A 54509-nucleotide genomic window follows, 5' to 3' on the forward strand; every position below is an offset into this window, starting at 1 on the left:
GTAACGATTGGAGACCATGAGGCCAATAGACGGGGCTTTCGAGGCGAACGTAAACGGCAGCGCCACAAGAGCGGGAATTGCGGCGGATTCGCCGCCAGAAGATGGTCGGGACTTTGTTATCCAGTATCGGAACGTGCTCAAAGCCAAACCATTTTCGCGGCAGTATCGGGTCTTACCGAGGCCACTCTCCCGCCATTGCTGGACATGCGCCATCCAGCGAGCCGCGCGATTCTGTGCAAACTGAGTTTTCATGAAGACCTCCTTGAATTGGAGGCCCATTATCTCACATGAAAAATTTATGGATAGATGCGGACCTGTGAGCGCTTACGCAGATCATGGACAACTCATTAGCAAATGCGATGTTCACATCGCGAAAACTATTTTCTGTCAGCTTGGACATTTCCGCCGTACGGGCGTTGGTGGCAAGAAGATCACCTCGCACAAAAATCTTATACAATGCCGCAGCCATGAAGTTGGCAGCCCGGGTCATGCCTCCTATGATCCTGTCGTTTTCAACCAGTTCATGTACAACCCGGCCCGGCAGAACCCTCTCCGGACAATAGGCAATCTGGACATCTGCCGCCTCCCCGGCCTGCTGGGGAAAAGTCAAATCCGGGCGGGATTTAGCCAGCCACTCGGCCAATTTCTCCGTAGTCCCTACGGGCGATGTTGATTCCAGAATGACCAGATTGTCCTTTCTAAGGACCGGAGCAATGGCCTCGGCAGCGGCCTGGATATAGCTCAGGTCAGGCTTGTACCCATCCGTGAACGGGGTTGGTACAGCGATGAGAAAGGCGTCAGCCGGTTCAGGCATTGTGGTCGCCCGCAGATAGCCGGACGTCACGGCGGCCTGGACCAGCATGTCCAAATCCGGCTCCACGATGTGGATTTTACCCCGATTGATGGTATCCACAGCGTGTTGATTAATATCAACACCGATGACTTTCTTCTTGCGCGAGGCAAAAAGAGTCGCAGTGGGCAAACCAATATAGCCGAGCCCGATCATAGATATTGTATTGAACATGGTTATTTTCTTAGGTTAAAGATTAAAAAAGAGAGACCATTTGCCACGGAAAAAATCAAACATTGTGACAACATTTTTTGAACCAAAATTTCCGGAATCACTTAAAATTTTGAAGATCTACTAAGCGATACTCAAACGGGACTCGTTTAAGAGGTGCTCACAAATCTCCCTGCCGAATCGTGGAATTGCGAGAGGAGGGGCATTGTGGACCTCTGAAAATTATGATGAGCAACAGAACCTAAATCATTTAGTAGGCGCTCTCGAATGCGCCCCGCTGCCAAACCGTCCCCATAAGGGTTGTGGGCGCGGGACATGGTCTCGTAAGCAGCGGGATCGTCGAGCAGACGGTTAGCTTCATAAACGATCTTGTCCCGGTCGGTACCAACGAGTTTAACTGTACATGCGTCCACGGCTTCGGGACGTTCAGTTGTATCACGCATGACCAACACGGGTTTACCCAGGGATGGAGCCTCCTCCTGCACGCCACCGGAATCGGTGACAATAAGCGAACTACGATCCATCAGGTAAACGAATGGCAGATAGTCAAGTGGTTCAAGCAGGATGACATCCGGAACATCCACAAGGATGCGGCGTACAGGCTCCTGTACATTCGGGTTTAAATGCACTGGGTAGACCACCTGCACATCGCCGCGCGCGGCGATGTCGGCCAATGCATGACAAATGTTGTCAAACCCCAAGCCGAAATTCTCGCGACGGTGGCCAGTAACCAGGATAAGACGCTTGTCAGGATCAATAAAATCAAAACGTGCCTCCATTACACTGCGAAGACCTGCATCATCACGCAACTGACGCACCACTTCCAACAAGGCATCGATGACGGTGTTGCCAGTGACGTGGATGGCTGATTCAGGCACGTTTTCCTGCAATAAATTCAATCGGGCACTGGGCGTAGGGGCAAAATGGAGATCGCCAAGCGACCCAGTAATACGGCGATTCATCTCTTCCGGCCAGGGGGCATATTTATTGAACGTTCGCAAGCCTGCTTCGACATGCCCAACCCTCACCTTCGCGTAGTAAGCCGAGAGACTGGCGGCAAGAGTGGTCGTTGTGTCGCCATGAACCAGAATCATGTCCGGCCGCCACTCCTGATACACCTTACGCATGCCGGTCAAGACGTTGCATGTGATATCGGAAAGATCCTGGCCGGGTTTCATCAGATTGAGATCGAAATCCGGCTGAATGTTGAATAATTCCAAAACTTGGTCGAGCATCTGGCGGTGCTGGGCGGTGACACAGACCCTGGCATCGAAAGTCGGATCTTGCGCTAACGCTTTGACCACGGGGGCCATCTTGATGGCTTCGGGTCGGGTGCCGAATACAGTCAACACCTTGAGTACTGCTGTCTTTTCTATATCACTCATGATGCTTTCTCGTTGAACGATGAATTTGAAGAAAATTTGCCCACCGAGGACATTTCCAAATATTTAGAAAGCATTTCGACATGATGGAGATTCCTCCGAGTTAAGAATATGAAGGTTGGTGTGGCATTGGCTGAATCAATGACGAAATAACCAAAAGCCTTAAGGAGCGCATTGATCTCCTGAAACATGGATAGAGTGAAGCATTCAACGGCAATCACTGGCAAGCTTTTCGCTATAACTCTTCTTGCCCCACGCAACGCGTCGAGTTCCATCCCTTCCAAGTCCAGTTTGATGATTGAGATGGCTTCCTCGAAATCAGCTAGTTCGACATCAAGGGTCGAGACTTGGACGTCAAACGGAGTAACGAAATAATCATCCCCGTCCTTCTGTTTCACAAGCGCCATGTCAGCTGTAAACGACCCAAAGTTGCCAGGTAGCGCCTGGAACAAAGAAATGTGTCCTACATGATCACCGAGGGCGACCTTGCGGACGTCGACTTTTTCGTCCAGACAGTTCAAACATATGTTTGTGATCAGAAAACTATGATTGAATGGCTGGGGTTCAAATGCAATCACAGGAGCACCGATAACTCCTGCAAAAAAAATTGTGTGATTTCCAATATTCGCCCCTCCGTCAACGATCACCTTCCCAGGCTGATGCAACCTAGCGAGAAGGTTGAGAAAAAGCGATTCGTAGAACTGACTCTTCTCGGCCATCTTTGCTGGAATGTAGTCGCCCGAAAAGTGCGTGAAAAAGAATGTATTGCTTCTATGCTCGACGGAAACCCAAGTTAGTTCAGGGAACGTTTCTGTGTCGTTAATCTTATCTAACCTCTTTTTAACATTCTCCAGTGATCTAGCGCGATCACCTTCACGCTCGGAAAAAAACATATCTATGGAAATCGGGGGAGGGGAGTATAGTTGTCCGACACTAAATGGAATCCGCGAATTGCGTTTAAACTTAGTATCGAGCGATTCGTCGGAATTCTCTGGGAATTTTAATCCAAGCTTCGAAAATTGTTCACTAGCGCGAGCCCGCATCATTAGACGAGTGTCTGCGCTGGGTGTACCGACGACGAGGGCTTTTTCAAAATGCTGCAGGGCCCGTTGTGGCTGGTTGCCAACAGCGGCGGCGCAACCAAGGCTGTTGTGCACGCCAGATATGAGAATTCTACTGAGGAGTTTTCTACCCACGCCCCAGTCTTGTGCGAGGCGGATGTATTGTCTGGCTTCGGCGTCATAGCCGGTTTGCAGGCGGCTAGCGGCGGCCAGCAGAGCAAGCTTAGCGCGATCGGGATGATGCTGTATTGCTTCACGCGACAACTTGCACAGACTCTGCCAATCGCCGAACTGCCATTGAATGCGGACGCGTTCGAGAAGGTTTTCGTCATAAGGAACGACAGTTGTCTCCAGTGCGGCAACCTCGTCTCCTCTTGACTGCCGAACAAGGGCATCTTCTTGATCAGTCGAAGACTTCGCAGTCATAGGCCCTGCTCCCGCAAAAGAATCTCCTTCAACAAATCAAGCTGCGCCTCTGCCCGTGCCATCTCTTCGCGAATCATCTCCTGACGGGTCGCCAGTTCAGATTCCGCAGCCTCGCTTTCTTGAGCTTTGTGTTGCAACTCTTCTAACTGTCTGGCTCTGTCCTGTGCCAACTGCGACAGTTCGTCTCGCTGCCTTGTCAATTCTTCAATTGACTTTTTCAGGGCCAATCGATCTTTCTCAAATTTTCCCTCAGCCTGACGCAGAGCGTCGATCTCCGCCTGCCGCTGCGCAACTTCCTTGAACAATTGATCCTGCTGCCCGGTTAGCACCGCCCCATCCCGTTCACGTTGAGCCAAGGCCTGCTGCAGCGACTCAATCTCTGCCTGACGAGTAACGAGCAGATTAGCTGAGTCTTCCTGCCGGGAAGCCATCTCTTTCATGTCATGCTCAAGGTTGGCCAGAGTCTGACGCAGGGTCTCGATCTCAGCCTCCCGGTCGGCGGACAGCTTGGCGGATTCTTCCATCTTTGCGCTCAGTTCCGCCTTTTCCTGATGTACCCTGTCCAATTCCTGGCGCAGGGAGTCGATCTTTGCCTGCCGTTCAGCGGATAGCCTGCAAGATTCTTCCAGCTGCGTGGCCAACCCGACTTTCTCCTCCTCAAAACTTTCCAAGGTCTGACGCAGAGCTTCGATCTCCTCCTGCCTAACAGCGGCCAGATTGGTCGACTCTTCATTCTGCCCAACCAGGATCAATTTCTCCTGCTCAAGTTGAGTCCGAGTCTGATTCAAAATTTTGATCTCTGCCTGACGTTCTGAAAGCAACAGGGAAGATTCTATACGCTGCCGGGAAATAGCCAGCTTTTCCTGTTCAATCTTCGAACATGCCAGCTTGTGCGATTCGATCTCCGCGTTTCGCTCCGCAAGCAATCTGGCCGTGGTTTCCTGCTGCACAGACAACTCCGACTTTTCCTGCTCCAAACACGCATGGGCCTTTTCAAGTTCCTGGACTTTCAAAAAATGGCATTCCAACTCTTCCTGTACCTGATGCAACTGCATCAGAAGCAACTCGTTCTCTCCTTCTCGTTCTGCCGCCAGTTTCGAGCTGTCTTCCCTGGCTTGGCCGAGTTCCTGAACCCGACGCTCCGTCTCCTCCAGGCGCCCTGCCACCAAAGACTTTTCCTGCTCAAGCTGCGCCTGCGCCTGCTGCAACGACGTTATCTCCGCCTCTCGCTCCGCCACCAGCCGGGCGTGCTGATCGCAGTCGCGGCGCAGCGTCTGCATCTGACTTTCCATTGCCTGGCGTCGCGACTCGAAGCCGGTCTTTTGCTTGGCTTCACGCAGGCGCGCGCTTTTGGCTTCGTAGCGCACCTGATCGCGCTGACGTGCTTCGGAATCGCTGAAAGGCGTGTCCTGGGGAAGGAGGGAAAGGCACGCGTCGGCCTCGGCCATCTCCCCCGCGTCATGCAAGCGAAAAGCCAGCCACTTCAGGCGGAAAGACTTCGGCTCCTCTTCATAGGCACTACGCGCGGAGAGGGCCGCATCCGTGAAAAGGCCGTTTTTCATCTGCTGGCGTGCCAGCGCCGTATACGCCTTGGCCCGCATCTCCGGCGCAGGCTCCGCTGCAAGCAATTGCTTCACGGACTCCAAGCCGCCCTTCTGAAATACCTCAATGACCTTGTCGAAATTTTTGCCGCCCAACGCAGCCGGGGGCTGCTGCGCCTTGGACGCCCTCCAGATCCCCATCAGCTTGCCCGGCAAGCCCACCAAACTCCCGGAAGGCGAGACGCTCTGAATAAGGATATCCCCGAGACGGGCATTGAGGGCATTTTTCGCTTCGATCTCGCGCAGCCGCGTCTGGGTCTCGACCAGGGCGGTCAGCCGGGAAACCTCGGCCTGCACGGCTGGCAAATCATCATCCACCCAGCCGCCAGCCGATGACACCCCGGACCAAGAGCTTCCTCCTCCCCTCTCAAGATCCTGGCATTTCAAAAAATATCTCTCAAGCTCCTCCTGTACTTGATGGAGCTGCAGGAACAACAGCTCGTTTTCCTCTTCCATAACTCTCAGGCGCGCTTGGGCTTCAGTCTCTGCCGGTTGAGACGTTATAATCTGATTGTCGGTCATACTTCGTTGTTCCTTATTTCGAACATCAAATTCAAGCTTCGTGATATGGTTGATATCAAATCAACAAAAAAAGCCTTGACGACAAAAAACATCTTGATGGCCTCAGAAGGGGGGCCTAATATGGCAAAAATTTCCATCATTTTCCTTAATCCACGTGGTCGAGTACAATACTCTCCAGCAGCTTCAGGATACCTGACAGCAACAAGGCAAAGAGCAGGGTAACAACAGTATTGTACACTCGCTCCGGCTCCATGGGATACTCGGGCATGGTTGGAGCCTGCAGAACCGAAACTTTTTCAAGCATCCTCGTTGCATCCATGTGTCCTTTTTCAAGACCGACCAAGGCAGTCTTGTAGATATCCCCCGTGAAGGTCACCTCCATTTCCAAACGCTGAAACTCCTCCACGGTGAAGTTCAGCGTCTTTCCGGACGGCGCGGCCAGTTTGGCTTTTTCCTGGTCGATCTGGCTGTTTACAGCTGCGAGTGACTGCTTGAGCATCTTGATGTTGGGATGATCACGGTCCAAAGTAGTGGGCAGAGAGGCCAATTGCGTTTGAAGCTGCGTCCGCTTTCCTTCGAGTTGGGCAACGATCTCATTTATGCTTTCCGCAGTCGTCTGAGGAGAAGCCAATCCCTTTTTATTCTGAAACGCGAGCAGATGCTGGCTTGCCTGCTGAAAACGCTGCTGCGCCAAGTGCACCTGCTTGGTCAAAAAAGCCACTTGTACTTCGGCCAGTTCGTGCCCGAGCTGGTTCATGTAGCGCTCCCCTTCCTGCACAAGCGAACCGCTTATGCTCTGGGCCGTCTTGGGATCGTAGGCCTGCACCCGAATTCGCAGGACCCCTGAAAAGTCGTCATACTCAACGCTTACCCGCGACAGGTAATGACGGTGGAACCATTCCATGGAGGCATCTTGGAACCACATCCGTGAAACAAGGTCTTGTCGCTTGTCGCTGTAGTGCGAGCGCAAATCCAATTCGGCATCGAGCTTCTTGAGCATATCGACCGAGAGCAGGTATTCCCGAAGCAAAAGCTGGTCGGAGCGATTGACGCCGGCGATGCCGGTGATAAGCGAAGATATATCGAATGATGAAGCGCTCACTGAGTCTGTTTTGCGAATAATGACATTTGCTTCCGAAACATATCTGTCTGAAGCTACAAAGATCCAATACGCAGTAGCCAAAACAGACATGATAAAAACAAATATAATCGCATACCGAAAAAATTTCATATTAAAAAGCACCCACTTTTATTACGCATTTTACATGGCATAATCAAAATTATTAAAATCATATATAATTCACTTTTCAGTACTTTCCCTGTAAGCATTCAAAGCATCATCAATTTGATCGAACCAATAAGCTTTCCCGTCAGTAATCCAAATTCCTGCCTGACAAAACTGCTTCAGTGTGGATTCATTGTGCGCAACCATTATCAAGCCAGCTCGACCAGCCATATCCTTGAACGCAGCGGCCGCTTTTTTGCGAAATGCGGCATCCCCGGCGGCCGTGACCTCGTCCGAGATGTACACATCGAAATCGAAAGCCAGGGACAAGGCAAACTGAAGCCGGGATTTCATGCCTGAGGAATAGGTTTTGATAGGTTCGTCAAAGGCGCTGCCCAGTTCGGAAAACTCCTGAACAAAAGCGATCCGGTCCGACAGGTCTTCCTGGTGGCCATGAACCCGGCAGACGAACTTGGCGTTCTGTCGACCGGAAAGGGTAGCCTCCAACCCGCCCTGCCCCATGGGCCAGGAAACCCGGCAATGTCGCAGGACTTTCCCTTTGCTTGGATGATCGACCCCGCCAATAAGACGCAGCAGCGTGGACTTACCCGCGCCGTTCACTCCGATAAGCCCGACGTTGGTCTTGGCCGGAATCGTTAAGGTAATACCCGTTAAAACCCATTTGCCCATCCCATGATCGGTTTTATAGCGTTTGTGCACATCTTCAATAACGATCATCGCATCACCAATCGCAGCGCGTATCGTCGATACATCAACAATCCCAAGAAAATACTCACAACAGAAAATGCATAAAGATAGCTTAGGCTAACTCCAGGCACGACATGGTAAAGCGGCATGAAGCCCAATCGCACCGCTTCAATTCCATGCGCTATGGGATTGAGCATCAGATAATCGCGGTAGGGTAAGGGCACTGAAGAGATGGGCACGATGACACCCGAAATCAAATACAGAGGAAACATCAGGATCTTGAATATATGCTCCAGTTCCGGGATCAACTCTATGAGCACCGAAGTCACAAGGCCGTACCCCATTCCGATCAGCCACAAACCAGCAACCGCAGACATGGCCAAAAGAGGATCGCCCGGGATCACATCGTGACCCAAAAAATACGCGATGACCAAAATTATTGCCGATATCAGGGCTATGACAAAAGCTTCAAGCCCGCCCCGAACAATGGCCGCATCGAAAGGTTTGACCTGCCGGTAGACGAAAAGCGGTTTATTGCAATCAGCGGAAAACATGACCTGAATGGCGGTGCGCCGGAACAGGAAGAACGCCAGCATGCCGACCATAGTCCACACGGCAATATCGACCCCGCCAATAGATCTTGCACGAAGTGCTCTCCACACCAGCGCGATGAACCCAATGTGCGTCACAGGCTCGATCAGCAGCCAGAACCAGGCGCCACGTTCCCTGAAAAGACGATCCAGCGCCTCGCGCAGAAAAATCGCGCGCCAGACGGAGATGGTTATGGACAATGAACTGCGCATTGCTCGTATCCGCTATTGCAACATTCTGTTGACGTTCAGACTCGGCACGGCCACTGACACAACAAGCCGCAGGAACTTCTCGAACTCGGCTGCCGGAGAGTTGGCTACGTAGATCACGTCACGGTTCTGGACCGGAAAATTCTGGGTCACGAAAAAAGACGCCGGATCGCGCAGGTCGATCTGGTAGACCACCGGGACAGTGCCGTCCGTGGAGTTTGCCGCGGGTTCGTTCAGATCAAGCAGCTTCTGGTCCTCGAAACGAAAAATGAAGACACCGCGTGCGTCCGCACGGTTGTCGTTCAGGCCGCCCGAACGGGCCAGGGCCTGCGCCAGTGAAATGCCCTGGGCCTCGAAGGGGATCTCCTCGTTCTTGCCGGTCGCGCCCAGAACCGAGAAACTCTGCGGCTGAAACAGGGCCGTGACGACATCGCCGGGCTTGAGCGCGATGTTCTGTCTGGGGTCGCGAATGACCGCATCAAGCGGCATGGTCGCCGTCACATTTTCCCTGGAAAGCTGAACAGCCATGCGGTTGACCGGCTGCGTGACGCCGCCCACTCCGGCCAGAGCATCGAGCAGACGCTCTCCTTTGGGTGTCAGGGGGATGAGCGCGCTCCGACTCACTTCGCCCACGACCGTCACGTTCGACGTATTGTTCTTGAGAACACGCACCAGCACCTGCGCCGCATTGGCCTTGCCCCGCAACCGTTTGACGATGTCCTCCTCAATCTCCTGGGTCGTGCGCCCCTTGACGGCAATCCGTCCGGCAAAAGGCATGGTGATCATTCCATCGTAATTGACCATCTGACCGGGAAGCGAAACGGCATGCGAGGTCATGGTCCCGGCCCCCGGATCGAAAATTCCGGCGCCGAAAAGCATTGCCGGAGGAGTCTCCCAGACCGAGACTTCAATAATGTCGCCTGGGCCTACGAGATAGTTGTTGGCTTCCGATGCGGGAAAGATCATGTCAAACCGGCCGAGCTTCTTGCCTTCGCCCAGCCTTCTCGCCAGGGCATCGGTGACATCCACAAGCTGGATGCCTTGGATGCGCGCGTTATCAGGACTGTTCTGCACCTGCTGCCGACTGGCGCCCGACGATGAAATCCAGCCGGGCATGGTCGCGCAACCAGTCATCATGAGCAGCACCATGCAGCACAACATGGTGCAGCCGCTGGAGTATTTTTTCGTTATCTTCATGTGCCGAATCCTTTCTAGATCAGTTTTTTGGCGGTCTCGCATGCGCGGCGGATGTCCTGCTCACTGTGCATTTCCGACAGGAAAAATCGAAGTCGCGCGGCCCTCTCCTCCACGGCAGGATAAATGACGGGCTGCACATTGATACCATGCTCGAACATCGTGCTGGAAAGCGTGACCGCTTTAAGCGAGCTGCCGGTAATGACCGGGATGACGGCAAAGCCCCGGGACGTGCCGGTATCCAGACCGGCTTTCTTCGCCAGTTCCAGAAACAGCCTGCCATTGGCCTGAAGGCGCGCCACGCGCTCAGGTTCCTTTTGCAGCACCCGCAAAGAGGCCAGGGATGCCGCGGCCAGTGGCGGCGAAATGCCGACGCTGTAAACGAAACCAGGCGCGGCATATTTGAGATGCTCGACCAGCGCGCGCTCACCGGCGATGTAGCCGCCGCATCCGGACAGAGTCTTGGAGAGGGTTCCCATCCAGATGTCCACGTCCTTTCCGGCCACGCCGAAGTGTTCGGCCGTACCCCGGCCGGTTGCTCCAACAACGCCCAGGGCATGCGCTTCATCGACCATCAGAAAACACTTGTGCCGACGCTTGATGTCGATGAGCGCGGGTAGATCGGGAATGTCGCCGTCCATGCTGTACAGCCCTTCGACCACGATCAGCACGCGCTCGAACCGGCCGCGGATATCGGCAAGAATGGCATCCAGGGCGGCAGTGTCGTTGTGCGGAAAGCTGCGCCGTGATGCCCCGGAAAGCCTGGCGCCTTCGAGGACGCTGTTGTGGATCAGACTGTCGTGAATGACGAGGTCCTTGGGTCCGAAAAGCGTGGCGATGGAGGAGACGTTGGTGGCATGACCGCTCACAAAGACGACACAATCCTCGACCTCGTAGAATTCGGCAAGAGCCTCTTCCAGTTCACGCTGGATGGGCCGCTCGCCCGCGACGAGGCGGCTGGCCGAAGCCGAGGTGCCGTAATGGCCAATGGCGGCCATGGCGGCCTGATTCACTTCCGGATGGCCGTTGAGCCCAAGGTAATTGTAGCAGGAAAAATTGAGATATTCCCGGTGCCCGATGACTGTGGTGGCGGTGGCAAGACCCTCATGCGTTCTGAAAAACGGGTTGTCGAAACCGAACGTCTTGGCCGTCGCCATGAGCACCTGCATTTCCTTGTAACCGGGATGGCTGTCAAAGCGGGTCAGGCGCTCCGGCACGCAGGCCAGGGCTCCCCTGTTTTTCAGCGTACCTCCGGTCGTCTCGGAACCGCTTTTCCGGCCCAGAATGCGATCGATGAGCTGTGCCTTGTTCATGCCGCTCATGACTCCATCCTGCCGTCTTCGCGGCCAAGCACCGTAGTGGCGTTGTGCGCCATGCGCTCCAGTTCTTCCTCGCTCATCTGCTCTCCGTGTTGCCGCACCAGGTCTTCCACCAGAGACGCGGCCGCGTCCTGCCGTGTTTCTTCCGCACCCTTGAGTCGCTCGACGATACGCTCGGCAACCTTGCCGGCCGAAGGGGACTCATTGAGGAGCATGACCGGAAACTGGACGCCAAAACGCTTTTCAAGCCCCAGGGCCAGTTCCACGGCCATGAGCGAATCCATGCCCAAATCATGCAGCGGACGGTCCGGATCAACGCGATCCACGCACAGGGAGAGAATGTGCGCCACCTCCTGCAAGACAAGACCGCGTACCATCCCGGTAAGTTCTTCAACTGTTTTTTCAGCCGCCAGAACCCGAAAATCGACAATGCCGTCATCATGAGAAATTTCCCGATGATTTCTGTTGAGTACGGCGAACCGGCTCCCCTCCGACGATGGCAACAACCGGCGCAATACGCCCCAATCCATGTTTGCCAGGACCTTGCCGTCATCGGCGGCCAGAGCCTCGCCCAAGCTCGCCAGTGCCTGTACGGCCGTAAGGGGCGCTCCGCCGAGTCGCTGGCTCAGGCTGTCCCGGACGGCCGTGTTGCGGGTCAGATACCCGGCATCCCCGATAGGTCCCCACCCTATGCACTGAGCGGGCAGATCCATTTGCCGCCGCAATTGCGCAAGGGCTTCCAGTCCGGCATTGGCCGCCACGTAGTTGGCCTGTCCTGGATTGCCGATGGTCGTCGTGATGGAGGAATAGAGCACGAAATGCTCAAGCGGCAGGCTGGCGGTCAGCGTATGCAGGTGCCACGCGCCGAGCAGTTTCGGCCGCAACACCGCAGCCATGCTGTCGGCGTCCAGGTTCGCAATCAGCCGGTCATCAAGAACCATGGCCGCATGCAGCACCCCCCTGATCGGCGGCAGCTTTTGACTTGCCTGTTCCAGAACCCGCGCCAGCGAATCGGCATCCGTAACGTCGCAAGCCAAGGCCAGCACGTTCACGCCCCGCGACGTCAGTTCCGCTACGGCGCCTTCCGCTCCGGGCGTATCAAGGCCCCGACGACTGACCAGCACGAGATTGCCCACACCTTGCGCAGCCAGCCAGCGCGCCGTCTCAAGGCCGAAGCCCGCCAGACCGCCGGTGACAAGCCAGGTGGAATCTTCCGCGAAACGCATGGCCCGAGGCGCGGCGGCTGGAAAAGAAACCTGCGGCCGCAGCCCGTCCAGCGAAACCACGATCTTGCCCATATGGCGGGCCTGCTGCATGCAGCGAAAGGCATCGACCACCCTCTCCGCCGGGTACACGTTGAACGGCAGGGGCGTCAGCACGCCGCGTTGGAACAGGTCCATGACCTCTTCCAGCAGACGGGCTGCAAGCTTCGGACGCCCGGTCAACAGCTGGTCGGCGTCAATGCCGAAATAGCTGATGTTGTCCTTGAAAGGGCGCAAACCGATGTGCGTATTTTCAAAAAAGTCACGCTTGCCCAACTCAAGAAAACGGCCAAAGGGCTTGAGCACGCGCAGATTGCGGCGGATGGCTTCGCCGGACAGCGAATTGAGTATCACATCCACGCCCTGGCCATCGGTGACGGCCAGGATGTCGTCGGCAAAGGTATTGCTCCGTGAATCAAAGACGTGGTCGGCACCGAGCAGCCGCACCAGATCGCGTTTCACGTCGCTGCCGGCGGTGGCGAAAATCTCGGCTCCAAGATGTCTGGCCAGTTGTATGGCGGACATGCCCACGCCTCCTGCGCCGCCATGGATGAGCACCCGTTCGCCGGGCTGTAGATCGGCCAGTTGCTTGAGGGCGTAGTAGGAAGTCAGAAAAACCGTAGGCACCGTGGCCGCCGCCTCGAAAGACCAGCCGTCCGGCATGGGCATGAGTGCGTGCGCAGGGGTGACCACGTGGCTGGAGAAGCAGGCAGGTCCAAAGCCCATGACTGCATCGCCGGGACGCAAATGGCTCACCTTCGCGCCGACGCGGGAAACAATCCCGGAAAATTCAAGCCCAAGACCGGCCCCTGCAAATCCTTTCTCCACCGCCTCATCGGGCAGCAGACCCATGAGATACATGACATCGCGGAAGTTGAGGCCGACGGCCCTGGAGCACACTTCCACATCATCCTCACGCAGCTCACGCTCGTGGTCGGGCAGCCAGAGCAGGTTGCGCAACTGACCGGGCACGAAAAAATCCAGCCGGAAACGCTCGGAATGTCCGGCTGCATCGACCTCGTCTTCCTCGATCAGAACCAGTTCATAGCGACCGGCAGCGGAGAGCACGACCTCGCTTGCACCGTCGGGAAAGAGCAATTCGTTTGCGATTCCTGCGCACCCTTCCGGTTTGGCGGCGTCGCCGCTCACGTCAATGAGCGTGGTGTCAAGCGACGGGATCTCGTTCATGACCACGCGCCCAAAACCCCACAGGGCCGCCTGCACGGGATTGTGCTCCCAGTCGGCGGGAAGACCGGACGCCAGCGCCCCGCCCCTGGTCACAAGCCACACCCTCGGCGGATGGCTGACCCGCGCCGCCAGTTCCTGCACATGCCCGAGCACGCCGGAAAGCACGTCCACAGCCTCTTCGGCAGTGCATCCCCAACCCACGAGAAAAACCACATGCCGCACATCCGGCAGCGCATCCTCGAACGGATGCTCGCTTACCGTGACGCGCTGTCCCCTTGCCTCCAGCTCTGCCTGCAATGTCCACGCAACCTCCTCGGAGGTACTGTCGGACAGCAGCAGCCATGCCTCGGAGGCGAGTTCGGACAACTCAGCCTCGACATGCGCGGGACACCGCGCCAGCAACAGATACGCACCTTCCGCCAGATGACCGGCGGCAGGCTCGGTGAAGCGGACCACGTCCTCGAAACCGTCGTCGCACAATGCCTGACGCCAGTCCTCGGGCGTGAGCAGCGAGGACAGAGGGGATGCATCGCTACCGGGAGCGCTTTCGTGCCACCAGTCATCGGCCAGTCCTGCCAGAAAATCGGCGCTCCAATCAGGATAGCGCTCGGCCAGCAACAGAACCCCGCCGGGCGCGAGCCGTCGACGCATATTCGCCAGCGCCGCATGCGGGTTGCGCGCCCGGTGCAGAACATGGCCGAGAATGACCACATCAAACCGCGGCGGCAGGGAGTCTTCGTCCTCAAGCTTCCACTCCGCGCAGTCCACGCCCATCAGGGTCACGGAATGCATGTCCCGATATTCGGCCTGCCGCCTTTCGAGCTGGCCGTCATCAGCCAAGGCCAGGACATATTCCAGTCTGTCTTCCGGAAGGATGCTGAAGCGCTCGCGCGTTAGTCCGTCAACCCCGGCCGAAATATCAAGCACGCGCAGACGGCGGCCCAAGGGCAAGGCGGACGCAATGCCGCGCAAAACGCCTCCAATGGCAATGCTTACACCGAGATAGGCCGGGTCCCCGTAATAGGAATCCGCCACGGGAGTGCGCTGCAGGGCCGTCAGAAAATCCCTTCCCGATTCCTCTACCGCCAACAACCGGGGCAAGCCAAGACCGATACGGCCCAAGAGCGCCAGCTGCGGCAGGCACAAGGGAAAATCACGCAGCAGATCACGCCAGATTTCCTGTGCGGCGGGCAGTTCCACGGCATCGTTCAGTTTCAGGCGGCCATCCTGATGCAGGAGCAGCCCCTCCCGGTGCAGCAATCCGCAAAGCCATCGCCCATAGGGGGAAGCACATTCGTCCAGCTTGGGCAGGTCAGGCGCGACAGCCTGCGCCAGGCTTTCAAACCCTTCGCGGGCCATGGCCAGAACAAGAGCTTCAAGCAGCGGCAAGGCTTCCTCGAACCAGGCCCGGCGCGAAGGCGCAAGGTCTTCCAGTGCGGCTTCGCACCACGCGGCCAGCTCCTGGGTTCGCGGCACGGGTATGGCAATGGAATCGGCAGGATGGGGGCACAGCCTGGGCTGCACTCTCCAGGACGTGATGCCGGATTTTTCACGCCTCACCAGCGGAGCGGCGCGGAACCGGCACTCACGCATACAGGCCATGACCTCCCCGGCGGCGTCCAGCAGATCAAAATCCGCCAGTACCGAACGAGCACCGCTGCGGCGCAGGTGCACGCGAAATCCCGACACTCGGCCAGGACGGCGCAGCAAAAGCCGTCCCGTCTTGATCGGCAACAGCGCCGCGCCCTCTTTGGCCTCTATCCTGTCCTGAAAAAAATCCAACAGCGACTGGACGCACACGTCCATCTGCGCGGGATGAACGGCATAGCCATCCACCGCTTCCGGAACATCGACCCGCAAAAAGCCCTCAAGCCGGTCGCCCTGCACGCAGACGTGGTCCAGCCCCTGGAAGGCCGGGCCATAATCAAGTCCGAGGACGGCTGCCATGCGGTAGTGGTCATCGCCACTGACCATGCGCCCCGATGAGGACAGGCCGGTCACGGATGCCGTCCACGCGCCGGGAACCGCCTCGATCACGCGACCGACCGCATGAAGCGTCCACGGATCGTCGCTCAGGCGTTGCCGACTGCGAATCTCAAAACCGCCGTCACGAGGGTCAAGGGTCAGGCGCAGGGCGCGGGCGTGCTCGCAGTCGAAAACCATGGGCGACAGGATATCCAGGTCTTCCAGCGCCAATTCCTCGCCACCGAGCCAGTGATGCGCGGCCGCAAGCCCCATCTCGATATAGGCGGTTCCGGGAAAAACCACCGCTCCGCCAACCTTGTGGTCGCCAAGCCACGGCAGCACGGTGGGATCAAGCACGTTTTCCCAAACCGTATCCTGTCCCGGCAGAGGCCAGCCCAGCAGGGGATGCACGCGGCGGCGCTCGATGGCCCTGAGACTTTCGCTTGTGGGCTGGTACCAGTAGCGTTCATGTTGCCACGGATAGTTGGGCAGACGGATTTCCTGTCCTGGACGGGGGAAGAACACGTCCCTGCCGGCGGAATCGGCAAGCAGATGGATGCGCAGAGCCGCCTCCATGATGCGATCCATGTCGTCGGCATTTTTTCGCATTGTCGGCAATACGCGTCCCCGAACGTTCAATGCCGCAAGCGTGTCTCGCAGATAGCGCTGCAGAATGGCGTGCGGTCCGATTTCTACGAAGATCCGGCAACCGGACTCCGCAAGTCCGGCCACGGCCGCTTCGAAATTCACGGTTTCGCGCACGTTGCGCCACCAATAGAGCGCGTCGAGAGCCGTGCCTTCCAGGGCACCTCCGACGACGCCCGAAACAAAGACGGCCTTGTCGCCTGAAGACGGGACGAGATCCGTCAGATTGTGCAGGAGGGAGTCCCTGACGCAGTCCATATGCCGACTGTGGAAGGCGTAATCGAGATCCAGGAGCTTGAAGTTCACGCTTCTGGATTTCAGTTGCCGTCCAAGGATCGTCATGTCCTCGGCGCTTCCGGCCAGAGTCACCATGTGCGGGCTGTTGACGGCGGCGATGGTCACGTCGAGCGTTCCACCCAACTCGGCCAAGGCTGCCTCGGCGGCAGATTTGGACATGGACGCGGCAGCCATCTTGCCCAGGCCGCGCGTGGCGCCCTGCGCCGTGCTGCGGCATACGATGACGCGGATGGCTTGCGCCAGCGTGAGCGCCCCGGCAGCCCACGCCGCGGCGACCTCGCCCACGCTGTGTCCGGCGACGGCAGCAGGCTTGACACCGAGATCTCGCAGCAAAACGGTGATGGCGACCTGAATGGCAAAAAGCAGCGGTTGCGCCACCTCGGTATCATCCAGCCGCGCGTCATCCTCCCCGGCCAACAGTTCCGCGCGAATCGAAAATCCCGCAAGCTGATGCACGGCGGCGTCGATTTCTCCCAGAACCTCGGCGAATCGGGGAGACTCCGACAGCAGAGCACGCGCCATTCCAAGCCATTGCGCACCGTTTCCGGAATAGACAAAGGCCACGGGGCCGCTCACCGGCAACTGGTCTTCAACGAAAATTTCGGCCGAGGATTCGCCAGCGGCGAATCGGGCCAATTCGGACGCGACCTGTTCCGGAGAATCCGCCGCAAGCGCCAGTCTTTTTTCCAGTCGTTCGCGCCCGTAGGCCACGGCATGGGCAGCATCATAATATCTGCCCGCAGGTGTCTCCCGCAAAAAGTGTGCATACCGTCCGGCCATATCGCGCAGGGCTGTGTCGGTGCGCGCGGACAGGAACAACGGGGGACAGGCATGCCCGGCCTCGGCGGACTCGCAAACATCATCACGACTGAATTCCTGCAGCAGGACATGAGCGTTGGTCCCGCCGAAACCGAAAGAATTTATGCCCGCGACCAGCGGCCTGCCGTTCTCCACGGTCAGCGGCCTGTTTCGGGTGACCACTTCGAGATTGAGATCGCCAAAATCAATGGCAGGATTGGGTGTATCGAGGTGCAAGGATGGCGGCAGAACGTGATGACGCAGAGCCAGCACGGTCTTGACCAGGCCCGCCATGCCCGAAGCCGGCTCCAGATGGCCGAGATTGGTCTTGACCGATCCTATCGGCAGAGGAAAAACGCGGGCACAACCATAGACCCGGCCTATGGCCGCAGCCTCCACGGGATCCCCGACAGCGGTTCCCGTGCCGTGAGCCTCGATGAAATCGATGTCGCCAGGCTCCAACGTACTCTGCGCCAGAACATCCTGCATGAGATCAACCTGACCCTCAATGCTTGGGATGGTCAGCCCCGATTTGCGCGCGCCATCGGAATTCACGCCGCTGCCAAGGATGACAGCCTTGATGGCGTCACCGTCAGCCAAGGCCTTGTCCAAAGGCTTGAGCAGCAACACCGCTCCGCCTTCGGCCCGCACATACCCATCGCCCGAGGCGTCAAAGGCCTTGCAGCGCCCATCGGCCGAAAGCATGGACGCCTTGGTGAAACCCACGAACGACGAGGGATGCAGCAGCAGACTGACTCCCCCCACGAGCGCGGTGGAGGCTTCCCCCAGACGCAGGCTGTTACAGGCGTGATGCAGCGCAACCAGGGAAGAAGAGCATGCAGTGTCGATGGATAGGGAAGGACCATGAAGATCGAACACGTAGGAAAGCCGGTTGGCCGCAATGCTGGGAGCGTTGCCGGTCATAGAATGAGATGTCATCACCGCCATGTCATCCATACAGCGTGTTCCGTAGTCCATCCCAGAAATACCTACGTATACCGCGCAGTCGGAACCCGCCAATGAAGACGGTAACACCGCGGCATTCTCCATCGCTTCCCAAGCCAACTCAAGCAGCAATCGTTGTTGGGGATCTAGCATTCTGGCTTCGCGTGGAGAAATGCCGAAAAAAGTAGCATCGAACTCATCCACGCGAGAAAGCACGCCGGCAGAAAATGTGATGCTACGCCCCATTTCTGCACGGTCATTATGATGCAATTCTCCCAAGGCCCAACGATCTGAAGGAATGATGCCGACCAAGTCTGTACTACTTGTCAACGCACTCCAAAATCCTTCTTCATCGCATAAGTCACCTGGAAATCGAAATGCCAAACCAATAATTGCAATCTTTTGTTGCAAAAAAAGCTCCGAATTATAAAATACTGCAAAAAAATATAAAAAAATAAATATCACAATAGAGAAATTTTATTCTCCAATTGTGATATTTTTACTCAACAATAGAGTTGTTTTTCTAAATTATTATTTTAAATAATAAAATACAAAACAACTTTTTATTATAAGAAAAATAAAAAAATAAGTCAAATTTCGACTGGAACAGCAAAAATAAGGACTGATCCGCAACACACCGAATCGCCTATATGAATTTCTAAAATCTTGGCAACTAAAAAAAATGTATGACATTAATCAGAACTGTTGCTTTGGGATCGATATTCGGCAAAGTGTAATACATTCCTCGCTTTCCACTTCAACCCTGGCGAGGTTTTTCCCCGCTGCCCCTGCCGTGCACGCCAGAAGAGCTCCGGGCCCGCCGGAAATCACCTGGCCCTTTCAGCGGGCGCAATCTCAAGGACCTGCGTCGTTTCCAGAAGCAAGACGGCGTCCACTCCGCCGCAGCTGGATTTGCTGATCTGGTTGAGCCTGAACCTCAGTTCGTAGGTGCCCGGAGTGTTGAACACAAGCCGCGTCCGGGGATATCCCGTCTGAATGTCCGGCCTTTCCCCTTCCGGCCGCTTCATGACGTCGACGTTGATCGATGCGTACATGCCTTCAGGCACTTCGTAACCGCCCATTTCAAACGTGGCCACGAGCTGTGCGCCAACGATCAGGTCTCCGGAGATGGTCAGTCGGACATCCGCCCTGCCCTTGTCCTGCGACGGTGTCTCGGCCGCGAATGCGCCCCCGGCCAGGTGCAAGGCCGCCAAAAACAGCAAGATCTGAAAACCGCGCATGATTCCACCTCGAATTTTGAGTGTTGTCCAAGCTGCCTTGCTGATAGCCCATAAAAGAAATATGACAAGCCTATGGGTAGGCAATGGGTAGATGACACAAACAAAAAAGGATCGCATGAAAGCACAGGACTCCACCGGTTACCGGATTCTGCTTCGGCTGGCGGAAGCGCCCCATGACTATTTTCTGGAGCGCTGGTCCGTGCGCATGGAGGCTGCCGGATATCTGCAACACACCACGGCAAAACGCGTCGATTGCCTTGTCGCCCTGAAGGAGTTCATGCAGCCGCTCCTTGGACATATCGAGCGTCACGACATGCCCGAGGAATTCTCTGCGTTGCTGCGCTGCGACACGGGATGGGAACGCTTCCTGATCGAATCCGCCCGCCGTCACAGATCGCGCGGCATCACCTTCGACATGTTTCTCGGCTGCTTCAAGACATTCGTGTACAGCCTGCTCGACGTCATCGAACGGATGGACGCCCCATACAGCCACAAAGTGGAGGCGCGCAGGCTCGTCCGGCTCTACGGCGACGCCCTCGAAGTGCTCTATCTGCAGGACTGGATCCGGACGTTCCCCGAATTTTCAAGCAGCAGGCTCGACGAGATGAACAGGCTGCTGACCCTTGAGAAATGCCGCTTCGAGAATATTCTCAACGCCACGTCCGACCTCATGTTCGTGGTGGACGGCAATGGTCTGGTGGCCAACATCAATGCCGCGGTCAAGGCCGTGATGGAAGAGGCTTCGACGCTGAACCGCCCGATCTGGGACGTTCTTTCCCTCGAAGGCGCTTCCATTGGGGAGCTGCTGCGCTACTATCCGGTCGGCATCACCTGCGAACTGGCCCCGTTTGACGAAACCACCATCTACCGGATGCAGATTAACCCCATCAACTCCGTCAGCCTGGCCAGCGACCAGTACATCTTCGTCCTGACCAACATGACCGCCCAGGCCATGCAGCGCCAGACCCTGGAACGCATCGTCGATGAAAAGACCGAGGCGCTGCGCAGGGAAAAAGCGCAGCTTGAGGAAATGAACATTACGCTACGCAATGTCCTCAAAAGCGTCGGCAAGGAACACGAAGACCACGCCAGCAACCTGGCCGCCAAGGTCAACACGCTCGTCCTGCCCGCCCTGGATCGCATCGAATCGGAAAACGACGCCTCGATCCGCAAGGGCTACGTCACCGTCGTCAAGGACCAGCTGACGCGCCTTCTGCCCCGGGACCCCGGCGGCATGCCCCTGCTCCTCAAGCTCACGCAGACGGAGATGAAAGTCTGCCAGTTCATTCAATCCGGCCACTCCAACAAGGACATCGCCGATCTCATGAACCTCTCCGTCGAGACCATCCAGACCCACCGCAAGAACATCCGCCGCAAGCTCGGCCTGCTCGGAAAGAGCGTCAGCCTGTACGCCCATCTCAACACCATGGGCCTGCACGACTGACTGGGTAGATGAAACTACCCAACATATACCCTGAATCCCGCCTGTTTATCGTGGCAACGCGCACGTAATTGGTATAGGAAGGAAACAAAGAACCCTTTTTCCATTACCGAGGTGCGCCAGCATGAACGACGCAAGTATCGCCTGCATCGAAAGCCTGCGCGATTTCTTTTCCGCATCGAACGCCATGGAACTGGAGGATGCGGCCGTGCGCATCGCCGGAAGCGTCGATGCCGTCATTCCCCCCGACACGGACTGGACAGCGGTCGAGTATGAATTCAACCGTCTGTTCGTTGGCCCCGCCGCCGTTCCCGCCCCGTTGCATGCATCCGCGTATTGCGAATCCGACCGCGCCCTGATGGGCACGGCGGCCCTGGAGGCCCGCCGGTTATATCACCAACTCGGTCTGGCCGTGCCACGGGAGGGTGTCATCCCGGACGACCATCTGGCCTTTGAACTGGAGGCGATGATCGTCCTGAAAAGCGCTCTTGGCGCGGATGCCCCGCCCTCCGATGATGCCAAAGCCCTGCATGCCTGGTTCGTGCACGAGCACCTGGCCCGGTGGCTTGGGCCCTTCATCCTGGCGACAAGGGCCCATGCGTCCGCGGACGGGGTCACCGCGATGGCCGTGGACGCCCTGGCCGCGTGGTTCGACAAGGAACTCAACACAACTGCGGCGCCGCTTCCGGAATGACCGGGCAGGCGACGCGCGAGGAGGATTGCATGTCCCAAAAAACGAGAGCTCTCAGCAGGCGTCAATTCCTTAAAGGGATCTCCATGGCCGGAGCGGCCTCGCTGCTCCCCTTGAGGCTGCTGATGCCATATTCGGCCGAGGCCGCGACAGCGTTCAGGGAACAGGATTTCCAGATCTTCAGGAACGCCTGCCCCAGGAACTGCTACGACACCTGTTCCATCAAGACCTACGTCAAGGACGGGGTGGTCCAGTTCATTGAGGGCGCACAGGAGTCCACGTTCACCCAGGGCGGCCTGTGCGTGAAAGGCTATGCCTACCCGAGGCGCGTCTACAGCCCGGACAGGATCAAGTATCCCATGGTGCAGGACGGCCGTCGCACGGGCAACTGGCGCCGCGTTACGTGGGACGAGGCCATGGACCGCATCGCAGGCAAGATCCTTGAAATCAAGGAAAAGGACGGTTCCCTGCTGGGACTGGGCCTGACCAAGTATTCCGGCAATTTCGGCATCACCAACTACGGCGTCGAGGGCATGATGTCGTCGCTTGGCTATACGACCCGCTTTGTGGGCACGCCCTGCTGGCCGGCCGGCATCGACGCCCAGAACTACGACCTGGGCGACATGTGGTGCAACGATCCCGAGGACATGGTCAAATCGAGATATGTGATCATCTGGGGAGCCAATCCCGCGTGGTGTTCGGTGCACTCCATGAAATACGTGAACGAGGCCAAGCGGCGCGGAGCCAAGGTCGTCGTAATCGATCCCATCTTCACCCAGACCGCCGCCAAGGGCGATGTCTATTGGCAGCCCGAAGCGTCAAGCGACGGCGCGCTGGCGCTGGGCATGGCGCGCCACATTCTCGATCTGGGTCTGGTGGACAGCGATTTCGTGAACAACCACGCCAAGGGATTCGCCGAATTCGCCGCCTACCTGCGCGAAAACGTCACTGTGGAATGGGCGTCAGGCTTGAGCGGCATCCCCGCCGAGCAGATCAGGGAGGTGGCCGAAGAGTTTGCTAACGCCGATCCGGCCACGATCTGGATCGGCTACGGAATGCAGCGGCACACCAACGGCGGCGCTTCGGTCCGGGCCATCGACGCCCTCGTCGCCATGACCGGCAATGTCGGCAAGGAAGGCGGAGGGGCTCGTTACGGCCACCTGCGCACCTGGGGCTTCAACTACCACGCGCTGCTCCAGAAACAGCCCGAAGGCTCCCTGGGCTTTGTCGGAGCGGCAGGCCCCAAGGGCGAATTCGATTTCACCAAGGGCGAGGCCGCAAGCTTCACGGACCGCACCGTGAACATCAACAAGACGGCGCAGGCCATCCTGGACGCCAAGGACCCCGCTTTGAAGATGCTCTGGGTGTCGTGCAAGAATCCCTTCGCCCAGGACTTCGACCGACCCAAGCTTGAAAGAGCCTTCGACACGCTGGAAATGGTCGTTTCAGTGGAACAGTTCTTCACCGAGACGGTGAACAACTCGGACATCGTGCTGCCGGTGACCACGCTCTTCGAGGAGTGGACCGTCAACGCTTCCTACTGGCACTACTGGGTGGGCATCAACGAGCAGGCCATAAAACCCATGTACGAGACCAAATCGAATATCGAGATCGCCGCCCTGCTCTCCAAAAAGATGAACCAGCTCGCACCCGGCTCCTGCACATTCCCGCAGGACATCGACACCAGGGAGTGGCTGGAGAAGGAATTCAACCAGGGCATCTACGACTACCTGGGCATCAAGCACTGGACCGACCTGAAAAACGGTCCCGTCAAGGCCAAGCTCGCGTCCTCGGCCTCCTGGAGCGACAAGAAATTCGGCACGCCTTCCGGCCAGTACGAGTTTCACTCGGACCTGTGCCAGCAGAATGGCCACGACGCCCTGCCAAGATACAAGGAAGGACGCAAATCGTTTGACGAATTCAGACTGCTGACGCCGCATACGAAATTCGGCCTGCATTCGCAGTTTGTAAACCTCGACTGGATGCAGGAATACAACAAGGAGCCGTTTCTCTACATGCATCCCGATGACGCACGAGACAAGAAGATTGCCGATCTCGACATGATGCGTGTTTTCAACAAGGTTGGAGAGCTCAAAATAAAGGTCAAACTGACAAGCAACGTCGCCAAGAAGTCCTTGGTCATCTATGAAGCGTGGTTTGGACAGGGTAATGATTTCAATGTCCAGAATCTGGTGGATGATGAATCTGCGGACATGGGTGCATACAAGACCGGAGCCCCCGGCGTCGCCATTCATGGCCAGTTCGCCAATGTGGAACGGGTCTAAGGAGTGAATGCAATGAAGAAACAATATGCCTTTCTGGTCGATTCGGACAAATGCATCGGATGCTTCACATGCGCCATGGCCTGTCGCAACTATTACCATCAGGAAAAGGGCGTTGTGTGGCGGCACGTCTACCCGCTCAATGAAGAGATATACCCGCACCGGGAGCGGGCCTTCTTCTCGCTGGCCTGCAACCATTGCGAAAATCCGGCCTGCCTGAACGTCTGCCCGGTGGAAGCATACACCAAGCGCGAGGACGGGGTCGTCGTCCACCATCAGGAAAAATGCATCGGCTGCGGAAACTGCATCCGCTCATGTCCTTACGGCGCGCCGGTGTACAACCCCGTGGAAAAACGCGCGGAAAAATGCAGTTTCTGCCACGAACGGCTTGATGCGGGACTCTTGCCTGCCTGCGTGCAAAGCTGCCCGACAGGCGCGCTCAAACTGGTGGATCTGGCCACAATGGAACCCGGAAACCATGTCCAGTTCCCTCCCGGATTTCCGAAAAACGACAAGGTGAACTCCTCCACACGGTTCATCATGCCCAAAGTTCCGACAATGGTAAGGAGGTAGGCAGATGCAATCCATGGAATTACCACTGGTCCTCTTTACGGTGCTCTCGCAGGCCGCCATCGGCCTCGTTCTCATGAACGCCGTACGTCTTCACGCGGGCCCCGGCGGAGGCAACGACCGCAAGGAATGGACGCTGGCCGCGGCCTTGATGGGGGTGGGCATCGCGGCCTCCCTCTTTCACCTCGGTCATCCTCTTGAATCGTACCGCGCTCTTGCGCATCTTGAAAAGGCGTGGCTCAGCCGCGAGGTGCTCGCGGCGGGGATCTTTTTCGCGCTGGCGGCCCTTGCCGCGTTCACGGGACGTGAAAAAGGCTCGCCCGTGCTGGTCTGGGCGGCTGTCCTGGCCGGACTGTCGGCACTTTTGGCCTCGGGCATGACCTATGCCCCTCCCGCGCTGCCGGCGGTGAACAACGCCCTACCCACGGTCTTCTTCCTGATCTCCGCCGTGGTCCTTGGCGCCGGCTTCGCAAGCTGGTTCGCCGCGACGGGCAGCCAGCCATTGCTGGCGCGCATCCTGGTCACGGCCCTGGTTGTCGGTCTGGTCGTGCGTCTCACCGTCCCCTGCGCCTGGCTCTCCGGCTCGGAGATCATGCGCCAGACGGGCATGGCCTGGCTCGGCGCTCCGCTGTACTGGGCCCACATCGCGCTCATGGCGGCCTGCCTCGGCGTGCTCTGGAAGAAGCGCACAATCCCGGTCTGGCTCCCCATCCTGGCCCTGGCAGGCGAACTGGCGGGACGGGCGGTGTTCTTCTCCGAGACAATCCACACGGCCGTCAATATCGGCGCTCCCTACTGAAAAAAACCCCGGGAGCCGAACCACATGGTTCAGCTCCCGGGGTCCCTTCGCAGGCCATTTTTGAACGGCCTGCGAATTTAGAATTTTTCAACAGTCAGTCAGGAAGGGGACGACCTGCGCCCCCGATGGTCATCCTGGCTCAGCCGTGACAGATGACGCCGTCGCGCACCCGCACCAGGGTGTCGGCCCGGGCGGCGATGTCGGCGCTGTGCGTGACCAGGATGACGGTCTTGCCCTTTTGAACGAGATCTTCAAGCACGCCCAGCACCTCCGCCTCCGCCGCCGAGTCCAGATTTCCCGTGGGTTCGTCCATGAGCAGGACCGGAGGGTCGTTGGCCAGGGCCCGAGCGATGGCTACGCGCTGCTGCTGCCCCCCGGAGAGCTGCCCCGGCTTGGCATTTATCTTGTCCGAGAGCCCGACCAGCGCCAGCAGTTCCTCGGCCCGCTCTTTTTGCCGGGCCTCGGACGCGGCGGCCAGCATCAGGGCCGTCTCCACGTTTTCCCGAGCAGTGAGGCTCTGCAGAAGGTTGAAAAACTGGAACACGAACCCGATCTTGCGCGAGCGCAATGCAGCCAGCTCGCCGTCGCGAAGCTCGAACATGTCCTGCCCGTCGAGTTCGACCCGCCCGCTGCTGGGACGGTCCAGCCCCCCCAGAAGATGCATGAGCGTCGATTTGCCGTGCCCCGAGGGGCCGACGATGCAGGTCAGCCCGCCACGCGCGATTTCAAGGTCCACGCCGCGCAGGGCCTGGGTCAGGCTTGCGCCCTGGCCATAGGTCTTGGTCAGGCCCTGGGCCTTAATGATTGAATCATTCATAGCTGATGGCCTCCACCGGTGAAAGTCTGGATGCGCGCCAGGCGGGATAGAGCCCGGAGAGCATGGCGATGAGCGTCGAAAAGAGCACGGCCCCGGCCAGCATGAGCGGATCGACCCCGCCCTGTGCGCCCTTGACGAAAGACGATGCCGCGTTCTGGCTGATGAGCGGGGTCGCGAGCATGGACGCCACCAGGCCCAGCGCGGCCCCGCCGATGCCGCCCAGCAGTCCGTAGATCCCGGATTCGAGCAGGAAGAGGCGAAAGATCGTCCCTCTGGTCGCGCCCATGGCCTGCAGAATGCCGATCTCGCGCTTGCGCTCGTAGGTCGCGGTCATCATGGTGTTGACGATCCCGAAGGCCGCCGCCAGCACGGCCACCGCCGCGATGAGCTGCAGGGTCACGCTCACCGTGCCCACGATGGACAGGACCGAGGCCAGCATCTGCTTGTCCGAGACCACGCCCAGGCTCACCACTTCCTTGATCTTGAGAGCATAGGCATCGACCTCTTCCAGGCGGTCCACCCGCACCGCCACGTACGAGACGCGGTCCTTCTGATCGTACAGCGTCTGCGCCACCGGCAGGGGCAGGAACACGGTCAGGTCGTCCTTGCCTCCCGTCTCTTCCAGCACTCCGAGCACCGGCAATTGCGTCCCCCGGATGGTCACTTCCGCGCCAGGTTGCAGAGCGAACTGCCCGGCCACGACCGAGCCGAGCAACGCTCCGTGCTCGTCAGGGGCTTCGAAATAACGTCCGTCCGCGACACGCCAGCCCTTGAACGGCAGGGACTCGCCGGTCGGAACGCCCAGCACGGATACCGGACGGTTCTGGATGGCCGAACGCTCGGCCAGGAACGGGATGGCCGTCATACCGGGGATTGCGCGGATGGCCGTGACCTCTTCTGCGGTGATGGTGGTCGGCAGCTGTTCACCGGTCAGGATCGAGACCTGCTCGAAGGCGCAGCTGCCCTTGGGAGTGACGACCAGGTTAGCGCCCAGGGCGGCGGATTCCTTTTTGATCTGCGCCGTGAGGCTTCCGCCCAGCGCCACGAAGGTGACAAAAGAAGCCATGCCTATGACGATGCCCAGCAGGGTGAAGACGAACCGTCCCCGGCGGCGGACGATGTTCTTGAAGACGAGTTTGGTCGGGGTCATTTAAAGGCCTCCAGATTGTGCCGCGCCAGAATCTGCACCCTTTCCGCCTTGAACAGGTAGCCCGACGCATCCTTGACCATAACTCCTGTGACCCTGACTTCATCGCCAATGACGGGCCGCGTGTCGCCGAGCCTGACCGGAAGGAGAACCTTGGTGCAGCCCGGGCTTGCACACTTCAATTCGCCCAGGTCCATGATGCCCATGACGTTTGGATCCGAACTGGAATAGGCATAGGCGATCCCGATAACATCCATGGTTCCGCTGAAGGCGCCGGGATCGGACACCACCTGCCCCACACCCAGAGGCGGACTGATTTTTTCACAGCCCGTGACAAACAGGGCCATGCCGACCAGAAAAATCCCGCAAAACATGACAATGCGCATGAATTCACTCCTGAAAAGAAAATGGGATATGATCGCCGAAATGCGACACTACGCGCACCGGCGGCTTCAAAAAAAAGAATCGGGGCAGGATCAGATAAATTCAGGAGGGAATTCGGCGGCGCGCAGGAACGGGTCCGGTGCAGCCAGATCTAGCCGCCACTCGAAACGGCTCGCGGTGCGGCTGACGGTCACGGGAAAGCCCTGCTCGGGCAGAAACGAAAGAAAGCCGGAAATCATCCCGCAGACCGAATCGGCACACTCCGTCGTCGCAGTGGCAGGCTCCGGGGAGCAGTCCTCGCTGCAGCAGGCCTTTTCCAGCCCGTGCAGGAAAACCACAGTGGACACGGAAACGGACATGAGCATGAGCGCAAGCAGCGGCACCATGGCTACACCAAGGAGGCGGCCTTGAAACATGCTTCGATGCCTGTGTTGATTCATGGATTCACGTCGCGAATCAGTTGGCGGGGTTGCCCAGTGGCGCGAGGAGCTTCTGGCCGCCGCCGGTGCCCGGTGCCTGACCGGTCATCTCACGCAGGATGTCCGCGATGGGCGTGCCGTTGGCGTTCACGGCCCGTGGATTGACACGCACCAGATCCTGCCAGGCCGCGATGGCACCTTCCTTGTCGCCGAGGTCGTAGAGCAGCACGATGCCGGTGTTCATGCGCGCCGTCTCATGCCCGGGGTCCACGGCGATGGCCTTGGCGAAGGCGTCCAGGGCCTTCTGGAATTCGCCCAAAGAGCGATGCATGACGCCCATGTCCGTCAGCACGTTGGGGTTGCCCGGACTGATCTCAAGAGACCGGCTGTAGGCCTCGACGGACTTGGCGGGCTGGCCCGTGTCGAAGTAGAGGTTGCCAAGAGTGATCCAGGCGTTCACGTCCTGCGGGTTCAGGGCCACGCGGTCGGAATAGATCTTGATCTGGCCAAGCATGTCATTGCCCTGGGACTGGACCGGGGCGGAACCCTGCCCCTTGGTGGAGTGGAAGGCCGTGCTGAAGGCCACGCCAATGAGCGCCCCGGCCATCAGGATCACGATTCCGTAAACCAGGGCATTGTTTTTTTTGCCGACCTGCTGTTTTGCCGATGATTTCGCCATGCATTCTCCTTGTCTGCAATTTTGGCCCGGATTCGGGCGGCTACGAACCGGACCATCCGGAACGCAGCAGGGCCCAAGCAAGCATCGGACCATCCAAAGACACCGCCGCTACCGAATATCTGCCGGGAAAAATTCAGGAATAACGAAATTCTGCACCGCAAGTGCACGAACATGCACTCAAATCTGCACATCCGGCATGACTGCGGGAGCCAGGTCAGTGCGTCCCTGCCAGACGGCAATCGGTTCGACAGACAGTACGTGTTGAGATAGAGTTTTTGCAGCAGAGGCGCATCACGCCGTAATCCCCGGGAATATCGGAGCCCCAATGTACCTGACCGCCATGACCCATCGGGACGAACTTTTCGACCTGCCCTGCCCACGATTCAGAGCCCTTCCCCCGCAACCCCGGGCAGCGCAACGCCCGTTACCTCCCCGTTTGGATCATTTGACGAATAGCTCCATCCATTTTTTGAAGCTACGTCAGGAATGACCATCCAGGCTCACACCGAAAAAAATCCGTAAAACAAGACAGATGTTTCGGAAACAAATGATGATTTTCTTGAACAATCGCCTGATAGCATCTATAAAACGTTGCAATATGTCAGGTCAGACGCCGATCGGCCACTGTCATCGCGGTCGCTGATACCACGATGCGCCAAAGCACCTGACGCGTAGTTCCATTGCATCCGCATAAAATACGCCACCCTTGGCGCGGTGACCACAAATGCAGAACAACAACCCAAAGCGCCCCCGTTCCGGCAGGTTTTTCGATGACATGAGGCTGGCCGAAAATTTCGGTTCCATCCGCTTCCGGCTCGTGGTGCTCGTCGGCATCGGTCTTTTTGTCATGATTGTCGGCGCCATGGCGCTCACTTCCATGTCCATGATCAAAAAGCGGGTTGTCCACGACATCGAAAGAACCCTGCGCTCCAGCCTGCGCATCGCCAGCAATTCCTTTGAACTCTGGGTGAACCAGCGCTCGGCCCAGACCGGACAGCTCGGACACGCCCCGGAACTCGGAAACATCACGCAAGCGCTGGCGCGAATCGAGCCCAGGGGCGACATGCTCCTGGCGTGCTTGGCCCAGCAGGAAGCGAGAAACTTTTTTTCATCCGCGCACATGTTTCCCTGCAGCGGCTTCGCCATCGTCAGCCTCGACTCAGTGACCCTCGCGTCGAGCGACACGACCGAGGTGGGCGCAAAACCGGCATTCCTCGCCAACGCCCCGGACGTCATGAAGAAAATACTTGAAGGGCAAACCCAGGTCATCTTTCCACGGCTTCCCGAAGACGGCGCAATTAGGTCCGAAGCGCTGGAGATTCTCTTCGCCGGACCGGTCATCAGCCTTGACGGCAGGGTGCTCGCGGCCCTCTTTCTGCGCCTGACCCCCGGAGCCGATCTGACGGCATCGATGTTCGACACGGCCGATGATTCTTCCCTGGAGGCGTTCGCCTTCAACGATCAAGGACTGCTCATGACCGGCAGCCGCTTCAACAGTCGGCTGCGCGGCAGCGGCCTGCCCGGGGAAGACGGGCAAGGCGTCCTGACGAGCGTGCTTCGTGATCCGGACCAGAATCAGATCGTCCCGAATCCGGCAAGTTCCATCAACTCAGCGGCCCTGGCAAAATCAGCGGCCGGAGCCATTCGTCTTGGCCAGGCACTTTCCGGGACACCCGGCGAGAACACGGAATCCGTCATCGAATCCGACGTCACCGGCTACAAAAGCTACCGGGACGCAAAGGTCTTCGGGGCCTGGCTCTGGAATCACAGGCTGAATCTGGGAATGGCTGCCGAAATCGACATGGACGAGGCCCTGCACGACTTTCATTTCTTAAGGGCCTCGGCCTTCGGCATACTCGGCATCACGCTCTTTCTCGCCGCAGGTTCGACTCTGCTGGTCCTGGGCATTGGCCAACGCACCAGCAGGACCTGGGCAAAGGTCAGGGACGACCTCGAGGACATCGTCGAGGAGCGCACGGCCGAACTGAAGGCCGGCGAGGAGCAGTTGCGGGCCATCATCGACAATCTCCCGAGCATGGTCATCCTGAAAGTCAGGGACGGCCGCCATCTCATGATCAACGCCTGCTACGAGCAGGCCACCGGGTTTTCCGCCGAAACGGTCCTTGGGCGCAGGAACGACGAATTCATGCAGCGCGAAGTCGCCGAGAGAATCATGGCCGAGGACCGGACAGTCCTCGAATCCGGCAGGCCCGGCCAATTCGAGAAACAGGTCCCGCATCCCGACGGCACCCAGCACATCTATCTGACCACCAAGGTGCCTCTGCACGATGAACAAGGGGCCCCGTTTGCCCTCATCGTCCTGGCCACGGACATCACCACGTGCAAAAAGCTTGAAAGAGAGGCCCTGGAAGCCAAGGTACACGCCGAGGAGGCCACCAGAGTCAAATCGGACTTTCTGGCCAACATGAGCCATGAGATCCGCACTCCCATGAACGCCATCCTCGGCATGAGCCATCTGGCGCTGCAGACCGACCTGACTCCCAAGCAGCGGGACTACCTGTCCAAGATCGACGGCGCTTCCAAGGCCCTGCTGCGCATAATCAACGACATCCTCGACTTCTCCAGGATCGAGGCCGGAAAACTCGACATCGAGAACACTGAATTCAACCTGGACGATGTCGTCGACAACCTGGCCGCAATGCTGGTCGTCAAGGTCGAGGAAAAGGGCCTTGAGTTGCTCTTTCGCATTGACCCCAAGATCCCGCGCTGCCTCGTGGGCGACCCTCTGCGCCTGGGTCAGATTCTGCTCAACCTCACCGACAATGCCGTCAAATTCACCGAGCAGGGTGAAATCGTCGTGGCCGCGACGCTCCTCGAAAAGAGCGCCGACAACGCGCTCATCCGCTTCAGCGTGCAGGACTCGGGCATTGGACTATCAAGCGAGCAGCAGGAAAAGCTTTTCCAGCCCTTCACCCAGGCCGACACCTCCACGACCCGCAAATTCGGCGGAACCGGCTTAGGGTTGGCCATCAGCAAACGCCTGGCCAGTCTCATGGGCGGAGACATCGGCGTGGACAGCGCGCCGGACCGTGGAAGCACCTTCTGGTTCACCATCCGGACCGGCCTGCACGACAGGGAAAAAGCGCCCTGGCGAATGCCGGTCGACGATCTCAAGGACATGCGCAAGAAGCCGGCTACCGGCCGTGGCGTAAGTCGCGAGAAAATCCGGGGAGCGCGCATCCTGTTGGCCGAGGACAATGTCATAAGTCAGCAGGTCGCCCGCGAAATCCTGGAAGGCGAAGGTCTGGAGGTCATCGTTGCCGGAGACGGGCGCGAGGCCGTGCGGCTCGCCACGGAGCAGCGCTTCGACCTGATCCTCATGGACATCCAGATGCCCGGAATGGACGGCTTCGAAGCCACGGCGCGGCTGCGGGCCATGCCTGAATTCAAGGACATGCCCATTTTGGGCATGACGAACCACGCCATGGCCAAGGACAGACGCAAAAGTCTGGACATGGGCATGAACGACCACATCACCAAGCCCTTCGACCCCGCAGAGCTCTTCTCGGCCCTGACGCGCTGGATCGATCCCGCGCGCTTGGAGTCCGGACGGCACGAAGAAGCGGACCGGAAAGATCGCCAAGGCACCCATGAATGACCATCGGCGCCCTGGACACCTGGAGGCTCGATGTATCTGACCGCCATGACCCATCGGGACGAACTTTTCGACCTGACCATGCGCTGGATGAATGACGATTTCCATGCTGACGACGGGGAAATCCTGACCCGAATTTTCGTCTACGAAAGCGCCATTTCAGCCCTGGTCATCGAACGCGTACTGCTTTTGCTCGGCAGATTCTGGAACACCGAACTGCGCGCGGAGCGGATTCGCTTCAAGCACGAACTGCGCGACCGCATCATCGCCCGGCTTGGTGTCCAAACCCCCCGCATGGCCGAACTTGCAGAAAAATTCCACAACAATCCTAAATACTTCTTTCCGTTCCTGCCCATAGACGGCCTGGTCGTCACCGACAATTCCGCCCGGCTGCTGGCCTTGGGGCGCATCAAGCGGATGGCCCGCGTCGCCGAAAAGGTCTCGTTTCGACTGGTGGAAGCCCTCTTCAAGGAGATCCAGGCCCAGGCGCGATTCCTCGCGCAGCAGCGGGCAACACAGGCCGGAGTGCCACTGGACGAATTCGTGAGCTCCGACGAGGCCATGCAAAACGATTTCGTGCAGGCCGAGGAAGCGCTGGCGCGCAGCTTCAGAGACAGAAAAATCCACATAGGGCCTGACGCCCTGACCATAAACGACATTCTCGGCTTCAAGATCATCGCTCCGCAAAAAATGCTGGACCGCCTTCCGCTCATGCTCACAGACGAACCGGGAATGCGCATCACGGAGATCCAAAAACACAGCGGCAACTACAACGCCGTCAATCTGCTTCTGGACCTTGAGCTGCCTCCCGTGCACGAACTCACTGCCCGTCTGCGCGGCATGAACTGGGACATCGCAGGCAAACGCGGCCTGAACCCAGACGACATACGGAAGAATATCGAAAGCTACGTAAGCCAGGGGGCGGGCTCGGTCACGATCGAACTCATCCTGACCACCCCGGAAGAGCTGATGGAAGCGGAATTTGGGCGTTCCATCCACGAACTTCGCGTGCTGCGTCTGCGACAAAGGCAGGAATACCAAGGCCCTCTTGGACAGAACGCGGGCTACCTCATCGAATATATGCTCGCTCTGGCATCGTCGCCCACAATCCGCGTTCCGGAGATACCCATCAAGATTTATGGTCGCTATCTGCCCGAAGAGATCTCGGCCTTGAAACGCAGCCTGTACGGCAGCCCCGTCGAGGACGGCCTGCTCGGCACATTCTGTCTGCACGAGGGTTGCCTGGAACAATTCTTCCCGCCGGGGACGCTGGTCGAAGAGGCATGATTTTTCGCACGCAGGTACGATGCACGGCATCCAAAATGCTTACCGACGCGGTTGCACTGCATTCATGAGCGCGGCCCTTCCCGACTCAAGGCTTCGAAGCCCGCGATGACATCGAAAAGCTCCGCGTCGATCCCGGCCTGGCGCAGGCGGTGGAAAGCCCCGGACATGTCGGCCAGCAGTTCCTCGATGTTCTTCTCCGCCCGCTGCATGGCCGCCAGGCGGCTCGCGTTCTCTCCGGCCAGGGATTCGGCGCAGGCCCGGAAAAGGGACACGAAAACATATTCACGCACCAATGCGCGCAGAGTGCGCTCTGGATCGCCCGCTATCTCCGGCAGGCTTTTTGTGGGCCAGGCCATACTGTCGTAGCGCTGCCGCCACCCCCTATCCAGGGGCAGCAGCTGCAGGTGACGGGGAACACACTGCGTGCTGGCGTTTTGGCAGTTATGAAAAAGATGCACCTGCGCGTCATAGCCGAGCCGGGACTCGATTTCGGCCAGGATGCGCCCAATGAGCGGGGTGATGGCCTCCACCGTGTTCGGCGCCGGGAACAGCCCGGCGACATCCAGATCCGCCTCCTGCAGAAAACCCTGAACCCGCTCGCCCATAGCCCAGACAACGGGAGTCTGCGGCAGATCCGCCAGAAATTTTTGGGCCTGTTCGGCCACGGCCTCGTTGAACTGCCCCACCAGGCCTTGGTCCGAGCCGAGCACGATCACGCCCATCGCCCTTCCGCCACCGGCCCTGCCTTCCGCATTGGCGGCAAGCTGTCGCCCCGCTTCGCGCAGCGCCAGACCCAGCCCCAGATTCACGCTTTGGGCGTACTCCTCCAGGGCTTGGACCGCCTGCTCGTAGCGGACGATATTGGACGAAGCCATGGCCTTCATGGCCCGGACCACGGAATGCAGGTCGCCGGCACTGCGAATTTTGCGGCGCAGACCTACAGCGGTTTCGCTCATGACTGGGTCAGCCCCGCGTCGAGTAGCGCCTGCCGGGCCATGCGGACCAGAGTGGTCCGGTCATCATCCGCCAGACCTTCATGCTCCAGACGCTCCAGCATGGTCCCGGATACCGAAGTCACAGCCTGACGCACGGCCTGCTCGGCTTCGGCCATGCGCAAAAGCGGGACAGCGCGGAACAGCCCAGAGGTCAGGGCCAGAAGTACGGCCAGCTGCTCCGGCAAGGGCACAGGGGCGAACTCCGGTTGCCGCAGGCAGGCCCGAAGACGCCGTCCATGCTCCAAGGTTTCGAGGCTGGCGTCATCGAGGCGCGCCCCGAAACGGGCAAAAGTCTCCAATTCCTCGAACTGGGCGTAGGCCAGCTTCAGGTCCCCGGCCACCGCGCGGTAAGCTGCGCGCTGGGCCTTTCCGCCTACCCGCGAGACCGACGTGCCGACATCCACGGCCGGCAGCACGCCCAGATGAAACAGCGTGGGCGAGAGGCTGATCTGCCCGTCGGTGATGGAGATAAGGTTGGTGGGAATGTAGGCGGCCATATTCTGGGCCTCGGTCTCGATGACGGGCAGGGCCGTGAGGGACCCGCCCCCGCGTTCCGGACGCAGGTGCGTGGCCCGCTCCAGCAGCCGCGAATGGATGTAGAAGATGTCGCCGGGAAAGGCCTCGCGCCCCGGAGGCCTGCGCAGCAGCAGGGACAGTTCGCGGTAGGACCGGGCGTGATGGGTCAGGTCGTCGTAGACGATGAGCACGTCGCGGCCCTGTTCCATGAAGTGCTCGGCAATGCTGGTGGCCGCGTAGGGCGCGATGTAGGACATGCCCGGCGGATCGCCGCCTTCGGCCACGACCACCACCGTGTAGCGCATGGCCCCCTTTTCCTTCAGCATGGCCACTGCCTTGGCCGTGGCCGCGGCGCGCTGCCCAATGGTGCAATAGACGCAGACGACGTTCTTGTCGTGCTGGTTCAGGATGGCGTCGAGGGCGATGGCCGACTTGCCGGTCTGGCGATCGCCAAGGATCAGCTCGCGCTGACCGCGTCCGATGGGGATGAGAGCATCGACGACCTTGATGCCGGTCAAGAGCGGCTCGGTCACCGGTGCGCGATCCATGATGGGCGGAGCCGGACGTTCGATGGGCAGGCGCTTTTCGCTTACCAGCGGCCCCTGGTTGTCCAGGGGGAGACCGAGCGGGTCGATGACCCGTCCCAGTAGCAAGTCGCCCACGGGCACGTCCATGACCCGCCCCGTACGCTCCACTGTGTCGCCCGCGCGCAGGTGCCCGTGATCGCCAAGGAGCACCACGCCGATCTCGTCTGCGTCCAGGTTGAAGGCGATGCCGAAAATCCGTCCCGGAAAGGCCAGCATCTCCTCGAATTCAACGCCGGGCAGCCCCGACACCCGCGCAATGCCCGGAGAGACGCTGATGATATTGCCGATCTCCCGCGCATCGTGCGTCGGGACAAAATCCTCGCGAGCCTTGCGCAGATTCCGAAAGGTCCTGTCCAGGGTGCCGGCGAGGGAACAGGTCATGCGCCCCTCCCATCGTCTGCGGGAGCGGCAGCTTCGGATGCGGAAAACAGCTCGTCCATGCTCTTTTGCATCCGGGTCAGATATTCCTCTATGCTCCAGGAAATCTTGCGGTTTCCGGTCAGGATCTCGACGCCGCCGATGAGGTCCGGATCGATTTCAAAGTGCACCTTTGCGCTCCCCTCCAGGACTTCCTCCAGGGCTGAACGCACTGTGGCCCTGCTTTCTTCGGACAACTCAAAAGCGCTGCGCACCCGCAGCGGTCCGGACTTGGCATCGGCAATCAGATCGGAGCGCGAAGGCTCGTCCATGGAGCGAACCCGGTCCGCGAAGACCTGGCCGGCGCGCTCGTCGAAGCTCGCCCCTGCCAGGTCGGACAGGGTCTTGCGGGCAATGGCATAGGTTTCCTCCCGCGTGCGCCGTGCTATCTCATCAAGCAGGCAGTCCCGGTCCCGCTTCAGGGCCTCGCCCTGCCTTACGCGCTCGGCTTCGGCATCCTCCCGCGCCTGGCCCAGGAGCTTCTGTCGTTCGTCTCTGGCTTCATTCCTGGCCGTTTCCAGAAACTCCTCGCGGGTGTCTTCCAATGCCTTTTTTTGACGCTTAAATTCCTCCCGCTCCCGGGCGGCTTCGGCCTGCATCCGCTCGCCATCGGCCAGCTCCTTGACGATGCGCTCCTCGCGGGCGTCGATGGCGCCAAGGATCGGCTTGTACAGAAAGCGCTTCATGAGCCACACCAGGACGAGAAAATTGACGACCTGCGCGCCGACGGTGAACCAGTCGATGAGCATGGCTACTGCCCCGCTGCCTGCCCGACGGCATGGGTCCAGAACGGATTGGCGAAGAGCAGGATCATGGAGAGCACAAAGCAGTAGATGGCCGTGGACTCGATCATGGCCACGCCGACAAAAAGGGTGCGGGTGATGGTCATGGAGGCGTCGGGCTGCTGCGCCAGGGCGGTCAAGGCCTGGGCCACGGCCCGCCCCTCGCCCAGGGCCGGACCCAGGCAGCCGATACCCGTGGTCAGGCCGGCGGTGATGATGGAGGCTACGGCGATGAGGGTCATGCTGTCCATGTTCTCTCCTTTGTGATCATTTGGTTGGCTCCCTGCGGGCCGAGATGGTGGTGGCGGCCGCGATGTAGACCGTGGCCAGGATGAAGAAAATATAGGCCTGGATCATGCCGGTCAGGAGCCCAAGCGCGGTCATGACGATGGGGAAAAAGAACGGGGTGACCAGCAGCAGGATGGCCGCGATCATGGCCCCGCTCATCATGTTGCCGAAAAGGCGCACGGCCAGGGCCATGGTGCGGGAAAGCTCGCCGATGACATTGAAAGGCAGCATGAACGGGGTCGGCTGGGCATAGGAGGCCAGATAACGACGCACTCCCTTTTTTCGGATGCCGTACAGCGGCACGGCCACGAACACGCACAGGGCCAGGGCCGCGGTGGTGGACAGCGAAGCCGTGGGCGCGGCATAGCCGGGGATGACGGAGCACAAGGCGGCCAGGGCCACGAAAAGAAAAAGAGTGGCCAGAAAATCCAGATACTCCCTGGAGCGGACGATACCCACTTCACGAATCTGCTTGTCCAGGGCCGTAACCACGATTTCGAGCAGATTCTGCCAGCGCGAGCGATCATCATTTCTGGACAGTCGGCGAGTGATCAGTATCGCCGCCAGGGTCATGGCCAGCATGAGTGCCCAGGTGAAGACGATGGTGGCGTTTATCTTCACAAATCCGTACTGCCACAGAAGTATGGCATCCGGGCTGATACGCATCACTTCCCTCCGTTCATGCAGCTTTTGGTCAGCCGCGTTGCAGCCATACGCGCCATGATGAACCCGAGCAGACAGGCCGCCAGGCGCTCCCAGCGCCCGTCGCCGACCAGGTAGAACCCGCCCAGAGTGACGCCGGTACGAACCACAAAACTTCCCATGAACCAGGCTGCGGAATGGCTTGAGGCCAAGGCCCTGCGGGTAGTCCACCACAGGCCTCCGAAAAAGAAGGCTCCTAGACAAAGGCCGGCGGCAAGGGCCAGCGCGAAATCGCTAAATATCATCGTCTTCCTGTTCCTCGCGGATGGCCCGGTCCTCTTTGGCCACCCAGTACCAGGCGTTCCAGCAGCCCAGGGCCAGGCCTGCCACGAGCAGGGCCAGGGTCCAGGACCGTCCGCCCGGGTAATTCCGGTCCAACCACAAACCCATAAACACACCCAGGAGAGTCGGGATGCTCACCGACCAACCGATGATTCCCATCATCCCGAGCCCGAACCAAACCTCGCTCCCGGCCCGTTTTTTGGCCCGCAGCTTGCGCCTGGCCCGCACATCGACTTCGCGCTCCAGATCCGGCTTTTGCGGATTTTCGTGACTAGTCACGGTAAAACCCGGCCATGCGGCGGATCAAGCCGCTTTCCATTCTCACCAGGGCCCGGCGAACCTCCTGCTCCTCTTCGTCCAGATGCATGAATTCCTCTTCCACAGCCCGGCGCAACTGCCCCAGATCCTGCCCGGCGATGGCGTTGCGTACGCAGACCACGACATCATACCCGGTCTTGGTCAGCACGCCTTCGTCCACGGCGACGTAGACCTCCTGCGTCTGCGCTGTTTCGTAAACCAGGATGCCGGGGCAAAGCGCGGCCACGCAATCCCTCCGCCGGGGCAGAATCCCGAAGGAGCCGTCGCGGCTCTCGGCCACGATGCGCAAAGCCCTCACATCTTCAAATACCCTGAACGGGAGCAGAATCCTAAGGCGCATTTCCATCACGGTCCTCCTGCTCCTTGCTCCGGGCGGCTTTTTCCTTGGCCTGATCCACTGCGCCGATCATGTACAGGGCGCTCTCGGGATAGTCCTTGAACTCGTCGTCAAGAATGCGCTCGCACCCTTCGAGCGCCGCATCCAGGGAAACGAAAGCGCCCGGAAGCCCGGTGAACTGCTCGGTGGTAAAAAAGGGCTGGGTCAAAAAACGCTCCAGCCGCCGCGCGCGATTGACCACAAGGCGATCCTCCTGCGCGAGCTGCTCCAGACCGAGCATGGCGATGATGTCTTTCAAGTCCTCGTATTGAGCCAAGGTTTGGCGAACCTGGCGGGCGACAGAGTAATGGCGCTGGCCGACAACACCCGGCGTGGCCATCTTGGAATTGGATTCAAGCGGATCCACGGCCGGATAGAAACCTTCGCCGGCCCGTTTGCGCGAGAGGACGATGGAGGCCGAAAGATGGGAAAAGGTGTGCACTGCGGCGGGGTCGGTGAAATCGTCGGCCGGGACATAGACGGCCTGGATGGAGGTGATGCTGCCGGTGTCGGTGTTGGCGATGCGCTCCTGCAGCTGGGACAGCTCCGTGCCCATGGACGGCTGGTAGCCCAGGCGGGACGGCATCTGGCCCATCATGCCCGAAATTTCCGACCCGGCCTGGATGAAACGGAAAATATTGTCGATGAGCAGGAGCACGTCGCGGCGTTCGTCGTCGCGAAAGTACTCAGCCATGGTCAGGGCCGCATGGCAGACGCGGAAACGGCTACCCGGCGGCTCGTTCATCTGCCCGAAGACCATTACCATGTTCGGCAGGACCCCGGCATCCTTCATCTCGCGGTACAGCTCCTCGCCCTCACGACAGCGCTCGCCGATGCCGCAAAACAGGCTGACGCCCTCGTGATGCCCGATCATGTTGTGGATCATTTCGGTCAAGAGGACGGTCTTGCCGACCCCCGCCCCGCCAAAAAGCCCGGCCTTGCCGCCCCGCTCCAAAGGCAGCAGCACGTCGATGACCTTGATCCCGGTCTCGAAGACCTCCGTCCTTGTAGAGCGCCGCGACAGGGTTGGAGGAGGATTGTGAACGCTGCGCAGGGAAACGTCGCGCACCTCACCTTCCTGGTCCAGAGCATTTCCGAAAACGTCGAACATGCGCGAAAGCAATCCGGGCCCCACAGGCGCCATCAAGGGACCGCCCGCATCCTGAACTGCCATGCCCCGTGCCAGGCCCTGGGTCGGAGTCAGGGCGATGCCACGCACATGCTCTTCGTCGAGGTGGGACATGACCTCGATGACGATGCGCCCGTCCTTCCCCGCTCGCAAAATGTTCCGAATGGCGGGCAGGCCGGAGGTGAAAGAAACATCGACGACACTTCCGCGCACGGCGGTGACCAAGCCCATGTTTTGGGGATTGCCGGACAGATCCTCGGCCAGGGATCGATCTTCCGGCGAATCAGGGATACCAGACGAGATGACCATGACCACTTATTCCCTCTTCACTGGGCAGGGTCAAGCCCCTTGGGGGGCCGGCCGGGCGAGCCTTATTCTTGCCCGCGCCCGGCCCGAAACACAAGCCACAACCCGGCCAGCACGCATGGCACGCTGAGCCACTGCCCGACGGTCATAAAAAAGCCCGCTTCATAGGCGGCCTGGGGCGTCTTGAAATATTCGAGAACAAAACGGGCGGCAAACACCAGCATCAGAAACAGTCCGGAAAGCAACCCCGCACGGCGACGCAAGGCGGCCTCCCGCCAGGTCAGGAAGAGCACGATGAAAATGATGAGATAGGCAGCGGCTTCGTAAAGCTGCACGGGATGACGCGCAAGATCGTCGACCCGCTCGAAAATAACGGCCCAGGGCACGATGGTTGGCACGCCGACTATCTCGGAGTTCATGAAATTTCCGATGCGAATAAACGCGCCGCCCAGCGCTGCAGGGACGGCGATTCGGTCCAGCAGCCACCAGAAGCGCATGCCGCTACGACGGGCATACACGCCCACGGCCACAAGAATCCCGATCACGCCGCCGTGACTGGCCAGCCCGCCTTCCCATATCTTGAGGATCAGCAGCGGGCTCGACAGGTAATAGACCGGATCGTAGAGCAGGCAGTGCCCGAGTCTCGCGCCGACAAGAGCGCCGACGACCACAAAACCCAGCAGGGAATCCAGGTCGCCTGTGGAGCGCCCCTCCCGTGCGAACATGCGCCCCATGATCTGCAATCCGACGATGAAGGCTGCCGCGAAAAAAATTCCGTACCAATGGATGGACAGAGGGCCAATGGACACGGCGATGGGGTCGGCGTTCCAGTAGATCATGAAAAAAAGTCCTCCCAGGGATAAAGTTTCGACAAATTCGAATCGTTTCGCAAAAACCCGGCGTCATCCCCAGACGGAACCGTAGAGAATCCCGGAAAACGTGGCCATGACGATGACCAGACCAACAAAAACAACCGTCTTCTTCACACCCATGATGCTATTTATGACCAGCATGTTGGGCAGGCTGAGCGCCGGTCCGGCCAACAGCAGGGCCAGGGCCGGGCCCTTGCCCATGCCGGAACCGATGAGGCCTTGCAGAATGGGCACCTCGGTCAGGGTGGCGAAGTACATGAAAGCCCCTGCAAAGGAGGCGAAGAAGTTGGCCATGAACGAATTGCCGCCCACGGCGCTGGCCACCCACTCCGAAGGAATGAGGCCTTCGTTGCCGACACGGCCCAGCAAGGCTCCTGCGATGAGCACGCCAAAAAGAAGCAACGGCAGGATCTGCTTGGCAAAACCCCAGGACGAGGAGAACCAGTCCCCGACCTCGCCTTCATCCGTGCTGGTGAAAGCGGACAGGCCGATGACCCCGGCCGTGAAGGCCAAAAGCGGCTGGCCGGGAAAGAACACTGCCAAAAGGATTACCGGAACGGCGGCTGTGCCCACTTTCCAAGGCTTCACATCGAACCAGCGCACGAGCATGATGCCCAAGGCCACCGAGAAAGCCGAGGTCAGCATCCACTTGGCCCCGAAAATGGCGGCCCACAGTCCGGAATCCGTCTGGGGAGCGCCCCAGTTGGCGAAAACCAGAATGGCGACCATGGATGCGAAATAGAGGGCGTTCTGCCACAGGGGGCGTTTCACTTCCTCCTCTATCTGCGCCATCTGAATGACCTGCCGCTCGGCCTCCTCCTTGCGGAAGAAAAAGTGCATCAAAAGGCCGATGATCACGCTGAAAACGATGGCTCCCACGGCGCGGGCGATGCCCATTTCAGGCCCCAGGATGCGAGCCGTCATGACGATGGCCAGAACGTTGATGGCCGGGCCGGAATAGAGGAACGCGCAGGCCGGTCCAAGGCCTGCGCCCATGCGGTAGATGCCCGCGAAAAGCGGCAGCACCGTGCAGGAGCACACGGCCAGGATGGTGCCCGAGACGGCGGCTACACCGTAGGCCAAGACCTTGTTGGCCTTGGCGCCGAGGTACTTCATGACCGCACCCTGGCTGACGAAGACCGAGATGGCTCCGGCGATGAAGAATGCCGGAATCAGGCACAGCAGCACGTGTTCCTGAGCGTACCATTTGACGAGATGAAAGGCTTCGAGGACGGCATTGTCAAAACGCGGCAAACCCACGGGCAGGTAAAAGCAGGCCAGAAAAACCGCGACGATGACCGCCAGGGGCTTCCACTCTTCTCTCCAGTTCATGATCAACCTCTACTTGAGTTTTGGCCGGGCAGCCTGGCCGGTCATTGATAATTGTTCCATGGCGCGCGTCGAAAGTACGGCCTCCACGCAATGCATGAAATTCAGGACGCACGGGACCTTGAGGGTGTAATACACCTGCTTGCCCCTTTTCTCGTCCTGCACGATGCCTGCCTGCTTGAGCACGGTCAGGTGCTTGGACACGGTGGAAAAATCCGCGTCGATGAGTTCCGCGAATTCGCAGACACACTTTTCCCCGGATTCCAGATGCTCGACCATCCACAGGCGGGTCGGGTGAGCCAGCGCCTTGAGCACAGCGGCCTTGGCCTCGAAAAACTTTCTGTCTTCAGCTTTCATGGTAGCTCCTTCATTTGCACAAGTGACCAAATATGCATGTGTCAGCATTTCGTCAAGAGCTGGAGACCAATCTTACCGAGTTGCCTTGAGGTTATCCAGGGAAGGAAAAAAGACGGAAAAAAATTGACGCGACCAACACTTGGCAATATTGCCAATTAAAAAAGGAGACGCACATGCTCGTGCACCTGCACCCGACCAGGGAAGATTTCGAGGCTCGAGCCTCGGTCATGAAGGCCCTGGCGCACCCGACCCGCCTCATGATGATCGAGGAGCTCTCGCGTGGCGAACGCTGCGTCCGCGAGCTGCGTGACCTGGCCGACCGCGATCTGTCTACGGTTTCCAAGCATCTCTCGATCCTGAAGGACGCAGGTATAGTGGAGGACGACAAGCGGGGTAAACAGGTTTTCTATCGTCTGCGCGTGCCGTGTGTCCTGCATTTCTTTCATTGCCTGGACTCGGTGCTCACGGCCCGGGACAGGCTGGCAGGCCGTTGAAAAACGGCGATCTGCTGCGTCAGCGAAAAAAACCAGACCGCTTATGTATGCGCGATACACCGCACGTCCTGGTTTTTTTCGCTTCCTTGCATCACACCTTTTTTGAACGGCCTGCAAATTTTGAATTTTCAAGGCAGTTCAGGCAAAACTGATTCTTGGCCGTCAGGCCAATCGTAACATCAACTGTTCAAGGAGCTGTCATGAAAAAAGTTCACGTCATGGGCCCAGGCTGCCCCAAATGCACCGAAACCTTCAAGATCGTTGAAGCGGCCATTGCCGAAACCGGCGTGGAAGCCAGCCTCGAAAAAGTCACGGACTTCACCGAGATCTCAAAGTTCGGCGTGTTCACCACCCCCGCCGTAGCCGTGGACGGCACGGTCAAGGTCATGGGCAAGGTGCCCAAGAAGGCCGACGTGGTGGCCTGGCTGACCGCCTAGCCCTTTTCGGCTACGGCGCCATCATGCCTTCCCGACAGATTTCGGGCAGAAAGCTCCGCCACGGATAACTTGGTTCCTTATCCCGCATCTTCTTCTTTCTTCGAGGTTTGCTGCATGAAAATTCTTCGCCTTTTTCTCGCCATCGCATTCCTGGCCACGGCTTCGTCGGCCCTGGCCTCGCCTTCTTCGCTCATTTCCGGCGACCCGCAGGAAGTGCCCATCAAGGGCATGGTCACCATGGTCGACGTCGGGGCCAAGGCCTGCATTCCGTGCAAGATGATGATCCCGGTCATCGAGTCCCTGTCCGAGGAGTACGAAGGGCGGGCCGCCATCGTTTTCATCGACGTCTGGAAGAACCCGGACGAGACCCCGAAATTCGGCCTTCGCGCCATCCCGACCCAGATTTTCTATGACAAGGACGGCAAGGAAGTCATGCGCCACGAAGGATACTTTTCCAAAGAGGAGATCATCAAGGTTCTGACCAAGCTCGGAGTGGAATAATGGACCAGTTTCTGATCCTTATCCACGAGTGGATGGGGTCCGGCGTGGGCCTGGCGGCGCTGGGCTGTTTTCTATGGGGCGTGGTCAGCGTGCTCTTCAGTCCATGCCACCTGGCTTCCATCCCCCTCATCGTCGGCTACGTGGCCGGTCAGGACAGGCTGGTAGAAGGACGGCAGGCCGCGCTGTATGCAGGCCTTTTCACCTTCGGGCTTTTTCTGACCATCGCAGCCATCGGCGTGATCTGCGCCCTGCTCGGCCGCATGCTCGGCGACGTTGGCCCATACTGGACCATCGTCGTCGGGCTCATTCTGTTGTGGGTGGCCATGGACATGCTGGGCATCGCCAAATGCTCCATGGGCGGAAACCTCATGGGTCGATTCAAACTGCGCGGCATGGGCGGAGCCTTCGTGCTGGGCCTGGCCTACGGAGTCCTGTCGGGTTCCTGCACCTTCGGTTTCATCGCGCCAATCCTGGCCGTCATCACGGTGCAGGAAAAGATCGCGACCGGCATTCTGCTCATCATCCTCTTCGGCCTTGGGCACTGCATCCCCATCGTCATCGCCGGCAGCTCCACCGCCCTGGTGCGCCGCCTCATGGCCAACGCCTCCTGGCAACGCGGCGGCACGGCCTTCCGGCGCCTGGCCGGAATTCTCATTGGCCTCATGGGCATCTACTTCATCGCCCGGCCGTTTCTGCCAGCCTGAACATCCTGGCGTTAAAAGATCTTGTCTTTCATCGGGCAAGATCTTTTTTTCGCGTTGACATATCCACCTATACGGATATGAATATCTTATGTTTACACCCAATTCGACGGCCCAACGCCTGGCTTCCACTCTCGCCACGACGCTGGCATCCAACAAAGTTATCCTTTTGATCCAAAAGAATAGCTCCTTCCTCAGACCTTCATTTTATCTATCCGCTGCTGTGTCGTTGCCGCACACGCAACGCTCTTCAAAAACACAGATTCAATACACAGTTCCCGAATCCATTTTTTTCGTATATGGGCCTTGCTATCCCTCGTCATCAAAATCAGAGGAGGATTTTCAACGCTCAACAAGCATAATCTCCCGCCATCGAACCCCAGCGCAACTCAACGGAGGAGAATACAATGAGGATCTTGCCCAAGGAAGACTTGCTGATGCGCATGCAGCGCGATCTCGCCCGCTCCCTGGCCGGCGATCATGCGTCCATCAAATGGGCCATGGTCATCGACCTGGCAAAATGCGTGGGCTGCCATGCCTGCACCGTGGCCTGCGTGGCCGAGAACAAACTTCCTCCCGGCGTGGTCTATCGCCCGGTGACAGAAGAGGAGATCGGCACCTACCCCAACGTCCGCCGCAGGTTCGTGCCCCGGCCCTGTCTGCAGTGTCAGAATCCACCCTGCGTCAAGGTCTGTCCGGTCACGGCCACCTACAAGGACGCCCAGGGTATCACCGTCATGGACTACGACCGCTGCATCGGCTGCCGCTACTGTCTGGTGGCCTGCCCCTACGCGGCCAGAACCTCGGATTTCGGCGAGTGGTACACCAAGGGCACTCCCGAAGAACCGGGCAAGATCGTTGGCAAGTCTCTGTGTTCAGAGAGCTACGAGCTGCATCCTGCCAAGGAATACGGTAAAGACTGGCCCGAGAGGAGACGCAGTTCACCCATCGGCAACGCCCGCAAATGCCATTTCTGCAAGCACCGCCTGGCCGAGGGCATGCTCCCCGCCTGCGTGACCACCTGCATCGGCCGCGCCACCTTTTTCGGCAACCGCAATGACCCGGAAAGCCTCGTCTCGGAACTCCTGGCCGACCCGCGGGTCTTTGTTCTCAAGCCGGAACTGAGCACCAAACCAGCCGTGTACTACCTGAAGTAAGGAGGACCCATGAAATACAAATACTTCATCCCGCTCCTCATCCTGGCTCTGGTCGGCCTGGCCGCCGGAGCCGTCGGGCTGGTGGACAGATTCCAGCACGGCCTGAACCCCACTGCCCTGGGCTCCTACATCCCCTGGGGTCTGTGGGTCGCCTTCTACCTGCTGTTCCTTGGCCTGTCCGCCGGGGCGTTCCTGGTGACCATCATGACCTATTTTCTGGGCATGAAACAGTTTGAACGCATTGGCCCGCTCTCGGCCTTCGTGGTCCTGGTGGCGCTCATCTGCGAGGTACAGTTCATCCTGCTCGATCTGGGCCAGTGGCACCGTGCCCTTTACCAGTTCTTCCTCACCCCCAGCTTCACCTCGATGCTGACATGGATGTTCGTGCTCTTCAACGCCATGCTCGTCATCTACGCCCTGAAGACCTTCTTCCTCATCCGTGGCGATCTGGTGCGCTGGTCCAGGGATCCTGAAAAGGGGGGCCTGCGCGGGCTCTACGGCCTGCTGGCATTCGGCAAGCCGGAATACACCAGTGCCGACCGCGAAAAAGACATGCACAAGGTGCACGTACTGGCCAAGATCAGTCTGCCCGTGGGCCTCATCTTCTATGGCACCAACGGCGCATTCTTCGCGGTGCTGCTCGGCCGGCCGGTCTGGAACAGCGCCATGACTCCGCTCCTGTTCGTGGTCGCGGCCCTGCTCTCCGGCGGCGCGCTCATCGCCTTCCTGACCTACATATTCCGCCAGAAGGATCCGCTGAACCCCTACGGACTCTGCTATGAGGACCGCATCTGCCTCGATCTGGGCAAGGTCATCCTCTTTCTTCTGATCGTCTTTCTGGCGCTCGAAGGCATGCAGTTCTTCGTCGGCTACCAGACCGCCACCATCGCCGTGCTCACCAGCCTCGACCTCATCGTCAAGGGCCCGCACTGGTGGGTGTTCTGGATCGTGCACATCCTGATCGGCAGCCTTATCCCGCTGCTGCTCCTCGTCTTCCGCGCTGGCGACGTGAAATCCGTGGCCCTGGCCTGTTTCCTGATCTTCATCACTTTCGCGGCGGTGCGCTACAACTTCGTCATCCCTGACCTGGCCGTGTACAAGCTCGAAGGCCTGGAAGCCACCTTCGCCCATCCGCGCCTGCGCACCGACTATGTGCCCAACCTGAACGAATGGCTGGTCAGCCTGTGGATCATCTCCACTGGCCTGGTGGTCATGCTCCTGGGTACGCGCTTTTTGCCCATCGTCACCGAGAACGGAGGTACCGACCATGCCTAGCAAGGCCATCAAGAACCCCACTGCCCCGGCTGCGAGGGGTGTGGATCGCAGAGACTTCCTCAAATACTCTGCACTCATCGGAGGCTCCGTGGCTGCCTGTGGGGCCATAGGCCCTTTCCTCGGCACGGCGAAAGAAGCCGACGCTGCCATCCTGGGCAACTCGGCCTACACTCACCACATACCCGAGAACCAGCTCTACTCCTGCTGTCAGCAGTGCAACACCAACTGCGGCATCAAGGTCAAGCTGCGCGACGGTGTGATCGAGAAAATAGAGGGCAACCCCTTCAACCCCTGGAACATGACGCCGCAGATTCCGGAAAACACGCCCATAGCCGAGGCGGCCCTGATCGAAGGATCCCTCTGTCCCAAAGGCCATTCGGGCATCCAGACCCTGTATGACCCTTATCGCATCGTGCAGGTCCTGAAGCGCACGGGCAAACGCGGCGAGAACAAGTGGAAGACCCTTCCCTTCGATCAGGCCGTGCAGGAGATCGTGAACGGCGGAGACCTCTTCGGAGAAGGCCTGGTGGAAGGCCTCAAAGACATTGTCACCTTGCGCGACCCGAAGATCGCCGCGGCTCTGGCTGACGACGCAAAACTCGTGGCCGGGAAGAAGCTGACCATCGAGGAATTCAAGACCAAACACGCAGACAACCTGCATCACCTGATCGATCCCGACCACCCGGACCTGGGGCCCAAAAACAACCAGTTCTGCTTCAACTGGGGGCGCATCAAGAACGGACGCGGCGACCTGATCAAGGACTTCTTCAGCAAAGCCTGCGGATCCGTGAACTACCACGGCCACACCACGGTCTGCCAGGGCTCCCTGTACTTCTCGGGCAGGGCCATGAGCGACCAGTTCAACGAGGGCAAGTTCACCGGCGGCAGCAAGTTCTACTGGCAGGCGGACACGGGCAACGCCGAGTTCTGCATCTTTGTCGGCGCCAACCCCTTCGAGGCCAACTACGGGCCGCCCCTGCGCGTGCAGAAGATCACGGAAGGCACTGTCGACGGACGCATGAAGATCGCGGTCATCGACCCGCGCTGCTCCAAGACCGCCTCGCGGGCCTGGAAATGGCTGCCCGTGGAACCGGTCAACGGCGTCCCGGCCATCGCCATGGCCCTCATCCAGTGGATCATCGACAACAAGCGCTATGACGCCCGCTATCTGGCCAACGCCAACAAGGGCGCGTCAAAGAAGGATGGCGAACCGACCTGGAGCCAGGCCGCCTGGCTGGTCAGGATCGGCGATGACGGCACACCCGGCAAATACCTGCGCGGCTCGGACCTGGGTCTGGAAAAGGAGATCCGGCCGACCAAGAAGGATGGCGAGTGGGAATTCGACGCCTTCGCGACCCTGTTTGAAGGCCAGCCCGTGTTCTTCGATCCCAATGACGAGACCAACCCCGTGGAAGGCGAGCTATTCGTCGACACGACGCTGGAAAACGGTATCCGGGTGAAGAGCGTGCTGCAGATCATCATGGAAGAGGCCAAAGCCAAATCTATCGAGGAGTGGTGCACCATTGCTGGCGTGAACGAGGGCGACGTGATCGAAATCGCCAAGGAGTTCACCAGTCACGGCAAGAAGGCCGTGGCCGATCTGCACCGTGGCGTATCCCAGCACACGGGCGGATTCTACAACGTCTGCGCCTGGTACTTGGTCAACTGCCTCATCGGCAACATCGGCTGGCAGGGCGGGCTATGTAAGGCCACGACACACAACTACAAAGGCGACCGCCCGGGCAAGCCCTTTGACATGACTAAGCAGTACAAGGGCGGGATCAAGAACTTTGGCATTAACATCATCCGTCACAGCGCGGTCTACGACAAAACCACCCTGTTCGAAGGCTTTCCGGCCAAGCGCACCTGGTACCCCTTCTCCACGGACATCTACCAGGAAGTCATCCCCAGCATCGGGGACATGTACCCCTATCAGGTCAAGGCCCTGCTCCTGTACATGGGCGCTCCCAACTATTCCCTGCCCTCGGGGCACACGCTGGCCGAGATCCTGACCGAGACCAAGAAGCTGCCACTCTTCATTGCCTCTGACATCGTCATCGGCGAGACGAGCATGTACGCGGACTACATATTCCCCGACACCACCTACTTGGAACGCTGGGAATTCCCCGGCGCGCACCCCTCGGTAGCGCCAAAGGTCTTCCCCATTCGCCAGCCCGTTGTGGCACCGCTCACGCCAAACGTGACGGTCTTCGGGGAAGAGATGCCCATGAACATGGAGTCCATGATCCTCGCCTTTGCTGAAAAGCTCGGTGTTCCAGGCTACGGGGAAGATGTCTTCGGACCGGGCAAACCCATGAAGCGCGAGGAGGACATGTACCTGCGCATGGTCGCCAACGTGGCCTTCGGCGACAAGGAAGACGGCTCCGACAAAGTGCCCGCCGCCGACGCCGAGGAGATCCGCATCTTCGTGGAGTCCAGGCGGCACCTGCCGGGGACGGTCTTCGACGCGGATCGCTGGAAGGCCATCGTCGGCGAGGAACTCTGGCCCCATGTGGTCTACGTGCTGAACCGAGGCGGCCGCTTCCAGGGCTATGCCGAGGCCTACAAGAACGAACAGCTGGTCAACGCCTACAACAAGATGGTCGGCCTTTACTTTGAAAATATGGTCACCACCAAGCACTCCATGACCGGCAAGCCCTTCGTGCCTCACGCGGCTTTCATGCCCGGCCCCACGGACTGCGCAGGCAACCTCATCGACGACCGGGCGGCAGGCTTCGACATGACGCTCATCACCTACAAATTCATCACCCAGACCAAGAGCCGGACCATCGGCAATTATTGGCTCAACGCCGTCTACCCGGAGAACTTCGTAGAGATCTCCACCAGTGATGCCCGACGCATGGACCTCCAAAATGGCGACATGGTGCGCGTTGTTTCCGCCACCAATCCTGAAGGCGTCTGGGATCTGGGCAACGGTACCAAGGTGCCCATGATCGGCAAGGTCAAGGCCCTGGAGGGCATCCGACCCGGCGTAGTCGCCTTCTCCCTTGGCCATGGACACTGGGCCCAGGGCTCCATACCGTTCGAGATCGACGGCAAGACCATCACCATGGATGCGCGGCGCGCCAAGGGATTCCATGCCAACGCGGCCATGCGCGTGGACCCCATCCTCGGCAACACGACCTTGAGCGACGTGGTCGGCGGCAGCGCCGTCTTCTACCAAAGCCAGGTTAAGCTGGTTAAGGAGTAACTCTCCTCCCTCCCCCTTCCGGCGGCGGAAGCGAAGCTTCGCTTCCGCCGCCATTCATTACGTTCCAGATACATACTCTAAAGAAGAAGTTGACATATTTGCCCATGCGGATATGTTCACTCTCTAGAGCGCACCGCTGCGGCGCTCAAAGCCCAGGCCGAGGAGGAGTCATCCCTGCAAAAGAACAAGCTTGAAGCTCTGAAGACGGAACTTCCTCTCAAAAGTGTCTGCGCAGATGACGATAAAAGTTAATTTTTGTTCCGCGACGCCAAGATGTCACTTTCCGGTGACGGACTTGGCCCACAGTCCCGGAAAGGGAACTGGGCTACCATAAAAAAAACCGGACCATCGCTTTAAGGAGACATTCGCCCATGACGAAAGAAACCACCGCCGGAATCAGCTTTTTCGAAAAGAACCTGACGCTCTGGGTTGCCCTTTGCATGGTCGCAGGAGTGCTCATCGGAAAATTCCTCCCTGCCGTCCCGGCATTCCTGAGCAAGTTCGAATACGCCAAGGTCTCCATACCCATTGCGGTGCTGATCTGGTTCATGATCTACCCCATGATGATGAAGGTCGATTTTGCCAGCGTAAAAAACGTGGGCAAAAATCCGAGTGGCCTCTACCTGACCTGGATTGTGAACTGGCTGATCAAACCCTTTTCCATGTTCGCCATCGCGGGATTTTTCTTTTTCGTGGTCTTTGCGCCCTTCATAGAGCCCGAACTGGCCCGAGAGTACTTGGCCGGGGCCATCCTGCTCGGCGCCGCTCCGTGCACAGCCATGGTCTTCGTCTGGAGTCATCTGACCCGGGGCAACCCGGCCTATACAGTGGTCCAGGTGGCTACCAACGATCTCATCATCCTGGTGGCCTTCACCCCCATCGTGGCCTTCCTGCTTGGAGTGAGCGGCGTGACCATTCCCTGGAACACCCTGCTCCTGTCCGTGGTGCTATTTGTGGTCATTCCCCTGGCCGGAGGCGTGCTGACCCGCAAGCATGTCATCAAAAGCAAGGGGCTGGATTACTTTAATAACACCTTCATCCCCAAGTTCAACAATGCCACCATCGTCGGCCTGCTCCTGACCTTGGTGCTCATCTTCTCCTTCCAGGGCGAGGTCATTCTCGGCAACCCGCTGCACATCCTGCTCATCGCCATCCCGCTCATCATCCAAACCGTGCTCATCTTCTTCATCGCCTACCTGGGCGCAAGAAAGATGAAACTCTGCCACAGCATCGCCGCCCCGGCGGGAATGATCGGCGCGTCCAATTTCTTCGAGCTGGCCGTGGCCGTGGCCATCACTCTTTTCGGTGCCTCATCCCCGGTGGTTCTGGCCACCATCGTCGGTGTACTGGTGGAAGTTCCGGTCATGCTGGCGCTGGTCAAATACGCCAACCGCACCACAAGCTGGTTCCCGGACCTGCGGGCCTGACGGCCATCATCGCACGGATGCATCAACAAAAACTCCATAAACAATTTCCGGGCGGCTTCTCACGAAACCGCCCGGAAATTTTTCATCTGCCCAGCCAGACTTTGAACCTGATTTCCGATCTTATCAATTCACGCCATGCAATTGCTCCATGGTGCGGGCCACTGCGCTCAGGCTGAAGTTGCTGAGCATATGCACGGGTTTCTTGAATTTCTTGCCCAGGCTCTTGACCTTCAGGCACGCGCCGTGGCTGTTGCAGTTGACCGGGCAGAGGACCAGATCCGCCCGCTGCACGCTGCTTTCGAGCCCCTTGCCCCCTGATTTCATGTGTCCGGCGTGGTATTCGAAGACGCCACCGCGCTCCTCGATCAGCCTGCGATAGGACTTCTCCATGCGCTCGATGCCACCGACGATGAGCACCCGCTTCTTGCAGAGGTCGTAGGAGGGACAGCTCGGGCTGCATTTTCCGCCCTTGCAGTCTCCGTCCATACAGGACGTTGGAACCCGCTCCTCCGCCTGGTGGGACATAAAAGTTCGGGACCGGGAAAGGCCGGAGTTCCCGGAACGCAGGACGGCGCCTTCCTTTTCCGCGACTGACATCTTCATCCAAAACCCCCCTCGCTTCGCGCATCACCCTACTGCCGGATACGGCACCAAATTGATGCGTCACGCATGCTTTTTTTCCAAACGGAGCGCCTGACTGCAAATGATCCTGAGCCACGGCGTTATGCCTGAGGCCTGTTCTTTCAAATTAGACATATCTAATAAATTAACACCCACCTATCCCGTTGGATTCAGCCTTGTCAACAATCAACAGTGCATGTTCCGGCAAAAAATCACAAAAGCGACGCAAACATAAAATTTAACATGACTAATGAAATTCCCTGCAAATCGTCTTCATTCCTGCGCGTGATCCGTGAACACCACCGCGTCCTTCAAACAGGTCAAAAGCCTGGCCGGACAGGCTGATACCGGCATCGAGGCGTCGCCAAACTTCCTGAACGCCTCGCGCTTTGCCTCGCCGGTGATAAGAAGCACTCCGGTCTGCGCGGTGAGCATGAGCGACAGGGACGAACTCATCCGTTCCGGAGGCGGCTTTGGCGAGTCGTCCATAACGATGAAACCGTGATGCGGATCGGTCACGGAGTGATGGTCCGGAAACAGGGCCCCGACGTGACCGTCCTCGCCGGAACTGAGCAGGATGATGTCGTAGCGGAATCCCAGTCGCGCAAGCACGTCCTCGTAAGCCAGTGTTCCGCGATCTGGAACGGTCGTGTCCAGAATGAAGGGGTGGGCGTTTTCCGGAGATATTCCGCCTTCACGCGCCAGCGGGGTGATGAGATGATCCCGGAGCAGCTTGAAATTGCTGTCGGGATGATCGATTGGGACAAGTCTCTCGTCAATGATGAAGAAATGAACCCGGTTCCAATCGAGCGACTCCGTGCGCATCGTGTCAAAAACCTTCACAACGCTCCTCCCGCCGGGCACCGCGATGTTCACGGTGGCATGCACGGCCAGGGCATCCCGAAGCTTTTGGCAAAGGTGCCGGGCAGCCCGCTGCAGGAGCAGATCGGTATCCTTTTCTTTTATTATCGTGAGCATGAACTGTGTCCTTTCAAAACAAATTCAAGCCAAAAAGCGGCTATCGAACCTCTCTCGAATCCTGAACCATTTTGGAGCGTCGCGTCTGCGGAAAAATCGCAATCGCCGATGATCCAGCGTACTTAATAACCCGTATCAGTTCAAAATAACAAGAGGAGTTGTTCCCAGCAAAGGTCTGACATACTGCGACCGGCATGAAACCGGTCAACAACATTCACGACAATCTGTTCAGATATACCATGAGCCACAGCAATGTGGCCGCCGACTTTTTGCGCCATTACCTGCCTTCGGAAGTGACCGACAATTTGCGCCTCGACACCCTGGCCATCGCCAAGGATACCTTTGTGGACACGGATCAGCGGGAGCACTATTCGGACCTGCTTTACACGGTCCTCCTGAAAGGAGGCACCTCGGCGTTCGTCTATTTCCTGTTTGAGCACAAAAGCCGGCCCGACCGTTTCGTTGCGCTCCAGGTTCTACGCTACATGGTCGAAATCTGGGAACTGCACCGCAAGCAGCAGAAAAAATCAAAGACCCTGCCGCTCATCATCCCCATCGTCGTCTATCATGGCAAAAATGCTCAAAAAGCATCAAGACTTGCCGATTTGATCGAACTTCCGGACATGAAGTGCAACGCCTACGTGCCGCACTTCGACCTCGCGTTTTACGATTTTTCGCCTGCATCCGATGAAAAAATCAAGGGAGCCATCACCCTGCGC

General features: G+C 58.8%; 47 protein-coding genes. 16 read left to right on the forward strand and 31 right to left on the reverse strand.

Annotated elements, in window-relative coordinates:
- From tnpA to BMZ40_RS06785, 12 genes are all read right to left on the reverse strand, one after another.
- The coding region (gene tnpA / locus BMZ40_RS19790; RefSeq protein ID WP_425429354.1) for an IS66 family insertion sequence element accessory protein TnpA at positions 1 to 252 on the reverse strand (252 nt) is incomplete at its 3' end.
- A 31-nt stretch (positions 253 to 283) separates the two neighbouring features.
- Positions 284 to 1024, reverse strand: coding sequence for a nucleotide sugar dehydrogenase (locus BMZ40_RS06735; protein ID WP_218143743.1), 741 nt, complete (start codon positions 1022 to 1024; stop codon positions 284 to 286).
- A 146-nt stretch (positions 1025 to 1170) separates the two neighbouring features.
- Positions 1171 to 2406 carry a non-hydrolyzing UDP-N-acetylglucosamine 2-epimerase gene (gene wecB / locus BMZ40_RS06740; protein WP_092373394.1) on the reverse strand — a complete coding sequence of 412 codons (1236 nt, stop codon included), beginning with the start codon at positions 2404 to 2406 and terminating at the stop codon, positions 1171 to 1173.
- Complete coding sequence (locus tag BMZ40_RS06745) at positions 2403 to 3890, reverse strand: FkbM family methyltransferase (protein ID WP_092373396.1); 1488 nt, start codon at positions 3888 to 3890, stop codon at positions 2403 to 2405. Before BMZ40_RS06745 ends, wecB begins: the two co-directional genes overlap by 4 nt.
- Positions 3887 to 6013 carry a hypothetical protein gene (locus tag BMZ40_RS06750; protein ID WP_092373398.1) on the reverse strand — a complete coding sequence of 709 codons (2127 nt, stop codon included), beginning with the start codon at positions 6011 to 6013 and terminating at the stop codon, positions 3887 to 3889. Before BMZ40_RS06750 ends, BMZ40_RS06745 begins: the two co-directional genes overlap by 4 nt.
- 145 nt (positions 6014 to 6158) lie before the next feature.
- A complete protein-coding gene (locus tag BMZ40_RS06755; protein ID WP_092373400.1) occupies positions 6159 to 7244 on the reverse strand; it encodes a KpsE/RkpR family capsule polysaccharide export protein in 1086 nt (361 codons plus the stop codon).
- A gap of 69 nt (positions 7245 to 7313) precedes the next feature.
- Entirely contained in the window at positions 7314 to 7976 is a 663-nt protein-coding gene (locus BMZ40_RS06760; protein ID WP_092373402.1) for an ABC transporter ATP-binding protein, read from the reverse strand.
- Positions 7973 to 8749, reverse strand: coding sequence for an ABC transporter permease (locus tag BMZ40_RS06765; protein WP_092373404.1), 777 nt, complete (start codon positions 8747 to 8749; stop codon positions 7973 to 7975). Before BMZ40_RS06765 ends, BMZ40_RS06760 begins: the two co-directional genes overlap by 4 nt.
- A 12-nt stretch (positions 8750 to 8761) precedes the next feature.
- Positions 8762 to 9943: a polysaccharide biosynthesis/export family protein gene (locus BMZ40_RS06770; RefSeq protein ID WP_218143744.1), complete on the reverse strand. Its 1182-nt coding sequence runs from the start codon at positions 9941 to 9943 to the stop codon at positions 8762 to 8764.
- Positions 9944 to 9957: 14 nt separating this feature from the next.
- Positions 9958 to 11262: an aminotransferase class I/II-fold pyridoxal phosphate-dependent enzyme gene (locus tag BMZ40_RS06775; RefSeq protein ID WP_092373406.1), complete on the reverse strand. Its 1305-nt coding sequence runs from the start codon at positions 11260 to 11262 to the stop codon at positions 9958 to 9960.
- A complete protein-coding gene (locus BMZ40_RS06780; protein ID WP_245751052.1) occupies positions 11259 to 18824 on the reverse strand; it encodes a type I polyketide synthase in 7566 nt (2521 codons plus the stop codon). The genes BMZ40_RS06775 and BMZ40_RS06780 overlap by 4 nt, the downstream gene beginning before the upstream one ends.
- A 362-nt stretch (positions 18825 to 19186) precedes the next feature.
- Entirely contained in the window at positions 19187 to 19600 is a 414-nt protein-coding gene (locus tag BMZ40_RS06785; protein WP_092373408.1) for a hypothetical protein, read from the reverse strand.
- Between the two features lie 115 nt (positions 19601 to 19715).
- On the opposite strand from BMZ40_RS06785, the gene BMZ40_RS06790 reads away from it, so the two are divergent.
- The 5 genes from BMZ40_RS06790 (at position 19716) to BMZ40_RS06810 (ending at position 25383) form a co-directional block, all read left to right on the forward strand.
- Positions 19716 to 21044, forward strand: a complete 1329-nt coding sequence (locus tag BMZ40_RS06790) for a helix-turn-helix transcriptional regulator (protein ID WP_092373740.1) — start codon at positions 19716 to 19718, stop codon at positions 21042 to 21044.
- A 121-nt stretch (positions 21045 to 21165) separates the two neighbouring features.
- Positions 21166 to 21735, forward strand: coding sequence for a molecular chaperone TorD family protein (locus BMZ40_RS06795; protein ID WP_092373410.1), 570 nt, complete (start codon positions 21166 to 21168; stop codon positions 21733 to 21735).
- A gap of 29 nt (positions 21736 to 21764) precedes the next feature.
- Positions 21765 to 24017: a molybdopterin-dependent oxidoreductase gene (locus BMZ40_RS06800; RefSeq protein ID WP_092373412.1), complete on the forward strand. Its 2253-nt coding sequence runs from the start codon at positions 21765 to 21767 to the stop codon at positions 24015 to 24017.
- A 12-nt stretch (positions 24018 to 24029) separates the two neighbouring features.
- Positions 24030 to 24587: a 4Fe-4S dicluster domain-containing protein gene (locus BMZ40_RS06805; protein ID WP_092373414.1), complete on the forward strand. Its 558-nt coding sequence runs from the start codon at positions 24030 to 24032 to the stop codon at positions 24585 to 24587.
- Between the two features lie 4 nt (positions 24588 to 24591).
- The gene (locus tag BMZ40_RS06810) at positions 24592 to 25383 is read left to right on the forward strand and encodes a dimethyl sulfoxide reductase anchor subunit family protein (protein ID WP_092373415.1); all 792 of its coding nucleotides are present in this window, start codon (positions 24592 to 24594) and stop codon (positions 25381 to 25383) included.
- A 139-nt stretch (positions 25384 to 25522) separates the two neighbouring features.
- Here BMZ40_RS06810 and BMZ40_RS06815 read toward each other — a convergent pair whose 3' ends face one another.
- The 5 genes from BMZ40_RS06815 to BMZ40_RS06835 all read right to left on the reverse strand — a co-directional run bounded on the left by BMZ40_RS06815 (position 25523) and on the right by BMZ40_RS06835 (position 28829).
- Complete coding sequence (locus BMZ40_RS06815) at positions 25523 to 26200, reverse strand: ABC transporter ATP-binding protein (protein WP_092373417.1); 678 nt, start codon at positions 26198 to 26200, stop codon at positions 25523 to 25525.
- A complete protein-coding gene (locus tag BMZ40_RS06820; protein WP_092373419.1) occupies positions 26193 to 27350 on the reverse strand; it encodes an ABC transporter permease in 1158 nt (385 codons plus the stop codon). Before BMZ40_RS06820 ends, BMZ40_RS06815 begins: the two co-directional genes overlap by 8 nt.
- On the reverse strand, positions 27347 to 27733 hold the full coding sequence (locus BMZ40_RS06825; RefSeq protein ID WP_092373421.1) for a hypothetical protein: 387 nt from the start codon (positions 27731 to 27733) through the stop codon (positions 27347 to 27349). The genes BMZ40_RS06820 and BMZ40_RS06825 overlap by 4 nt, the downstream gene beginning before the upstream one ends.
- A 90-nt stretch (positions 27734 to 27823) precedes the next feature.
- Positions 27824 to 28147, reverse strand: a complete 324-nt coding sequence (locus BMZ40_RS06830) for a hypothetical protein (protein WP_092373423.1) — start codon at positions 28145 to 28147, stop codon at positions 27824 to 27826.
- 40 nt (positions 28148 to 28187) lie between these two features.
- Entirely contained in the window at positions 28188 to 28829 is a 642-nt protein-coding gene (locus tag BMZ40_RS06835) for a tetratricopeptide repeat protein (RefSeq protein ID WP_177193051.1), read from the reverse strand.
- Positions 28830 to 29553: 724 nt separating this feature from the next.
- Between BMZ40_RS06835 and BMZ40_RS06840 the strand changes: the two genes are divergently transcribed.
- Together BMZ40_RS06840 and BMZ40_RS06845 are read left to right on the forward strand one after the other, a co-directional pair.
- Positions 29554 to 32448: a PAS domain-containing hybrid sensor histidine kinase/response regulator gene (locus BMZ40_RS06840; RefSeq protein ID WP_092373427.1), complete on the forward strand. Its 2895-nt coding sequence runs from the start codon at positions 29554 to 29556 to the stop codon at positions 32446 to 32448.
- Between the two features lie 30 nt (positions 32449 to 32478).
- Positions 32479 to 33732: a hypothetical protein gene (locus tag BMZ40_RS06845; protein ID WP_092373429.1), complete on the forward strand. Its 1254-nt coding sequence runs from the start codon at positions 32479 to 32481 to the stop codon at positions 33730 to 33732.
- 62 nt (positions 33733 to 33794) lie between these two features.
- Here the strand turns inward: BMZ40_RS06845 and BMZ40_RS06850 are convergent, their stop codons facing one another.
- The 12 genes from BMZ40_RS06850 to BMZ40_RS06905 all read right to left on the reverse strand — a co-directional run bounded on the left by BMZ40_RS06850 (position 33795) and on the right by BMZ40_RS06905 (position 42988).
- Positions 33795 to 34688 (reverse strand): F0F1 ATP synthase subunit gamma, encoded by an 894-nt coding sequence (locus BMZ40_RS06850; RefSeq protein WP_092373431.1) that lies wholly within the window; start codon positions 34686 to 34688, stop codon positions 33795 to 33797.
- The gene (locus BMZ40_RS06855) at positions 34685 to 36211 is read right to left on the reverse strand and encodes an alternate F1F0 ATPase, F1 subunit alpha (RefSeq protein ID WP_092373433.1); all 1527 of its coding nucleotides are present in this window, start codon (positions 36209 to 36211) and stop codon (positions 34685 to 34687) included. Before BMZ40_RS06855 ends, BMZ40_RS06850 begins: the two co-directional genes overlap by 4 nt.
- Positions 36208 to 36996, reverse strand: a complete 789-nt coding sequence (locus BMZ40_RS06860) for a F0F1 ATP synthase subunit delta (RefSeq protein ID WP_092373435.1) — start codon at positions 36994 to 36996, stop codon at positions 36208 to 36210. The genes BMZ40_RS06855 and BMZ40_RS06860 overlap by 4 nt, the downstream gene beginning before the upstream one ends.
- Before the next feature lie 2 nt (positions 36997 to 36998).
- On the reverse strand, positions 36999 to 37280 hold the full coding sequence (locus BMZ40_RS06865; RefSeq protein WP_092192707.1) for a F0F1 ATP synthase subunit C: 282 nt from the start codon (positions 37278 to 37280) through the stop codon (positions 36999 to 37001).
- Positions 37281 to 37296: 16 nt separating this feature from the next.
- Positions 37297 to 37983 carry a F0F1 ATP synthase subunit A gene (locus BMZ40_RS06870; protein WP_092373437.1) on the reverse strand — a complete coding sequence of 229 codons (687 nt, stop codon included), beginning with the start codon at positions 37981 to 37983 and terminating at the stop codon, positions 37297 to 37299.
- Positions 37983 to 38264 (reverse strand): ATP synthase subunit I, encoded by a 282-nt coding sequence (locus BMZ40_RS06875; RefSeq protein ID WP_092373439.1) that lies wholly within the window; start codon positions 38262 to 38264, stop codon positions 37983 to 37985. Before BMZ40_RS06875 ends, BMZ40_RS06870 begins: the two co-directional genes overlap by 1 nt.
- Positions 38254 to 38580, reverse strand: a complete 327-nt coding sequence (locus BMZ40_RS06880; RefSeq protein WP_092373441.1) for an AtpZ/AtpI family protein — start codon at positions 38578 to 38580, stop codon at positions 38254 to 38256. The genes BMZ40_RS06875 and BMZ40_RS06880 overlap by 11 nt, the downstream gene beginning before the upstream one ends.
- Positions 38573 to 38965: a F0F1 ATP synthase subunit epsilon gene (locus tag BMZ40_RS06885; protein WP_218143746.1), complete on the reverse strand. Its 393-nt coding sequence runs from the start codon at positions 38963 to 38965 to the stop codon at positions 38573 to 38575. Before BMZ40_RS06885 ends, BMZ40_RS06880 begins: the two co-directional genes overlap by 8 nt.
- Positions 38949 to 40355, reverse strand: coding sequence for a F0F1 ATP synthase subunit beta (gene atpD, locus BMZ40_RS06890; protein ID WP_218143751.1), 1407 nt, complete (start codon positions 40353 to 40355; stop codon positions 38949 to 38951). The genes BMZ40_RS06885 and atpD overlap by 17 nt, the downstream gene beginning before the upstream one ends.
- A 140-nt stretch (positions 40356 to 40495) precedes the next feature.
- Complete coding sequence (gene lgt / locus BMZ40_RS06895) at positions 40496 to 41269, reverse strand: prolipoprotein diacylglyceryl transferase (RefSeq protein WP_092373443.1); 774 nt, start codon at positions 41267 to 41269, stop codon at positions 40496 to 40498.
- Between the two features lie 63 nt (positions 41270 to 41332).
- Complete coding sequence (locus BMZ40_RS06900; RefSeq protein WP_092373445.1) at positions 41333 to 42634, reverse strand: permease; 1302 nt, start codon at positions 42632 to 42634, stop codon at positions 41333 to 41335.
- A gap of 9 nt (positions 42635 to 42643) precedes the next feature.
- A complete protein-coding gene (locus BMZ40_RS06905) occupies positions 42644 to 42988 on the reverse strand; it encodes an ArsR/SmtB family transcription factor (protein WP_092373447.1) in 345 nt (114 codons plus the stop codon).
- 173 nt (positions 42989 to 43161) lie between these two features.
- On the opposite strand from BMZ40_RS06905, the gene BMZ40_RS06910 reads away from it, so the two are divergent.
- The 8 genes from BMZ40_RS06910 (at position 43162) to arsB (ending at position 52191) form a co-directional block, all read left to right on the forward strand.
- Positions 43162 to 43482 (forward strand): ArsR/SmtB family transcription factor, encoded by a 321-nt coding sequence (locus tag BMZ40_RS06910; RefSeq protein WP_092373449.1) that lies wholly within the window; start codon positions 43162 to 43164, stop codon positions 43480 to 43482.
- Between the two features lie 200 nt (positions 43483 to 43682).
- Entirely contained in the window at positions 43683 to 43919 is a 237-nt protein-coding gene (locus tag BMZ40_RS06915) for a thioredoxin family protein (RefSeq protein WP_092373451.1), read from the forward strand.
- Between the two features lie 114 nt (positions 43920 to 44033).
- Entirely contained in the window at positions 44034 to 44420 is a 387-nt protein-coding gene (locus BMZ40_RS06920; RefSeq protein ID WP_092373453.1) for a thioredoxin family protein, read from the forward strand.
- Positions 44420 to 45124, forward strand: a complete 705-nt coding sequence (locus BMZ40_RS06925) for a cytochrome c biogenesis CcdA family protein (protein ID WP_177193052.1) — start codon at positions 44420 to 44422, stop codon at positions 45122 to 45124. Before BMZ40_RS06920 ends, BMZ40_RS06925 begins: the two co-directional genes overlap by 1 nt.
- Before the next feature lie 404 nt (positions 45125 to 45528).
- Positions 45529 to 46278, forward strand: coding sequence for a 4Fe-4S dicluster domain-containing protein (locus BMZ40_RS06930; RefSeq protein WP_092373457.1), 750 nt, complete (start codon positions 45529 to 45531; stop codon positions 46276 to 46278).
- Positions 46279 to 46287: 9 nt separating this feature from the next.
- Positions 46288 to 47553: an NrfD/PsrC family molybdoenzyme membrane anchor subunit gene (gene nrfD, locus BMZ40_RS06935; RefSeq protein WP_092373459.1), complete on the forward strand. Its 1266-nt coding sequence runs from the start codon at positions 46288 to 46290 to the stop codon at positions 47551 to 47553.
- Positions 47546 to 50764: a molybdopterin-dependent oxidoreductase gene (locus BMZ40_RS06940; protein WP_092373461.1), complete on the forward strand. Its 3219-nt coding sequence runs from the start codon at positions 47546 to 47548 to the stop codon at positions 50762 to 50764. The genes nrfD and BMZ40_RS06940 overlap by 8 nt, the downstream gene beginning before the upstream one ends.
- A 371-nt stretch (positions 50765 to 51135) precedes the next feature.
- A complete protein-coding gene (arsB, locus tag BMZ40_RS06945; protein WP_092373463.1) occupies positions 51136 to 52191 on the forward strand; it encodes an ACR3 family arsenite efflux transporter in 1056 nt (351 codons plus the stop codon).
- A gap of 123 nt (positions 52192 to 52314) precedes the next feature.
- On the opposite strand, the gene BMZ40_RS06950 is transcribed toward arsB, so the two are convergent.
- Both BMZ40_RS06950 and pgl read right to left on the reverse strand, forming a co-directional pair.
- Positions 52315 to 52794 (reverse strand): DUF2325 domain-containing protein, encoded by a 480-nt coding sequence (locus BMZ40_RS06950; protein ID WP_092373465.1) that lies wholly within the window; start codon positions 52792 to 52794, stop codon positions 52315 to 52317.
- 291 nt (positions 52795 to 53085) lie between these two features.
- Complete coding sequence (pgl, locus tag BMZ40_RS06955) at positions 53086 to 53790, reverse strand: 6-phosphogluconolactonase (protein ID WP_092373467.1); 705 nt, start codon at positions 53788 to 53790, stop codon at positions 53086 to 53088.
- 194 nt (positions 53791 to 53984) lie between these two features.
- Here pgl and BMZ40_RS06960 point away from each other — a divergent pair.
- A partial coding sequence (locus BMZ40_RS06960) for an Rpn family recombination-promoting nuclease/putative transposase (RefSeq protein ID WP_143075573.1) occupies positions 53985 to 54509 on the forward strand: 525 nt, incomplete at its 3' end.

The organism is Desulfomicrobium apsheronum, assembly GCF_900114115.1.
GTDB lineage: Bacteria > Desulfobacterota > Desulfovibrionia > Desulfovibrionales > Desulfomicrobiaceae > Desulfomicrobium > Desulfomicrobium apsheronum.

Bases quoted from the DNA above. Each gene is read 5' to 3' on its own strand.
- BMZ40_RS06735 (WP_218143743.1), bottom strand. From the start codon at position 1,024: ATGTTCAATACAATATCTATGATCGGGCTCGGCTATATTGGTTTGCCC.
- wecB (WP_092373394.1), bottom strand. From the start codon at position 2,406: ATGAGTGATATAGAAAAGACAGCAGTACTCAAGGTGTTGACTGTATTC.
- BMZ40_RS06745 (WP_092373396.1), bottom strand. From the start codon at position 3,890: ATGACTGCGAAGTCTTCGACTGATCAAGAAGATGCCCTTGTTCGGCAG.
- BMZ40_RS06750 (WP_092373398.1), bottom strand. From the start codon at position 6,013: ATGACCGACAATCAGATTATAACGTCTCAACCGGCAGAGACTGAAGCC.
- BMZ40_RS06755 (WP_092373400.1), bottom strand. From the start codon at position 7,244: ATGAAATTTTTTCGGTATGCGATTATATTTGTTTTTATCATGTCTGTT.
- BMZ40_RS06760 (WP_092373402.1), bottom strand. From the start codon at position 7,976: ATGATCGTTATTGAAGATGTGCACAAACGCTATAAAACCGATCATGGG.
- BMZ40_RS06765 (WP_092373404.1), bottom strand. From the start codon at position 8,749: ATGCGCAGTTCATTGTCCATAACCATCTCCGTCTGGCGCGCGATTTTT.
- BMZ40_RS06770 (WP_218143744.1), bottom strand. From the start codon at position 9,943: ATGAAGATAACGAAAAAATACTCCAGCGGCTGCACCATGTTGTGCTGC.
- BMZ40_RS06775 (WP_092373406.1), bottom strand. From the start codon at position 11,262: ATGAGCGGCATGAACAAGGCACAGCTCATCGATCGCATTCTGGGCCGG.
- BMZ40_RS06785 (WP_092373408.1), bottom strand. From the start codon at position 19,600: ATGCGCGGTTTTCAGATCTTGCTGTTTTTGGCGGCCTTGCACCTGGCC.
- BMZ40_RS06790 (WP_092373740.1), top strand. From the start codon at position 19,716: ATGAAAGCACAGGACTCCACCGGTTACCGGATTCTGCTTCGGCTGGCG.
- BMZ40_RS06795 (WP_092373410.1), top strand. From the start codon at position 21,166: ATGAACGACGCAAGTATCGCCTGCATCGAAAGCCTGCGCGATTTCTTT.
- BMZ40_RS06800 (WP_092373412.1), top strand. From the start codon at position 21,765: ATGTCCCAAAAAACGAGAGCTCTCAGCAGGCGTCAATTCCTTAAAGGG.
- BMZ40_RS06805 (WP_092373414.1), top strand. From the start codon at position 24,030: ATGAAGAAACAATATGCCTTTCTGGTCGATTCGGACAAATGCATCGGA.
- BMZ40_RS06810 (WP_092373415.1), top strand. From the start codon at position 24,592: ATGCAATCCATGGAATTACCACTGGTCCTCTTTACGGTGCTCTCGCAG.
- BMZ40_RS06815 (WP_092373417.1), bottom strand. From the start codon at position 26,200: ATGAATGATTCAATCATTAAGGCCCAGGGCCTGACCAAGACCTATGGC.
- BMZ40_RS06820 (WP_092373419.1), bottom strand. From the start codon at position 27,350: ATGACCCCGACCAAACTCGTCTTCAAGAACATCGTCCGCCGCCGGGGA.
- BMZ40_RS06825 (WP_092373421.1), bottom strand. From the start codon at position 27,733: ATGCGCATTGTCATGTTTTGCGGGATTTTTCTGGTCGGCATGGCCCTG.
- BMZ40_RS06830 (WP_092373423.1), bottom strand. From the start codon at position 28,147: ATGTTTCAAGGCCGCCTCCTTGGTGTAGCCATGGTGCCGCTGCTTGCG.
- BMZ40_RS06835 (WP_177193051.1), bottom strand. From the start codon at position 28,829: ATGGCGAAATCATCGGCAAAACAGCAGGTCGGCAAAAAAAACAATGCC.
- BMZ40_RS06840 (WP_092373427.1), top strand. From the start codon at position 29,554: ATGCAGAACAACAACCCAAAGCGCCCCCGTTCCGGCAGGTTTTTCGAT.
- BMZ40_RS06845 (WP_092373429.1), top strand. From the start codon at position 32,479: ATGTATCTGACCGCCATGACCCATCGGGACGAACTTTTCGACCTGACC.
- BMZ40_RS06850 (WP_092373431.1), bottom strand. From the start codon at position 34,688: ATGAGCGAAACCGCTGTAGGTCTGCGCCGCAAAATTCGCAGTGCCGGC.
- BMZ40_RS06855 (WP_092373433.1), bottom strand. From the start codon at position 36,211: ATGACCTGTTCCCTCGCCGGCACCCTGGACAGGACCTTTCGGAATCTG.
- BMZ40_RS06860 (WP_092373435.1), bottom strand. From the start codon at position 36,996: ATGCTCATCGACTGGTTCACCGTCGGCGCGCAGGTCGTCAATTTTCTC.
- BMZ40_RS06865 (WP_092192707.1), bottom strand. From the start codon at position 37,280: ATGGACAGCATGACCCTCATCGCCGTAGCCTCCATCATCACCGCCGGC.
- BMZ40_RS06870 (WP_092373437.1), bottom strand. From the start codon at position 37,983: ATGCGTATCAGCCCGGATGCCATACTTCTGTGGCAGTACGGATTTGTG.
- BMZ40_RS06875 (WP_092373439.1), bottom strand. From the start codon at position 38,264: ATGATATTTAGCGATTTCGCGCTGGCCCTTGCCGCCGGCCTTTGTCTA.
- BMZ40_RS06885 (WP_218143746.1), bottom strand. From the start codon at position 38,965: ATGGAAATGCGCCTTAGGATTCTGCTCCCGTTCAGGGTATTTGAAGAT.
- atpD (WP_218143751.1), bottom strand. From the start codon at position 40,355: ATGGGCTTGGTCACCGCCGTGCGCGGAAGTGTCGTCGATGTTTCTTTC.
- lgt (WP_092373443.1), bottom strand. From the start codon at position 41,269: ATGATCTACTGGAACGCCGACCCCATCGCCGTGTCCATTGGCCCTCTG.
- BMZ40_RS06900 (WP_092373445.1), bottom strand. From the start codon at position 42,634: ATGAACTGGAGAGAAGAGTGGAAGCCCCTGGCGGTCATCGTCGCGGTT.
- BMZ40_RS06905 (WP_092373447.1), bottom strand. From the start codon at position 42,988: ATGAAAGCTGAAGACAGAAAGTTTTTCGAGGCCAAGGCCGCTGTGCTC.
- BMZ40_RS06910 (WP_092373449.1), top strand. From the start codon at position 43,162: ATGCTCGTGCACCTGCACCCGACCAGGGAAGATTTCGAGGCTCGAGCC.
- BMZ40_RS06915 (WP_092373451.1), top strand. From the start codon at position 43,683: ATGAAAAAAGTTCACGTCATGGGCCCAGGCTGCCCCAAATGCACCGAA.
- BMZ40_RS06920 (WP_092373453.1), top strand. From the start codon at position 44,034: ATGAAAATTCTTCGCCTTTTTCTCGCCATCGCATTCCTGGCCACGGCT.
- BMZ40_RS06925 (WP_177193052.1), top strand. From the start codon at position 44,420: ATGGACCAGTTTCTGATCCTTATCCACGAGTGGATGGGGTCCGGCGTG.
- BMZ40_RS06930 (WP_092373457.1), top strand. From the start codon at position 45,529: ATGAGGATCTTGCCCAAGGAAGACTTGCTGATGCGCATGCAGCGCGAT.
- nrfD (WP_092373459.1), top strand. From the start codon at position 46,288: ATGAAATACAAATACTTCATCCCGCTCCTCATCCTGGCTCTGGTCGGC.
- BMZ40_RS06940 (WP_092373461.1), top strand. From the start codon at position 47,546: ATGCCTAGCAAGGCCATCAAGAACCCCACTGCCCCGGCTGCGAGGGGT.
- arsB (WP_092373463.1), top strand. From the start codon at position 51,136: ATGACGAAAGAAACCACCGCCGGAATCAGCTTTTTCGAAAAGAACCTG.
- BMZ40_RS06950 (WP_092373465.1), bottom strand. From the start codon at position 52,794: ATGAAGATGTCAGTCGCGGAAAAGGAAGGCGCCGTCCTGCGTTCCGGG.
- pgl (WP_092373467.1), bottom strand. From the start codon at position 53,790: ATGCTCACGATAATAAAAGAAAAGGATACCGATCTGCTCCTGCAGCGG.